The following is a 57,671-nucleotide window of genomic DNA, read 5'->3' as shown; positions in this document are numbered from 1 at the left end:
GTTCGACGGCGCGTCCCTCGCGCTGTTCGTGCGGGAGCTGCGCAGCTTTCTGGCGCACGCAACCCTTGATGCCCCGCCCGCGCCAAGCTATGCGGCCTACGCCCGGTGGCAGCGCGAAACCTACGATATGGCAGACGATCTGCGCTATTGGAAAGATCGGCTGGAGGGCGCGCCGGTGGTGCATCAGATCCCGTTGGACCACCCCCGACCGCCCGATCAGGGTTTTGCGGGGGAAACGATCGTCCAACGATTGAGCGTACCGCTGTCGCAGGGCCTGCGCGCCTTCGCCTCCAGCGTGGACAGCAGCGAGTTTGCGACGATCCTTGCCCTTTTCGCGGGTTATCTCCAGCTGCTTTCGGGCGAAAGCGATCTTGTGCTGGGCACCCCCGTGGCCAATCGCCAGCGGCCTGAGCTGGAGAACACCATGGGCTGCTTCATCAATACCCTGCCCTTGCGGATGCGACTGGACACCGCTGACAGCCTGTCGACGCTGGTCGCGCGGGTTCAGCGTGATGTGCAGAACGATCTGTCGCACGACGGGGTGCCATTCGAAAAACTTGTCAGCGCGCTTTGCCCGCATCGCAGTTTCAGCCACCATCCGCTGTTTCAGATCATGGTCCAGCTCGACAACAGCGATGCCCATGCCTTCGAGGCCTCAGGCGTGCATTTCGCGGCGCTTCAACCGCGCGAGACCGAGGCAAAATTTGATCTGACGCTGGGCATCCGTCCGGCGGATGACATCGCGCTCAGCTGGAACTTTGCTACCGACCTTTTCGCGCGCGCGACCATCGAACGGATGATGGCGGAGTTTGTGGACTGGATCACGGCCTGCCTCGCTGATCCTTCCGCCCCTCTGCCGTTACTCGCCCGCAAGAGCGCCGCCGCGACGCTGTGCGGGCCGCAGCGCCCAGCCCACCCCGACACCGTCGCCCAACGCTTTACGGCGATGGCACGGACCCACCCCGACCGGACGGTCCTTTGCGACGGCGAGGTCACGCTGAGCTACCGACAGCTTGAGACGCGCGCCCGCGCGCTTTGCGAAACGTTTGCGGATCTGGGCATCGGGCCGCAGATGCTGGTCGGCGTGCATCTGACGCGTTCTGCCGATCTGGTCGTCGCCGCGCTGGCCTGCCTTTTGCGCGACTGTGTCTATCTGCCGCTCGATCCCGCGTATCCTGTGGCGCGTACCCACCGGATCATCGCGGATGCGCGTCCGGCGCTTGTGATCTGTGCGGATGGGTTCGGCGATGTCCCGGCGGCGCAGTTCGATGTCACGCACGCGCGCCACCAACCGGCAGCGGCGGATTACGATCCCCGCGAAGGGGTCCAGGACGCCGCCTATGTGATCTATACCTCCGGCTCGACCGGCCAGCCCAAAGGGGTTCAGGTCGGCCACGCCAGCCTGTCGAATTTCATCGACTGGATGCAAACCGATCTGGGACTTGAGGCGGGCGCACGGGTGTTGCAGGTGACCTCACCGAGTTTCGACATCTCGATCACCGAGCTGATCGCGCCGCTTGCCGTTGGTGCAACCGTCGTGATCGGCCCGTCGATGGTGGACGACGGCGCGGTGGCGCTCGTCGATTTGGTGGCCGTACAGCACATCAACGTCCTGCAGATGGTGCCGGGCATGTTGCAGGCCTTTCTGGACGCGGCGGGAGGCCGCACCTTTTCCGCCGTGACCCGCGTGTACTGCGGGGGGGAGAGCGTGCCGGCAGATCTTTTGCGTGCGGCCCGGCGGTCCTTTCCGCAGGCCCGGATATTTGCAGTCTACGGGCCGACCGAAGCAACCATTTGGGCCAGCGCCATGGATCTTGCGGACGCATCAACTTGCGGGGTCATGCCGCTTGGCCAGCCGGCGGCCAATACCTTCCTGACAGTTCGCGATGATCGCGGACGGCCGGTGGCGCCCGGTCAAACCGGAGAGCTTCATATCGGCGGCGCGGCGCTGGCACTGGGCTATCTTGACGATCCGGAGCGCACGCGCGCCGCTTTTGTGACCGACGCAGACGAGACGACACGGCTTTACCGGACCGGCGATCTGGTTCGGGTGGCACAGGACGATAGCCTGCATTTTATCGGCCGCGCGGACACGCAGATCAAATTGCGCGGCCACCGGATCGAGTTGGGAGAAATCGAGACCGCCCTGCGCGCCGCCGGTGCGACAACGGCGGCCTGCGTTCTTACGGACGACACACTGACGGCCTTTGTCGATGCCGAGGCCCCCGAGCGATTGCGCGAAAATCTGGCAACGCGCCTGCCTGATTACATGATGCCCGCGCGGATCGTCGCGCACGGCCCTTTCCCGCGGACCCCGAACGGAAAGATCGACCGCCGCGCGCTCAGCGACGCCGCACATCGCATTGCGACCCTGCCAGACGATGCGCCCCCGAAGGCGAGATTGAGGAAACGCTCGCCGAGATCTGGCAGGATGTGCTGCGCTGTGGCCCGATCGGGCGGCACCAGAACTTTTTTGCCCTCGGTGGACAGTCGCTTCTGGCGATTCGCATCATGACGACGGTCTCCGCCATCCTCGAAGAGGACGTTCCCGTGCGCGTCCTCTTTGCCAATCCAAGCATTGCCGATCTGGCAGCCCATATCGAACATCAACTGCTTGGCGTTCCAATGACAGGCCCGTCTGCATGACCCAGAACAACGATACACCGACACCGCCCAAGCGGTTCTCCCGCGCGCGGTTGCGAGAGGTGCAAGAGGCCCAGAGCTTACCGATCATTGATCGCGGAGCCGGACCGTTTCCCGCCGCGCCGGTGCAAAAGATGTTCTGGCTTTTGTCGCAGGTCGAACAGGCAGGCTCCGCCTACGTGATCCGCGCCGCCTTTGACATATCGGGTAAGGTGGACGCCGACGCACTGGCCCGCGCATTCGCGCATCTGGCGCACCGCCACGAAATTCTCTGCGCCCGGTTCGAGATGCGCTATAACACGCTGGTCGTGGATCACGCGGATCCGGCCAACGCCTTTCCGCTGACGCACAGCCATCTGTCCCAACACGCGGATGTGCAGGCCGAACTCACCCGGCAGGCCGCGATCCCGATGGACCTGCAAAAGGGCCCGCTCGCGCAGGCGCATCTGTGGACCCGCGCGCCGGACGCGCATACTCTGATGATCCGTCTGCACCACACGGTTGCCGACGATGCCTCCATCGATATCCTGTGGCACGATCTGACGCAGATCTACGCGGCCCTCGTCGCGGACGATCCTGTGCCAGCGCCTGCGGCGACCGCCGCGTATCTTGATGTCGCACAACATCAGGCTGTGACCGGGTCGGATGACGCATATTGGCGCCGCACGCTGGCGGGATCGCCCCCGCTGTCCACCCCTGCAGGCGACACCCGGCCCCGGCTCATCGACCATGCCGGGGCGGTGCACCGCTTTGATCTGGGCACAGATCTGGTCGACGCCATCGCCGCCTTTGCCACCAAAGGCGGCGTCACGCCTTTTGCGGTCGCCCTGGCAGCCTGGGTGATCTTTTTGCAGAACCAAAGCGGCCAACGCGATATCGTGACTTCCGTACCGGTCAGCCAGCGCGATACCGCGACGCTGGCGCATACGGTCGGCCCACTTTTGAACACGCTCGCCTTGCGGGTTGATCACAGGGCGCAAGCCGACGGGATCGCTTTCGTCAAGGATGTGCACGACCGCTTTTTGACCGCGCGCGCGCACGCAGGTACACCGATCAATCAGGTGATCGAACTGTCTGAGCCCGCGCGCAGTGCCGCGCACCACCCGTTGTTTCAGACGATGTTCTCGTGGATCTCCCGCGCGGCGACGGCTCCCTTGTCGCTGGGCGATCTACCCGCCCACCCGCGCGGCGTTCACCAGACAACCGCGCAGCTGGATCTGACACTCGACCTGGTGGCGGAAGGGGCGGGCATCAGCTGTGCCTTTGAATACGCGACATGCCTTTTTGACGCCGACACCGTGGCATCCTTTGCGCAGGATTTCACCGCCGGTCTCGAACGACTGGTGACGACGCAGGCGGGATCGGGGGATGCGCGCCCCGCCGCCCGGATCAGCCTGCCCCGGTCCTCATCGCCCGAGACAGCACCGCCGGTGCCCGAACGTTTTGCAATGCAAGCCACCCGCACCCCAGACGCCCCCGCCCTTGTCGATGGGGGGACGTGGTGAGCTACGGCGCGCTGAATGACCGCGCCACGCGCATTGCCCGGCATCTGATCCGTCTTGGTGTCACGCCCGGTGCACGGGTGGCGATCTGCCTGCCAAAATCCACCGATTGCTTTGCCGCCGCTCTGGCCGTTTGGAAAGCCGGGGCCGCCTTCGTTCCGATCGACCCAGACAACCCCGCCGAGCGGATCGCCTTCATCCTGCACGACAGCGCGGCCTGCGCCCTCATCACCGCCGCACCGGGCGCGGTGGAATGCGCGCTTCCGACGCTCGCGCTGGAGCATTTGCCGGCTTCGCCAGATAGCCCCCTGCCCGACACTGCCGCAGACGGGGCGGCCTATGTCATCTATACCTCCGGGTCCTCGGGCACGCCCAAGGGCGTCGAGGTTGCGCATCGCGCCTTGGCAACCATGACCGCCGCCTGGGGCGAGACCCTGCGCCTCGACGGCGATCACGTGTTCCTGCAAATGGCAAATTTCGCCTTTGACGTGGCAATCGCCGATTTGTGTCGCGCGCTGTGTTTCGGCGGGCGGCTGGTGCTGTGCCATAGGCCCGATCTACTGGATCCGCGCCGCCTGGCCACACTGATCGAGACAGGGAGCGTAAACGCGGGCGATTTCACCCCACCGGTCCTCGACGCGCTTGTGGCGGAGCATTCGACGCGGGGCGGTGTGTTGGATGGGTTCCGCCTGATCCTGTGCGGCTCCGACATCTGGTCGCGCGATGGCGCCGAAGCGGTACGTGCGTTGGCAGCGCCGGATTGCCTTGTGCTGCACGCCTACGGTCTGACCGAGACCGTGGTCGATGCGCTGATGCTCCCCGTCCAAACCGGTACCCCTGCCGACGGGCCCCTACCGCTGGGTCGCCCTTTCGTGCCCGGATCGGTCGTGGAAATCCGCGATACCGGGGGCCAACCGCTGCGCGGATCCGAAACTGGGGAGATCTGGATCGGCGGGCCGTGCATCGCCGCCGGATACGTCAACAACGACGCATTGAACGCGGCGGCCTTTGTGCCGAACGCAGGCGTGACCTTTTTCCGCACAGGTGATCTGGGCCGCATCAACGCGGCGGGAGATGTCGAGTTCCTTGGTCGCGCCGATATGCAGATCAAGATACGCGGCTACCGGATCGAGCCTCAGGAGATTGAACAACGCCTGCGCACGCTTGGGGCGCGGCAGGCCCATGTGACCCGACACGGCGATCAGCTGATTGGCTACGTCACCGGAGCCACGAATCCAAAGGCGCTGCGCGATGGGCTGGCGCAGCAGGTGCCTGAGTATATGTGCCCGGCGGTGATTGTCGGGCTTGATGCGCTGCCCCTGACGCAGAATGGCAAGATCGACACAGCCGCCCTGCCCGCCCCCGATTTCGATACCGTCTACCGCCCGGCGCAAGACCCTGTGGCCCAGGCCCTGGCGCGCCTTTGGCAAGAGATGCTGGGGGTCGCGCGCATCGGGCTCGACGACCATTTTTTCGAGCGTGGCGGCCATTCGATGCTGGCCGTGCGCATGGCCATTGCCGCCAGTGATGCGCTGGGATTTGCGGTCGATGGGGCCTTGATCTTTGCGCATCCGACGCTTGACGCCTTTGCCCGGGCCGTGACCGCCGCCGACACGCATCATGCGCCGCTGCGCAAACGCGCGCGCACTGCGACGCTGCCCGCCACCGCCGGGCAGGAAGCGTTGTGGTTTCTGGCGCAGGATCCCAACCAGAGTGTCGCCTACAACATGCCCTTTGGCCTGCAATTCAGCCAGAGCGCCGATCGTCCGGCCCTCGCCCGCGCGCTGCAAATGCTGGTGGATCGCCACGAAAGCCTGCGCATCGGATTCGCTGTAACCGACGGGCGGCCACAGCTGCGCATCCCCGACCACGTGGAATTTCTGTTGGGGCATGAGGACGTAACACGCGATCAATTGACCCAGATCGCCACGCGTGAAAGCACCCGCGCCTTTGATCTGTCGCACCCGCCGCTCATGCGGGCAACGCTGGCACAGGTGAGCGATGACAATGACGTGCTGTTTGTCACCTTTCACCACATCATTGCCGACGGCTGGTCAATTGATCTGTTCGCGCAGGAGCTTCGAACGCTCTACACCGCCTTTGTCGGCGGTGGCGGGGCCGATCTGCCCCCGCTTGCGCTGCAATTCGGCGATTACGCCGATTGGGCCAACAGCAGGCTGGACCCCGAAACCGAGGCGGCGCAGCTTGCGTTCTGGAACGAGACGCTGGCCTCTGCGCCCGCTCTGCTTGATTTGCCGACAGATTTCCCGCGGCCCGCCCAACAGGACTTTGCCGGCGCGCGCCGCGCGGTTTCAATCGACGCCGGGCGTACGCAGGCGATCCGCGCGCTCGCCCAGCGCTGCGGCACCACCTCTTTCGTCGTGATGCTGGCGGCGTGGCAATATCTGATGGCGCGTCTGTCCGGCCAGGCAGATATTGTCACGGGTGTGCCAGACGCCAATCGTGGCCTGCCGGAAACCCGCGCCATGATCGGCTATTTCGTCAATACGCTCGCGATCCGCTCGGCACCAATGGATACCGACACGCCGCAGGATCTTGTGCGGGCGGTGGCATCCGATCTTGCCCGTGCGCAGACGCACAAGGATGTGCCCTTTGCCCGCGTGGTCGAACATCTCAATCCGCACCGCGCGCGCAGTCACAGCCCGCTCTTCCAGACCATGCTCGCCTGGGAGACCGCCGCAGCCCAGCAGACGCAGACCGGCCCCGCGCCGTTCAGTGAGGTCGAGATGCCCCAGCAGAACGCGAAATACGATCTGCTGCTGGAAGTTTCGGAAAGCGAGACTGGCATCACCGGCAGCCTGCAATTCGCCACATCGCTGTTCGCGCCGGAAACAGCGGACCGGTTTTTGCGCTATCTCGACGCCCTTCTGGACGGTTTTGTGCGGCATCCGGCAGGCGCGTTGGAGCGGATCTCCCTGACCGGCACAGGGGACACGCAAAACATCGAGTGCGCCCCCAGCCCGCACCGCCGCAGATCGCACGCGATGCGCGCATTCTCGGCCGTTTTGCGGCAATGGCGCAAAAGACCCCCGACGCAATCGCGTGCAGCGCCGCGCATCGCAGCCTCAGCTACGACGCCTTGCAGACCGCGTCGGCCCGTTTCGCGAGCCATTTGCTGCAATCGGGTCTGCGGCAGGCGCAACCGGTCGCGATCTGGGCGGATCGCACGCCGGAAATGATCCTCGCCGTTCTGGGGGTCATGCGGGCAGGCGGCTGCGTTGTCCCGATCGACCCGCGCCATCCGCGCGCGCGTATTGACGCGATCCTGCGCGACGCAGAGCCGCTGGCGCTCTTTGCGGCGGACCCGGCGGCGGCATCGGCGGCGGGCGTTGATCCGGCATGGATCAGACCGATCCGGCCCGATGACTTGCCGGATGTCGATGCCGATCTGCCCCTGCCCGCGCCCGAAGATGCAAGCTATATCCTGTACACTTCCGGCACGACCGGGGTGCCAAAAGGGGTCGTTCAGACCCACGCGATGCTGGACAATCTGATCGGCTGGCAGCTTTCACAACCGGGTACTCCAAAGCGCGTCCTGCAATTTGCCTCACTCGCGTTTGATGTCGCCTTTCAGGAGATTTTCTCGGCGATTTGCGGCGGCGCAACGCTTGTTCTGATGCCGGTGGAGGCGCAGCGCGATGTCGCCAATTTAGGCCAGTTCCTGCAAGATCACCGAATTGAAAGGGCGTTCCTGCCTGCAGCGGTACTGCATGTGCTACAGGCCCCCGGACGCCGTCAGATCCACCTGCTTGCTGCGAGATCATCACGGCGGGCGAGGCGCTGAAATTGACCGATGCGCTCAGGGCCACGCTCACGGCCCTTGGTGGCACACGGATCTGCAATCAATACGGTCCCAGCGAAACCCATGTCGTGAGCCAGCAGGTGATTGGCTTGGACACCGCAAAGCGCGTTCCCGTCGATGCGCCCATCGGCAGCCCGATTGCCAATACGACGCTGCGCGTTCTCGACAGCGCGCTCACCCCCGTGCCGACAGGGGTCGCCGGCGAGCTCTACATCGGGGGGCCGGGCCTTGCCCAAGGGTATCTCAACCGTCACGACCTGACGGCGGCGCGTTTCATCGACGACCCGTTCGCGGATCGGCCCGGCGCACGGCTTTTCCGGTCCGGTGATCTGGTCCGACGGGATGCCGACGGGGTGCTGCATTTTCTCGGGCGCATCGACGATCAGGTGAAAATCCGCGGCTACCGGGTGGAGCCGGGCGAGGTCGAAAGCGTCCTGCGCGCGCAGGAAGGTGTGCGCGACGCGGCCGTGATCGTGCGCGACAAGCCTGCCGGGCAGCTCGCGCTTGTGGCCTATTGCGTGACGGGCGTGCCAGTTGCGGCGCTGCGCGACACGCTGGCCGCCCTTTTGCCGTCCTACATGTGCCCGCAGGAAATCGTGGTGCTGGACCGCCTGCCCCTGAACACCAGCGGCAAAGTGGATCGCCGCGCGCTGCCTGACCCCGATTGGCAGACCGCGCAGGACTTCGTGGCGCCCGTGACACCGACCGAGACGACGCTCTGCGAAATCTGGTCGCGGACGCTGGGCGTGCCGCGCATCGGCGCGCTGGACGATTTTTTCGCAAACGGCGGACATTCCCTGCTGGCCGCGCGCATATTGCATCTGATCAACGCGGAGCTGGGCTGCGATCTGGGCCTGTCCACCCTGCTGGGCAATCCCGTGCTGCGCGATCTGGCGCGCCAGATCGACCGGTGCGCGCCTTCCGCCGCGCCGTCTCCCGCCCCGCAGATTACCGCCGATCCGGAGAACCGACACGCGCCGTTTCCCCTCACCGACATCCAGCAAGCCTATCTTGTGGGGCGCGACGAAAGCCTGAGCCTTGGCGGCGTCTCCGCCCATTCCTACACCGAGTTGCGGATCGCCGAATTCGATGTGCTGCGGTTCGAGGCCGCGCTGAACGCCGTCATCGCCCGCCACGACATGCTGCGCGCCGTTTTTGCGCCGGACGGGACGCAGCGGGTGCTTGCCGATGTGCCCGCCTACCGGATTGCCGTGCACAGCGTCACAGATCCCTCGCAAGCGGCAGCGCGCGCCGCGTTGGATGCGCAACGCGCGCGCCTGTCGCATCAGGTTCTCGATGCGCAAACTTGGCCCCTCTTCGGGTTCGAGGTCACCGCCCTGCCGGACGGGAACAGCCACCTGCACATCAGCCTGGACGCGCTGATCGTGGACGCGGCAAGCACGTCACTGCTGATGACAGAACTTGTCGGTCTCTACGAGGATCCGAACCTCGACCTCGACGCGCCCGGCGTTACCTTCCGCGACTATGTCCTCGCCGACCGCGCCCTGCGGGCATCGGAAAGCTATGCGAAAGCGATGGCCTATTGGATGGACCGGTTTGAAGATCTGCCGACCGGCCCCGATCTGCCGCTGCTGTGCCAGCCCGACTCCATCGAGAAACCGGTGTTCCACCGTCAGGACCATTGCATCGAAAAACCGGTATGGAACGCGATCAAGGACAATGCGGGCCGCCACAAGGTCACCGCGTCGGGGATGCTCCTGGCCGCGTTCTGCACGGTGCTTGGCCGTTACGCCCAGAACAGGGATTTCAGCCTGTCACTGCCGCTTTTCAACCGTCAGCCGTTGCATCCCGACATCAATGCGGTGATCGGTGATTTTTCATCTGTTCTGCTGTTTCGGTCGCACCTCGATGCAGGCGGCACCTTTGCCGAATACGCCACCGCGGTGCAGGCCGCGCTTTGGCAGGATATGGATCACACGCAAGTGTCGGGGATCGAGGTGATGCGGGCGCTGGCGCGCCGCGCAGACCAACCACCGCAGGGGCTCCCGGTGGTGTTCAACTCCACCCTGACCGAATTGCAGACACCCGCGCCCGCGCGCGCCGCCGACCGGCAGTTTCGGGCGACAAATGTGCATACGATCACCCAGACGCCGCAGGTCTGGCTTGACCATACGATCATTGAGGAAGACGGCGCGCTGTTTTTCAACTGGGACAGCATCGACGGGCTCTTCCCGCCTGGCATGGTCGAGGACATGTTTGCGGCCTATTGCGACCTGCTGGAAGCCTTGGCGCGGCCTGCGTTCTGGTCAGAGGCAGGGCAATCGGTCTTTCCCGCCGCACCGGATGTGCCGACGTTGCCGCAGGCAGGCGCGACGCTGGACGCGCTTTTTGTCGGGCAGGCAGGGCGCACGCCCGATCGCGACGCGATCATCACATCCGCGCGCCGCCTGAGCTATGAAACCCTGCTGACAGAAGCGCAGACCCTTGCCGCCCGCCTGCAGGAGGCCGGCGTGCGGCGGGGTGACCGCGTGGCCGTGCTGATGCCGGTCAGGTGGGAGCAAACAGTTGCCGTGCTGGGCTGCCTGATGGCCGGTGGCGCCTATGTGCCGATCGACGCGGATTTTCCCGACGCACGTGTCACCGCCTTGCTGACCCGCACCCGCGCCAGTGTGGTTGTGACCAGCCCGGCAACGCCGCGCGTGCCCTCCGGCACCTCTGTCCCGGTGATCGAGGTTTTGCCGTATCCAGCCCCGCGGACGCCCGCGCCTGTGGCAGTCAGCGACACTGATCTGGCCTACGTGATCTTCACCTCCGGATCGACGGGCGAGCCCAAGGGCGTGATGATCGATCACGGCGGGGCGACAAACACCCTGCACGACATCAATGCCCGCATCGGGCTGACCGCGCAGGACCGCATCCTCGGCGTCTCTGCCCTGAACTTCGATCTGTCGGTCTACGACATCTTTGGGCCGCTGAGCGTGGGGGCCGCGCTGGTGCTGCCCGACGCCGAAAAGCGCCGCGATCCCGTTCATTGGCGCGCGCTGATCCGCGCCCATGACGTCACGATCTGGAACGCTGTGCCCGCGCTGAGCGGCCTGCTGGTCGAGGATTGGCAGGCCACCGACGATCCGTTGCCGCTGCGCTGTGCGATGATGTCGGGGGACTGGATCCCGCTTGCCCTGCCCGGCGCACTGCGACGGGCCGCGCCAGAGATCACGATATGGAGCCTTGGCGGCGCGACCGAGGCCTCGATCTGGTCCATCGGGTATCCTGTCACGGAGGTCCCCGACGACTGGACCAGCATCCCCTACGGCACCGCGCTGGAAGGGCAAAGCGTTCACGTGCTTGACCACCGGCTTGCCCCGCGCCCACCGCATGTGGCCGGAGAGATCTACATCGGCGGGCGCGGCCTCGCGCTGGGGTATTGGGAAGATCCCGAACGCACCCAAGACGCGTTTGTGAACCACCCAGTCACCGGCGCGCGGCTTTACCGGACGGGTGATCTGGGCCGGGCCATGCCGGACGGGACTATCGAATTTCTGGGCCGACGCGACAGTCAGGTCAAGCTGCAGGGCTACCGGATCGAGCTTGGCGGCATTGAAAAGGCGCTCGAACGTCATCCGGGCGTGACGGCCGCAGCGGTACGCATTGTCGGCGCGGCGATGGCGCAGAAACGCCTTGCGGCCTACGTGGTGGGCGCGCGGGATGCGGTGCGCGGCGCCGACCTGCGCGACCATCTTGCGGGGATCCTTCCCAGCTACGAAATTCCGTCGTCGTTTACCTGGCTCGACGCGCTACCGCTTTCCGCAAATGGCAAGGTGGACCGCGCAAAACTGCCCGATCCTGTTGACAGCGGCAGCCTGTCCGACACGGCGTTTACGATTGGCGGCAGCGTCGAACGCGACATCGCCGGGATCGTGTTGCGCACGCTGGGTCAGGAAAAGATCGACCCGCACGCGAACCTTCTGTCGCTGGGGGCCAGTTCGCTCGACATCGTGCGCATCAGCAATGCAGTCGCCGCCGCCCATGGGTTCCGACCGCCACTGGCGCGTTTCATGCGCAGCCCGACCCTCGCCGCGCTGATCACCCTTTGGCGCGACAGTGCCGCCGTTCAGGAAGCGCCGCCGTCGCAGGGCGCACCCGATCCGTCCGACGGCAACACCATCGAGGATGAGACAGCCCGCGCGGCGTTCAAGGCAGCGCAGAAGGGTCTGCGCGAGATCGACGGTCCGCGCGCCCGACTGCCTTTCAGTGCACACCCCCCGCGCAAGACAGATTTGTCGCAAACCGGTCCGTGCGCGATTTTGCGCACACGCCGGTCGCTCTGCCACAACTTTCGGATATGCTCTCGGCCTTGATGCAAAACCCCGCGCCGGACGGTCCGCGATTTCAATACGCCTCCGCAGGCGGGCTGTATCCGGTTCAGACCTACCTCTATGTCAAACAGGGCCGGATCGACGGCATCGCGCCGGGAAGCTATTACCTGCACCCGCGTGAGCGCACATTGATCCGGCTCGACAGCGACGCGACGCTCGACGGTGACAGCTACGATTATTTCGTCAACAGACCAACGTACGAGCGGGCGGCATTCGCGGTGTTCTTTGTTGCGGATATGTCCGCGATCACGCCGATATACGGGGCGGCCAGCCGCGATATGGTTCTTCTTGAGACCGGTCAGATGGCCCAGCACCTGACCAGCCGCGCGGGCGAGGTCGGGCTGGGCCTGTGCGGCATCGGCAATCTTGAGAAAAACCGCGTCGCGGACCTCTTTGATCTGGGGGCCGCGCATCAGCTGATCTATTCCATGCTGGGTGGCGTGGCGCCCGGGCCGATGGCACCCGCGTCCGATGCGTACAACGACGACACCGAAGAGTTTGACATATGACACCGCAGGCGCTGCTGAACCGGCTCGATACCCTTGGTGCGACGGTCACGACCGACGGCACATCGCTGAACGTCAAGGCTGCGAAAGGTGTGATCACGCAGGATCTGCTGGGTCAGATCAAGGCGCAGAAACAGGCCCTGATCGCCGCATTGTCACGGCCAACCGCAAGGATTTTTCCCCAGTCGTTCAATCAGGCCCAACTGTGGTTTCTGCATCGGCTCGATCCCGGCTCGGCGATGTACAACAACCCGATGGCACTGCGCCTTGACGGCCCGCTGGACCACGAAGCCCTTGGGGCGGCTTTTGACGCGTTGCTGCGGCGGCACGCAATCCTGCGCACCACGTTCCTCGATCACGCGGGAGAGCCCGCGCAAAAGGTATTTGATGGGCCAATTTGCGCACTCAGCGTCAGGGTGGTGGAAGATCCCGCCGACTGCAACACGCTGATCGAACGTCACGCGACCCGCGCCTTCGACCTCGAGAACGACGCAGGCGTGCGGCTCGACCTGCTGCAACTTGGCCCGCAAGAACACGTGCTGTTGCTGAACGTGCACCACATCTGCGCCGATGGCTGGTCGGTGGGGATCCTGCTCAACGAGCTGCTGGAAGGCTACACAGCCCGGAGCGCGGGCCGTGCGCCCGATCTGGCCCCGCTTGCGGTGCAATATGCGGATTTTGCGCTCATGCAGCGCCGCCGTTTCGGACCGCAGGAGATGAAGCGGAAAACCGATTATTGGGCCGACCATCTGCGCGGCATCCCGCACCTGCTGAACCTGCCCACCGACAGGCCCCGCCCCGCCGCACAAAGCCACGCGGGCGCGCATCTGCACAAGCACCTCGGTGCCGCGCTTTCGGCAGAGATCAACGCGCTCGCCCGGACCACGGGCGCGACCGGGTTTGCGGTGTTTCTCGCCGTTCATGCCATCGTGATGGGCCGTCTGAGCGGGCAGGAAGATATCTGCATCGGCACCTCGCTGGCCGGGCGCGACGACATCACGCTTGAGCCGCTGATCGGCCATTTCATCAACACAGTCGCGCTGCGGATCACCCTCGACGCAAACCCGACCTTTGCGGATCTGGTGCGCGCGGTGCAGCAGACGGTTCTGGGGGCGATGGAGCATCAGGACCTGCCGTTCGACCGCGTTGTCGAAGCGATCAACCCCGTGCGCAGTGCCGGGCACGCGCCGCTGTTCCAGACCATGCTCATCTACCAGAACACACCCAAGGCCAAGGCGCGCGACATGGGCGCGCTGCGCCTCACACCCGTAGACACCGACAGCGCGACCGCAAAATACGATCTAACGGTCGAGGTGTTCGAGACCGACGGCGGCTTTACCCTTGGCGCCGAATACTGCACCGATCTGTTTGAGGCGGAGAGCGTCGCGGACTGGCTCGATCAATTTGGTGTGGTGCTGCGCGCCGCAACGGCGGCACCTGATACTCCAATCAACGGACTGCCGTTTGACGTGCCCGGCCCGTTGGTGGGGTCGGCCCACGCGCTTGACCCGGATTTGACGCTGGATGGCTGGTTTGACCGCACGGCCCGCCTCTCACCGGCACGCGGCGCAGTGCGGGACGAGACGCGCAGCCTGTCCTACGCAGACCTCGGCGCGCGCGCGTCGGCACTGGCGGGGGTGCTTGCCGCACGGGGCTGCGTCACGGGTGCGACAGTGGCCCTGATGTTGGATCCCGATCTCGACTACGTCGTGGCGATGCTGGCGGTGCTCAAGACAGGCTGCGCCTTTGTGCCCGTCGATCCGCGCACGCCGCAGGCCCGGCTGCGCCACGTTCTGAGCGATGCGGGCGTCGCTCTGGTATTCGCGCGGGAACCCGACACCGATGCCCTGCGCGCCACTGGGTTCACGGGGCCGATCCTGGCCCCTGACGCGCCAACCGGGGGGCAGCGCATCGAGGTCAGCGCGGATCACGGCGGCAACGATATCGCGGCGGTGATCTATACTTCCGGGTCCACCGGGACGCCAAAAGGCAACCGCGTGCGCCACGCGAGCCTCGTCAATCTCATCGATTGGACGCAGCGGCAGTTCTCAATCGACGGCAACGTCGTTCAGAAAAGCGCGATCGGATTTGATGCGAGCCTGTGGGAATTCCTCTGGCCCCTGCTGGGCGGGCACGGGTTGCGGATCGTGCAGGGGGCGGCGCGCGCGGATCCCAGCCTGCTGGGCGCGCATTTGCAGGACACACCCGTTGCCGTTGTGCAATTCGTGCCCGCCACCCTACGGCTGTTTCTCGACGGGCTCACTGACGCCGGGCCGCCGGGCCTGTCCCACATCTTTTGCGGCGGTGGCGAGTTGACGCGCGAATTGGCCGAGGATCTGCGGCGCAAGCTGCCCGGTGTCACGCTCGTGAATGTCTACGGTGTGAGCGAATGCGCGGTCGATTCCGTTTTCCATGTGCAGGGTCCGCAGGACGCCTTCGGCGATGTCATCCCGATCGGCCGGCCCATCGCCAATACCACAATCCTGCTGCTTGACGAAAAAGGCAGGCCCGTCCCGCGCGGTGCAGTCGGCGAGATCTGCATTGGCGGTGCGGGCGTTGGCGCGGGCTACATAAACCATCCCAGCGCGGCCTTTACCGAAACGCTGGCCGGACTTCCGGGGCCGTGGTTCTGCAGCGGGGATCTTGCCCGACTGAACGCCAGCGGGCGCCTTGAGTTTGTCGGCCGCAGGGATTTCCAGATCAAGCTGAACGGCTTTCGGATCGAGCCGGGAGATGTGGAAAGCAGCCTCATGCGGGTGGGCTGTTCCGGGGCGCTTGTCACGGTGTGGGAGGATACGCTGGTCGCTTACGTCACGGGGCACGGTGATCCTGCGGCGATCAAACCGGCACTGGCCGACCTGCTGCCGGGCTACATGATCCCTGCAATCATCTGTCCGCTCGATGCCTTTCCGCTCAACGCATCTGGCAAGGTCAATCGCGCGGCCCTGCCGCCGCCCACCAGTGCCACGCCGTCGAATGCCGTCAACCAGAGCACACCGCGCGACGCCACCGAAATGACGCTTTATAACATCTGGCAAAGCGTTCTGCTGCATCCGGGCATCGGCATTCGCGACAATTTCTTTGACATCGGCGGCTCGTCGATCGCGGCGATCAAGCTGCTGCACAAACTGCGGGAGACGACGGGCCGTCAGCTGACCCTGCGCGACGTGATATCGAACCCCACAATCGAGGCATTGGCAGCCCTGCTGCGCGATGGAACCGATGCCACCGGGGGCGAAGACGCCTTGATCCGCTTTCGCAGGGGCGCGGGGGAGGTCAACGTGGTCTGCGTGCATCCCGCGGGCGGCACCGCGTTCTGCTATCTGTCACTGGCCAGGGCGCTGGCCTCGGAAATAGGTGTCTACGGTCTGCAATCGCCCGGTCTGAACCCCGGCGAGGCGCTCTCGCCCACGGTCGAAACCATGGCCGCGCACTACCTGACCGAGATTGCGGATCTGCTGGATGCGCCGCTGGTCATCACCGGGCTATCCTTTGGCGGGCTGGTTGCCCATGAAATGGGTCGGGTACTGTGCGACGGGGGCAAGCGGGACGTTTCGGTCGTTCTACTCGACACCCAAGGGACCGACGATGTCACCCTGCGGCAGCGTATCGACGTGGTAGATATGACCGAGTTCCGCGAAAAGCTGGTGCGTTTCAACGGAACCTATCCGGGGATAAGCGACGCGCAGATCGAGCGTTATTTCACCGTCTACAACCACAATCGGCTGAGCGTTCGCGACTATGACGTGCCCTTAAGCGCCGCGCGCACGGTGTTCATTCAGGCACTGAGCGATCTGCCCCGTTCGTTCCTGCATGAGGTGCGCCGCTATTGGCGCGGGCGCACGACGGGGGATCTGACCGCGCGCCTTGTGCGCGGGGATCACTGGGACATGCTTGAAACGCAGGAGCTGCGCATCGTCACCCGATTGATCACCCGTGAGACAGACCGCCTCACCGGCGCACCGGAGAAAGGATCGTGATGGCCGAGACTTCTCTGTTCGACGCGTTTGCCAGGCAGGCGACACGCACGCCGGATCTGACCGCGCTGGAGGATGGCGCCATCTGTCTGTCCTACGCCGAGCTTTTGGCGCGGGTGCAAAGCTGCGCCGCCGGGCTTGCCGCGCGCGGGGTGCAGCCGGGCAATCACGTTGCGATCTTGCTGCCGCGCTCCTGGCGGCTGGTCGTGGCGACGCTGGCGATCCTGCGCTGTGGCGCGGTGGTGGTACCGCTCGACCCCCAAAGCCCGCATGGCCGACTACAGCAGATGATCGCGACGGGAGCCTGCGGGCTGGTCGTGACAGCGCGCGCGGACATCGCGTTTGGCGACACGCCCGTGGTCCGCGTCGACGATCTGAGCGTCACCGGGACGCCCGCGCCGCCGAGGGTGGCGATGACGCGCGATGATCCGGCATTCGTGTTTTTCACCTCCGGCTCCACGGGCACGCCAAAAGCGGTTGTCGTCCCGCAGCGCGCGGTACTGCGATTGGGCCAGCAGGGCTATACCCCCCTGTCGCCGGGACGCAGGTTCGCGAGCCTGTCAAATCCCGCGTTCGATGCCATCAATTTTGACATATGGGCCCCGCTGTTGACCGGGGGGGTCTGTGTGATCATCGCGCCCGAGGACGCCGCAGAGTTTCCACGCATCGCCAAGGCGCTGACGGATGCGCGGATAGAGACGCTGTTTCTGACGGTCGCGCTGTTCAATGCAATCGTTGCGACGATGCCCGCCGCCTTCAGCACGCTCAAGACCGTTTTGATCGGTGGAGAACGGATCAGCACCCGCACGGTGATGCAGTGGTACGACGATAACCCCGCGTCGGAGTGCGTGATCCACAATGTCTATGGCCCGACTGAATGTGCCACCTTCTCGCTTTGCTGTGCGATCGGTCGCGACAATACCCGCGCCGACGCGCCCATCGGACGCCCGCTGCCGGGTACGCGCGTGCATATCGAGGCCGCGACAGGCGAGCTGTGGATCGGCGGCGACGCGGTCGGGTTGGGGTACTACGGCCAGCCCGACCTCACCGCCGCCGCCTTTGTGCGGCACGAAGGGCAGATCCACTACCGCACCGGCGACCGGGTCACGCTGAACGACGACGGGACGGTGCATTTTGTGGGGCGCATCGGACGGCAGGCCAAGATCCGGGGGTTCCGCGTCGAGCCGGGCGAGATCGAGACAACGCTGGAACGCCACCCCGCCATCAGCCAGGCCTATGTCCATGTACACACGTCCGAGGACGCCCCGGCGCAGTTGCACGGTTACCTGATCGTGAGCGACGCGCTCTCCTATGCCGCGCTCAGGGATTTCATGCAGCATGAATTGCCCACCTACATGGTGCCGCATCTGCTGTTCCGGGTCGCTGCGTTTCCAATGAACGCGAATGGCAAAGTGGATGCGGCGGCGCTTGCGGCCACCGCGCCGGACGCCTGGAAACCGGAGGCGTCGGATACGCCGGAAGGGCCTGACCTTGCGGCCCTGTTGGCGCTCGCGGCAACCCTGCTGGAGCGTCAGGACCTGACGGGGAACGACACCTTTCTCACCGGGGGGGCGACAGCCTGCGCGCACAGCTTTTCAAGCATGCGCTAGAACGGGACAGCGCGATGACGCTGGACCTTCAGGATATCCTGAGCCGCCCGTTCCGCGATCTTCCGGGTTTGATGCGGCCCATGGATGCCGTCCCCGACGCCATCTCTTTCGCGGAACGCACCCGCGCCCCCGCGAGCAGCGAGCAAAGACGGCTATGGCTCGATGCGCAGCATCATCCGCACAGCCGTGCCTACAGCGTGCCGCTGATCTATGATCTGCGCGGGCCGGTGGACGCGGACCGTCTGTCGCACGCTTTCACCGCGACTTTCGCGGCCCATCCGGCCTTTTCCACCGCGCTGGTTGAGGCCGACGGTGCGCTGTGGCAGGTGCAAAGACCGCGCAGCAATTGCCGGTTTCACGCCTATTCATCCGGGCAGATCATCGCACAGACCTGCGAGGCGCAGACGCAGGCTATTTTTGCGGAGCCTTTCGATCTGGCAAGTGCTGCGCTCTGTCAGGTCTACTGGATGCCCTTTGAGGAAACCGCCGGACGTCTGGTGATCCACGCCCATCACGTGCTGTTTGACGGCTGGTCGCTCAATCTCTTTCTCGACGAGGTCTCGCAACGCTACAACGATCCCGACTTTGAGCCGGAGGCGCCACATCTTGACATGGCGGGCTTTGCCGCATGGCAGGACCACGCCGCACGGACCGAGGAACAGCGCGCACAGCGCGCGCGGCTGGGACAGATCTGGACCGATACAGCGCCGCCCGAGCCGCCACTGACAACGCTGCGCGCGCAGGAGCCCTCAAGCGCACGCACCTACAGCCGTGATCTGGCGGCGGCGCAGCTAAGCCCCTTGCATCTGATGGCGCAATCGCGCGGGGTCACGCCCTTTCACCTCTTTACGATGGTGTGTGGCTGGGCGTTCTCGCAGGTCACCGGGCAGCGGCGTTTCAACATCGCCAGCCCCACCAGCAACAGACAGCGCGCGGATAGCGACGCAACCATCGGCATGATGGCCAACACGGTGATTTTCCCGGTCTCGCTGGAGCCTGACCAGACACGTGCCGCCTGCGTGGATGGCCACCACGAGGTCTGGGCGCGGGTGATGGGCTGCGCGGACGTGCCGCTCGAACATCTTTACGTGCAATGCGGGATTGAGGACGCGCGCGACAAGCTACGCTTTGACTGCCTGTTCGTGATGGAGAACACCGACTACGCACGCCTCGCACTGGCGGGGGTTTCGGCACGCTTCAGCCATCCCGCGCGCGTGGCCCCGAAAGCCGCGATTGTTGTCTTTGTGACGCCCACCGAAACCGGCGCCACCCTGCACGCCGAAATCGACGACTCCCGGTTTTCACCGGAGGATGCCACGCGCTTCATGGATGCCTTTGCCGCCGGTCTGGTGGGCCTTGCAGATCCGCAGAGCCCTTGCGCCGCCCTGACAGAGCCGCCGACGGCCGTGCTGCACGGGCCGGAGCAGTCGCTGGAGACAACGACCGTCGCGGGGCTGCTGCGCGCGCAGGCCGACAGGACACCCCACTCCATCGCACTGCGTGACGCGGATAAGACGCTGACCTACGCCCGGCTGATGGCGCGGGCAAATGCGCTGTCCCACTGGTTCAGCACGCGGATCGTGTCACAAGAGGCGCCCGTTGTCGCCCTTTTGACCGATGGCGGTCCCGAACACGTGATCGCAATCGTCGCATTGGCACAGATCAACGCGACCATCCTGCCGCTCGACCCAGACCTGCCAACTGCAAAACTGGAGAACATCGTCGCGCAAGCCCGGCCCGCGCTCATACTTGGGGCGCGCGCGGATGCCCCACCGGCGCTGGGCGGCCAGCCGATTGTCCTGTTTCCCGAACTTGAAGAGCGCGCGGAGTTCACGCCCAGCCACGCGGGCAATCCGCTTTATCTGCTGTTTACCTCCGGCTCGACAGGCACCCCCAAAGGCGTCCGGGTTTGGGACGAAAGCCTGTGCAATCTGCTGCAATGGCAAACGGAATACGATGGGCTGCACGGCCCCGCACGCACCCAACAATTTTCGCGGCTGTCTTTCGATGTCAGCTTTCAGGAGATCCTGACCACCCTTACCACCGGCGGCACCCTTACCTTGATGCCCCCGGATCTGCGCCACGATGCCGAGGGCATCCTGTGTCTGATGCGCGACACCCGTGCTCAGCGCATCTTTTTGCCGTTTGTGGCGCTCAAGCTGTTGGCAGAGACAGCTCTGACGGCCGATCAGGTGCTGCCCGATCTTCGGCAGGTGATCTCGGCGGGCGAAACGCTTGCGTGCACGGGGGCGCTGCGCGACTGGTTCGGGCGCATGCCCGACGCGCGGCTTATCAATCACTATGGTCCCACCGAAACGCACGTCATTGCCAGCCATCACCTGCCCGCAGATCCCGATACCTGGCCAGACGTCGCCCCGATCGGCCTTCCGATTTCGAATTGCCGTTTCAACATCGCGCAGCCAAGCGGTGAGTTGCGCGTCGCGGGTCCCTTCATCCGGCCATGCTACCTCGATCCCGCGCAGAACGATGCCCGCTTCCGGCAGGACGATGGTCCGCAGTATCTGACCGGCGACCGGGTCGCCCTGCTGCGCAATGACCGGCTGATCTGCCTCGGCAGGCTGGACGACCAGATCAAGATCTCCGGCCACCGCATCGAGCGGCAGGAGATCGAAACCATTTTGAATCGCCATCCCGATGTCGCCCTCGCCGCCGTCACCCTCTCTGCCGAAGGGCATCCCGTAGCCTTTGTAGAGCCATCGCGCGCCCTGCCGGATGTGGATAGCCTGAACGCCTGTCTGGCGGCGGAGCTTCCGGCGGCTGTTCGGCTCAAACAGGTGGTGCGCATCACTGAATGGCCGCGCACGGCCACGGGCAAGATCGACCGCAGGGCGCTGGCGCTTCCTGAACCTGTGGCGCGCGATACGCCCCCGTTTGAGGCCCCGGAGAGCGATATCGACACGCTTTGCCACATCTTCCAGCGCGTCGTGGGGCGGAGTATCGCGCCCACGCAGACGTTTTGGGCCGCGGGGGCCAACAGCCTTGATCTGATGCGCTACCGCAACGCGGTGCAACAGGCGTTGTCGTGCCGGATCGCGGTTGCCGATTTGTTTGGCAAGGGCACGACGCCCAAACGTCTGGCGCGGATGCTGCGCGGCGATCAAGACCATACACCACAGACGCCCCCGCCTGCGGCCGGCCCCAAATCCGACGAAATCGCCATCATCGGTATCGCGGTCGATTTGCCGGGGGCGCGGGACAGTGCGGAATTTGCCGCGATGATCGTGCAGAACCTGACAGGGGTCGAGACCTTCAGCGCGCAGCCCGGCAAGATCGGCGCGCGCAGTCAATTGGCCGCGCCATTGGGATTTGATCCGGGCTATTTCGGCATTTCCCCGCAGGAGGCCGTTCTGATGGACCCGCAGCAGCGGCATTTGTTGATGAATGCGGTGCAGGTTCTCGGCGATGCGGGGCTTGATCCCCAGCGCAGCCCGCGCAGCATCGGGGTGATCGCCAGCTGCGGCGAGAATACCTATTTTCAGGATATGCTGCGCAACGGCGATCCCGACGGCATCCCCGATCCGTTTCAGATGGCCCTGCACCATGACAAGGATTTTGCGGCCACAAAGCTCGCCTACCGTCTTGGGCTGACGGGGCCTGCGCTGACCGTTCAGGCCGCCTGCGGCAGCTCGTTGATCGGGGTGCATACGGCGGCGGGCATGCTGCGCCAGGGCGATTGCGACGTGATGCTGGTCGGCGCGAGCCTCGTCGATCCGACGCTGGGCGATGGCTACACCTGGCGCGCCAACCACATCTTTTCAAAGGACGGGAGCTGCCGCCCTTTCGATGCGCAGGCAAGCGGCACCATCGGCGCGAGCGGCGTATGTTTCGTGGCCCTCGCACCGTTGTCGCAGGCCTTGGCGGATGGTCATCGCATCTACGCAACGCTTGCGGGCTCGGCGATCAACAACGATGGCCGGGACAAGATGAGCTACACCGCCCCCTCCGCCACCGGTCAGCGGGCGGCCCTCTCCCAGGCGCTGAGCGCGGCGGGGTTGGAGGGGGCAGACGTCGGCTATATCGAGGCGCATGGCACCGGCACGCCTCTGGGCGACCCGATCGAGATCGACGCCATCGACGCGGTCTATGGTCAGCGCGACGACCCTCTGCACGTCAGCTCGCTCAAAAGTCAGATCGGTCACCTGGGCGCTGCGGCGGGGCTGGCGGGGCTGATCCGCGCAACGCTGGCAATCCGGCAACGGGTCACGCCGCCCAACCTTCATTTCGACACCGCCAACCCCGAGCTTAACCTGGCAGAGCGTCGGATTGACATTCCGGCGACCGCGCAGCCTTGGAGCGCGCCGACAAGGCGCGCGGGCATCAGCAGTTTCGGGATCGGCGGCACAAACGCACACGCGATTATTGCGCAATTTCACCCCGCGGCGCCCCGGCCCGAAGCGCCCGCGCCTCAGGCGCTGTTGATCTCGGCCCACTGCCCGAAAACCCTGCGCCGCTGGGCCGGGCAGATTGCCGATTACCTCGATACCTTCCCCGAACGCGCCGCCGGGGCGATGCAGTTCCTGAGGTTCGGGGCGCCCCTGCGCGCCTGCCGCGCCGCCTTTGTCTGGACCGATGTGGACGACGCCGTGGCCCGGCTGCGCAGCATCGACGACCAGACGCCACCGAAAGAATCGAACGCCGCCGCGCGGCTCTGTCAGAAATGGCTGGACGGCCGCGGCGCGCGGGAACCTGCGCCCGCCTCCCCCGCGCCCTTTGGCTTTCCGGTCTACCCGTTCGATATCGCCCCGTTTGATTTCAAACGCCGCCCTGCGACGCCCGCTCCGGCGCACGGCTCGGGTCGGCGCGATCCGGCGGAGTGGTTTTTGCAACCTTTCTGGGCGCCGCTCGGTCCGCCGACCGCACCACCGGACACCGCTGCCGTGGCGATCGTTCTGCGCGACCCGGCAACCGATCTGTCAAAGCTGCGCGGCTATGTCCGCGTCATCACGCTCGAGATCTCGGAAACAGCCGCACGTCTTTCAGACGATCATTTCCGCACGACAGCGCAGGCGCAGGATCTGACCGACATCGCCCGGCAGATCGTGGCGCAAAAACTGCCCGGGCGGATCGACATCCTCAACGCGCTACCGCTCGAAATCGGCGCGGGCATCGCTGGCGCGGACCGCGCGTTTGCGCAGCTTGCCTGTCTGGATGTGATGCCGGGGCTTGTGGCGCTGGCGCGTGGGCTTGAACGGGATGAGGTCCGCTTGATCCACCTGTCGCAAGGAGGGGCTTCGGCTGCGACCGGGCGCATGACGCATCCGCTCACCAACCTGCTCTGCGGGCCTTGCGAAGTCCTGCCGACCGAGACAGGTCTGCCCGTCCATTGGTTGGACCTACAGCCCGGAACCCGTGACCGGCTGCCCGACTGTCTGCACGCGCCCACGCTCCCGGAAGGACGCAGCGCATTTGCCCACGGACAGCTTTGGGAACGCCGACGCGCACCGCTGCCTCGGGTCACACAGCCGACCACCCTGCCGCGTCGCGCCGTGGTTATCGGCGGCACCGGCGGGATCGGGCGCAATATATGCAAGGCGCTGCTCGGCGCGGGGACGTCGCGGATCGACATTCTCGCACGTGATCCCAAACTGCCCACCAATCTTTCCGCGTTCTCGGATAGCATCACGCTGCATGCGCTCGATCTGTGTGCGGACCGCGTTGTCTGGCCCGCCTTCGATAGCCCCGTCGATACAGTGATATTTGCCGCCGGTGTCGGCAGCTACGCGCCCACAGCCTCCCGCGATGCGGCACAGATGCGCGCCCGCAACCGCGTCAAGATCGACGGCGCGGCCCACGTCGAGACGTTGCTGCGCGAACTCCAACCGCAGCGGGTGATCTACTGCTCTTCCATGGCCGCCGAGATGGGCGGCAACGGGCAGCTTGATTACGCCGCTGTCAACGGACTGCTCGACGCGATGGCGCATTACGACGATCCGCAGGCGCCCGAGGTCCGCCGACTGACCCTGAATTGGGACATCTGGTCGCAAAGCGGGATGGCCGTTAACGCCCTTGCAAGGGATGCGCAGCACCGGGCACATCTTGAGGTGGGTCTGACGGACGAAGAGGGCCGCGCGACCTTCGTTCAAGCGCTGCGGCACGGGTGCCCGCAAGTGCTGATCTCGACGCTGGATCTGACGGAGGCGCGGCAATTCTACGCCCCCGCCCCGATCGCCGCACGGGCGTCGGCTGCGCGGCAAAGCCCGCTGGATCTGATTGTGGCAACGGTTGCGGATTTGCTGGATATCGAAAATCCGGACATCGATATCGCGATGGCGGATATCGGTGTCGATTCACTCATGATGATCGACCTGCTGGAAAGTCTGCGGGCACAGTTTGACACCGTGCCCGACCTTTCGGCGATCGCGCCGGACGCGTCCATTGCAGATCTCGCAGAACTGATGCAGCCGGTCAGCCCCACAGCCGCGCCCATCGACACGCTGCGCGCCGTTTTTGCGCGCACGCTTGGCGTCTCGGACGTCGCGGCGGACGACACGATGCTGGCGCTTTGTATCGATTCCCTGCACGCCATCGACCTGATTGAAAACATTGACGCGGAGTTTGGCACGCCCCTCAGCGTCAATGATTTTTCCGAGGAACGGACCGTCGCCGACGTGCTGCGCCGCATCGCAGACGACAGGCCACCCCCCGCAGCGCTGCCCCCGGTTACGGTCGAGCGCTGGCGCGCGGGGGCCTCTGGGCGCATTGTCTGCTTTGTGCATCCGGTAGGGGGAGAGACGGCATGCTACAAGCCGCTTTTGCAACGGATCGCGCCCGATGTGACCGTGCTTGCCATCGCCGACCCAAAACTGCGGGCGATGGATCCCGGCGCCCAACCGCTCGCGTCGCAGGCTGCCGCCTATCTGGCAGCACTCAAAGAGCAATTGGGCACAGATATCGCGTCGGTCGAGCTTGTCGGCTGGTCCTACGGCGGTTGGCTGGCGCAGGAAATGGCGGTGCAGGCCGAGGCCGACGGCACCTGTGTCGCACATGTCGCGATGATTGATCCGCCGGATCCCGACAGCGGAGAACGGATCGGTCGCATCGACCGCGCGGAAATCCAGGATGCGTTTCTGTTTGAGCTGGCGCCGCGCCTGTCTTCCGCTGCGCGACCCGGCCGACCGCTGGAGACGCAGATCGCGCCCGAACTGCAAAACCAGCTTGACCGGCTGGTGACCTGCTGCGCGCTGAACATGCAGGCGATGCAGACCCACCGGCCCCGGTGTCTGCGCCGCACGCAGGCCAGCGTCTTTGTCGCCGATACCGCGGCTGCGGGTTTGTTGGTCACCCCCGTGGACGCGCACGCGCATCTTGACCGCTGGCGGTCCCTGCTCGAAGTGCCGCGCTACAGCGTGTCGCTGCCTTCGGATCACTACTCCATTTTGCAGGCACCGGCGGTAGACCAGATTGCAAAATACCTGTTTGGTTAGACCGCGCCACACGGCCCGCGTGAAACCTTTGCCGCGCGGCGCTCGTAACTCAATCAAACCCGGCCCGCCCCCTTCTCAAGGATTGCTCCCATGCCCTATCGCCACCTCCTCGCTCCGCTTTTTGTTTTGCTTGGCCTCAGCGCGGCGCAGGCCCATGAAGTCTGGATCGAACCGCTTGAGTGGCAGGTGGAGGTCGGGGCGCAGGTACAGGCCCATCGCATCAACGGTGAGGAGTTCGTTGGCAACAAGCTGCCGTGGAACGACCGCAGCACCGTTCTGGCGGAGCAACGCAGCGGAGCGCAGACGACCCCGCTGACCGGGCGCCTTGGTGACCGGCCCGCCTTTACCGCCGCTCAGGCCGAGGCAGGTCTGATGACGCTGATCTATCAATCGACATACAGCACGATTACCTACCGTGAGTACGAGAAATTCGCGGGTTTCGTGACCTCGAAGGGCTACGAGCAGACCCTCGCCGCCCACGCCGAGCGCGACCTGCCAAAATCGCCGATCAAGGAAGCCTATATGCGCTTTGCCAAATCGCTTGTCGCGGTGGGTGACGGGGCGGGCGAGGATACGCCGCGCGGGCTCGAGCTTGAGCTTGTCGCGCTCGATAACCCCTATACCCATTCGGGCCCGGATCTGCGGTTTCAGGCGCTCTACCGCGATGTGCCGCTGGCGGGCAACAAGGTTACGGTTTTTGTGCGCGGTACGGATGGCACCGTCGCGGAACGCAGCGCGGTCACATCGGCGGAGGGGATCGTCGCCTTCGCAGCAGAGCCGGGCGCGGCCTATCTGGTGGATACCGTCGTGCTGCGCGAACCCGCCCGCGCGCTGGTGATCGAAACCAAGGGTGCCGTTTGGGAATCGCTCTGGGCGTCGCTCACGTTCCGCGTGCCCGACGCTCAGTAAAGGCCGTTGATCTCGAGCGGCAGGCGGTTGACCTTACGCTCCTTGAGCAGGCTGCGCGGGGGCTCTGCGGCGTCGGCCTTGCGCAGGCGCTGGAACTGGCGTTGCGCCACGGCTTTTGCCTTGTGCTGGGTGTCGATAACCGTGGGCCGCAGGAACACGAAGAGGGTGCGCCGCGTCTGATCCTTCGCCCGTGACCGGAACAGCCCGCCGATCAATGGTGCATCGCCAAGCCCCGGCACCTTGCCCTCGACCGAGCGGTTGTCGTCGGTGATCAGACCGCCCAGCACAACCGTACCCCCATCCTGCGCCTGCACCGTGGTTTCAATCACGCGGCGGTTGGTGATCAGATCTGCGGCGCCCTCGACATTGGCGTTCACCAGGCTCGACACCTCCTGCGCGATATCCAGACGCACGATACCGTTCTTGGTCACGCGCGGCAGCACCTGCATCGTGATGCCCACATCGCGCCGCTCGATCGTGGTGAAGGGGGTGGCGGTGTTGCCATCCGTGGCAAAGGACCCCGTGCGGAACGGCACATTCTGACCGACAACGATGGTGGCGGGCTTGTTGTCGGTGGTGGTAATCGACGGCGTGGACAGCAGATTGGCTTGCGTCGATTGCGAAAGCGCCTGCACAAGGATGCCAAAATTATCGACGGCGCCGCCCAGCGTGAGACCGCTGGCGAGCCCAGACGCCTGATTGACCCCCAGCGCGGCCAGCACGTTCCCCAGTGAGGCACCGCCGTTGCTGAAACTTGTCGACGCGATACCGCCGCTGGGGATCTGATCGGCGATGCCCAGTTGCACGCCCAGACGCTCGGCCACCTCGCCGGACACCTCGACGATGGCGGCTTCGATCATCACCTGACGCGGACGCTGGTCGAGCGCGGCAATCAGGCTGGAGGCTTCCTGGATCTGACTGTTGGTCCCCCGGATCACGATGGAATTCGTCTCTGTCGAGGCCTGCACGGAAACCTCGGGCGCCGGTCCGGAGGCCGCTGGTGCCTGCCCCTCTACATCCTCGGCAACAGGATTGGTGATATCGGTGCCGCCCTGAAGCGTGTTGGCGACGATTTCGGCGACAACCTCGGCATCCGCAAATTGCAGCCCGTAGATATGGGTGCGCTTTTGCGCCTGTGGCGACGTCCGTGGCGCCACGTCCAGATCGCGGGCGAGCTGGCGTATCTGGCTGATGTCGCTTTCCGTGCCGCGCACCAGCAGCACGTTGGACGCCGCATCGACCGAAATCCGCGCACCCGTGCCAGATGTGCCCAGCACCTCCGACATTGCCTGCGCCACGGTCTGCGCATCGGCAAAGGCAAAACGCACGACTTCGGTGCGGTCCTGTTCGGGCAGATCAAATGTGCGTGCGATGTTGACGATGCGGTCGACGTTCGCCTGTGTATCGGTGATGATGATCGCGTTCGGATCGCTCAGCGCCTCGATGAAACCGGTCTGCGCCACCAGGGGGCGCAACACGCGCACCGCCTCAGAGGAGGGCAGACGGTCCAGCGGCACAAGCTTGGTGATGACATCCTGATCGCCCGCGCGGCCGCCGGGCGGGATCGTACCCGCCTTTGTCACGGATTCGCCTTCCGGCACGACTTCCCAGATGACACCGGCTTCGACCGCCACGAAACCGCGCACGCGCAGCATGGACTGGAACAGCGACCACACCCCCGCTTGCGTCAGCGGTTTGGCCGAAATGACGCTGACGTTGCCCGAAAGACCCGGATTGATGACAAGCGTACGTTCCGTAATCTCCGACACCTGCTCTGCCAGGACAGAGATTTCCGCGTCGCGCAGATTGATCGTAAAGACGGGATCGCTGTCGTTCAGGGCGACGCCCTGCGCCGACGCACCCGTCGGCAGCCACATCAAAAGCACCAGCGCGATGCTGACAAGCCTGCCCATGCGGTGCCCTCCCCTGCTCATTACCTCAGCGGGAAGGTCAGCAAGAGCGCCTTCCCGTCCCGTACCACTTCCAACCGGGCGATCCCGGACGCCGCTACCTCATCGTAGAGCAGCCTGTCATTCTTGAGATCGCCGAGCGTCTGCCCGTTGAGCCGGGTTACCACATCCCCCGCACGTAGCCCAGCCAAACTCACCCCGATGTTCGGATCGGTCTTTACCCTGTAACCATTTTCCACCAGTTCGAGGCCGACGGTATCCATAGCGGCCTGAGGGTTTTGTGTAATCCGCTCCCGCCAGAAGGCGATATATTCCTCGGTCGTCTCGGGCGGGGGCGCGTCGCGCAGGTCGATGGAGCCCTGCCCCGGCACGATCGCCGCCGCCAGCCGCGCGAAGGGATCATCCGGCGCCTCATCCACCTGCGGCGCGGCGGTCAGGGCCGTGCCCGTACCCGCATCGCCGTCCACGACACCGTCGAACCCGACGATCACCAGATCATCACCTGCCTTCAGGGTCACCGTATCGGTATTGATCGCCACCAGTTCAGCGCCCGAAACCGCATCGCCCAACCGATAGACCGCCGTCTGACCGGCAACCAGCAGGAACGCGCGTGAGGCCGCCGGGTCGGGATCCACCAGAACGCCGCGCAGCGTGGCGCTGATCCGGCTTTGCTGCGCGGGGCGCGCGACAGCGTCGGGTGCTGCGGCTTGGCCAAAGGGGGCAAGTGCCGCAATCGCGGCGGTGTCGCGCGGCGCGGTCTCCTGCGGGGCGGCGCCGATGGGCGGCAATTCCTGCGGCAAAACCGACGTATGCCCCTGCGCATGCCAGATCAGCCGCGCGCCCGCAAACATCAACGAGGCGATCAGCGCCACGACCAACAGCGCCGTCAGCGTCCACAGGCGCGCCGCGGTCATCGCACCGCCCCGTCAGGCAGCGCCGTATAGCCGGTGAGCGTTACCAGCGTCGCCCCCGGCCCCGCCGCTGCGTCGGCCACCCGCGCGGTGATGGCACTCAGCCCGCTGCCCGGCAAAGGTCGCGCATCCAGCTGCACTGCCCAATCGACGCCCATGGCGCTGCGCCAACGGGGCGCAACATCCAGCCCGAGCGTCGTTGCCGCGAGCGCGTTTTCAGCCACCCAGCGGGCAACGACCCTATCGGCAAGCATCCCGGTTGCGCTCGCGTGCCGCTCCACCCCGGTCAGCAGCGTCATTGCCCCCACGGCCAGAACCGTCAGCGCCACAAGCGTCTCGATCAGCGTAAAGCCTGCGTCGCTTTGGCGTCGTGCGTTCATGGTGCGACCGACGCGCGGGCGCCGTCAAAGGTGACCGCGTGCCGCAGCGCCCCATTGCCGATGCGCAGCACGCGCGGCCCTTCGGCGTCGGGCATCAGATCAGCGGTAATTCGGATCTCACCGCTGCGCGCACCGTCCGGATCGTCAAGGATCAGCCCGCTCTCGATCCGGTGCGGTCCGGCCAATGATTGTGCTGTGGCAGGGGTCCACGCCGCCCCGTCCCAAACCGAAAAGCCGTAGCTGCCATCGCCCCACGCCATGCGCAGGGTCTGGCCGGTGGTCAGGCTCCGTTCAGCCGCAAGGTTGAGCCGTTTGCCAAGCAGGTCAGCCTCCTGTGCGACCGCGCGTGGCGGCGCGGTTCCGGGAAGCGACAGCGTCACGATACCCGCCGCCACCGCAACAAGCACCAGAACCACGAGCGTTTCGATCAGGGTCACGCCGCTGTCGCCGCGCCGCGTCTCAGCCATTGTTGGCCTGCACTGTACCATGGGTGATGTCGGCATTCACTCCCTCGCCCCCGGGTTGCCCGTCGGCGCCGAGCGTCGTCAGATCGAATGGCCCCGTCTGCCCCGGCGACTGGTAGACATAGGGCGCGCCCCATGGGTCCTGTGGCATCACGCTCAGATAACCGCCGCTGGCCCAGTTCACAGGCTCCGGCGGTACGGTGGGGCGCTGCACCAGCGCCGCAAGACCCTGCGCGGTGCTTGGATAGGTGCGATTGTCCAGGCGGTAGATCTCGAGCGCGCCTGCAATCGTGCGCAGATCGGTACGCGCCACGGTGACGCGCGCCTCATCCGGGCGGCCAATGACATTTGGGACAACCATCGCGGCGACAACCGCGATGATGACTAGAACCACCATCATCTCGATCAGCGTGACACCGGCTTCCGGATCACGCCGCGCGGGATGCTTGCGGTTCTCTGAATTCTTGACCGTCATGAAACTCAACTCCTAGTCGTGCCGTGTGTTTTGTGCGAGCGTATCCACAACCGGAGGAACCCACCGACCATAGTGCATCAAACAAGGCGCCAGAGCAAGCCCGTGAATAACGAAAATACCTCAATAAATCAGGCAATTAAACCCCCGGTCGCGCCCCCTGCACCGGCCCCGGAAGACGTGGCCCACCCCCTGCAATCTGACGCAGAGCCGGTCGCATTCGAGGCGTTGGTCCCGCCTTCCCTACGTAACACAATCGTCGTGATCCCCGCCGAACTGGTCAGCCTGCATGTGCTGAGCCTCCCGGTGCGCGCCGCCCGTCAGCGCGCCGCGGCCTTGCCTTTCGCCATCGAGGGCGAACTGGGGCAGGCACTGAGCACCACGCATGTCGCGCTGTGCGGAGAAGGCGGCGCGCCGGGCGAAATACTTGCCGCGGCAGTTGCGACGGAGGTGATGCACCGCTATCGCGATGCGCTTCCCGGTCGCGAAATCGTACCGGAACAGCTCCTTGTGCCGCGCCCCGGCTTTAGCGCGGAGGGCGGGGCGCAATGGATTTGCTATGCCCACGCAGGGCGCGCGCTGGTACGCGGATCCGACGGCAGCGGCTTTGCCGCTAGGACCGACATGCTCCCGACGCTATGGCATCTGGCAGGCACACCCGATGTGCAAAGCTTTGGCGATCCCTTGCCCCGCAGCATCGGCGCGCAACACAGCGGTAGCGCCCTGCCGGCGCCGCCCCGCGTACAGGATCTGACCGACCTGCGTCAGGGGGCCTTTCGGCCCGCCCGCGGGCTGGCGCGCCCGCTGAAATGGCTGGCCGCCGCCAGCGTGATCGGCGCGATCGGCCACCTTGGCCTTGCGGCGGCGGACGCGGCCGCGCAGCGCACCATCGCCGACAGCTTGCAGGCCCGCGCGCAAAGCGCCCTCACCGCGCAACTGCCCGACGCCGACGCAGACCAACCTCCCGCCCTGATCCAGCGCAGGCTGGCGGCGATGAACGAGCCGATCCGCGGCTCAGCGTTTCTGCCGGTAATGCACCGCGTCTCGACCACGCTGGCGGCGCTGCCCGACGCGGTGACGTTCCGCCAACTGACCTGGTCGCCGGAGGCGCTGCGCATCACGTTGGAGGCGCCCGATCTTGACGCGCTGCAACGCGCCGAGGCAGGGCTGGGTGCCGAAGGTCTGCGCGTGTCGAGCGGATCGGCAACGGCAGAAGCAGGCTCCGCCCGTGCTGACCTGACGGTGCGGCCATGATGTCGGCGCTTGCCTCATTGACACCGCGCGAGCGCGCCTTGGTGCTGGGCGGTGCGGCGGTTTTGCTGGTTCTGGGCACGTGGGTCTACGTCTGGCAGCCGATTGCCCGCGCGCAGGATGCACAGGCCGACCGGATCGCCCGCTATCTCACCTTGATCGAGCTGTCGCGGCAAAACGGCGGCGCTGCCGCCCGGCCCGCAGCACCCGTTTTGCCTGACACGCCGTTGGCCCAGCGCCTGACCCAAAGCGGTGAGCGCGCGGGCATCACGCTTGCCCGGCTTGACCCCGAAGGCCCGCGCCTGCGCGTCACAGTGGCCGAGGCCGCCTATGCCGATCTCATTGACTGGATCGCAACGCTGGAGGCACAGAGCGGCGTGCGCGCCATATCGGTCGAGATGTCGCGCCTGACGGCGCCCGGCATGGTTTCCCTGCGCATGACGGTGGAGGACGCGCAATGACGTCAACGCTCAGCTATTCGTTTGCCAAGGCGCACGGCGTCCTGATCGCCGAGGAGACGGGCGGCCCGCCGCTGTGCCGCCATCTGCCCGGCGCGACGCTGCCCGCCCTTCTGGAGGCGCAGCGCGTCGCGGGCGGTCGCGTCACGTTTGAACCGATCGACGCGCAGGCCTTTGATCAGGCGCTGTCGGCCACATACCGCGACAGCGCCTCACAGGCGGCAAGCATGGCGGACGCGGACGGCGACGATCTGAGCGCACTGGCGGAAACCGCCGCCTCCGTCGATGACCTGCTCGATCAGAATGACGATGCGCCTGTCGTGCGGCTGATCAACGCGTTGCTGCTTGAGGCTGTCAAGGACGGCGCGTCGGACATCCACATCGAGGTCGAGGAAAAGCGGCTGGTGGTGCGCTTTCGTGTGGACGGCGTGCTGCGCGAAGTCCTTACGCCGCGCCGGGCGCTTGCCGCACAGCTCTCAAGCCGTCTCAAGGTGATGGGCAAGCTCGACATCGCGGAAAAACGCCTGCCGCAGGACGGCCGGGTCAGCCTGCGCGTGGGCAGCTACGAGCTGGATGTACGGATTTCGACCCTGCCGTCGCAATTTGGCGAACGGGTGGTGCTGCGCCTGCTCGACCGGGGGCAGACGCAGACCGGGATCGACAATCTTGGGCTCAGCGCGCGCGACCGCGAGGTATTCGAGGGGATCATCCACGCGCCCGAAGGTCTGGTGCTGGTGACGGGGCCCACCGGTTCGGGCAAGACGACATCGCTCTACGCGGCCCTGCACGCGCTCAACGGGCGCGAGCGCAATATCCTCACGGTGGAGGATCCGATCGAATACTCCATGGATGGCGTGGGCCAGATCCAGGTCAATGCCAAGACCGATATGACCTTTGCCAGGGGCCTGCGCGCGATCCTGCGACAGGATCCCGACGTCATTATGGTCGGAGAGATCCGCGACGGCGAAACCGCCCGTATCGCCGTGGAGAGCGCCATGACCGGCCACCTCGTTCTGTCGACGCTGCACACCAACACGGCCATCGGCGCGGTATCGCGACTGATCGACATGGGGGTCGAACGCTATTTGCTTGCTCCGATGCTGCGCGGGCTTGTCGCGCAACGGCTGGTGCGCAGGCTTTGCCCCGAATGCCGTGCGCCGCGCCCCGCGACAGATGCCGAGGCCGCGCTGCTGTCGGGTGCGCTGCCCGCCGGGACCGAGGTTTGCGAGGCCGTGGGCTGCGACGCCTGCAACGATACCGGCTACCGTGGACGGCTTCCGATCTACGAAATCATCGCGATGACCGCGAAGCTGGAGACGATGATCCACGACGGCGCCTCCGAAGCGGCGCTGACCGCCGAGGCGCGCGGTACCGCCCCCAGCATCCTGCAGGACGGCGTGGACAAGATCCGCGATGGCCTGACCACGGTGTCCGAAGTCGCCCGCGCCGTGCGCGACGACGCGCTGGTCGAGGCGCGCTGAGCATGCCCGCGTTCCAGTATCAGGCGGTCGACCCCGGCGGCAAGAAACGAAAGGGCCTCGTGGAAGCGACCAGTGCGGCTGCCGCCCGTGCCGATCTGCGGGCCCGCGACCTGCTGCCACTCTCGGTCGAGGCGACGCAACACCGTGTCGGCAGCGCGCGCGGCGTCCGCGCCCACCGGCTGAGCCTCAAGAAACAGGTTCTGGTGACGCGCCAGCTGGCGACATTGGTGGGTGCGCAGGTCCGGATCGAGGACGCGCTCAAGATCGTGACCGACCAGATGTCGAACCCTCGCGACGTGTCGTTGCTGCTGAACATGCGCAGCGCGATCGTCGACGGCCGCAGCTTTGCCGAAGCGCTGCAGGAGGTGCCGCAGTCATTTGACGAATACTACCGCGCGTCCGTGCGCGCGGCAGAGACGGCGGGAAAGCTGCCGCAGGTTCTGGAACATCTGGCGGTGCACATCGAAGATCGCGCGCGCAACCGGCAGAGCCTGCAACTGGCGCTGATTTATCCGGCGTTGCTTGCCATCGTGTCGATCGGCGTGATCGTGGCCCTGCTGACGTTCGTGGTGCCCGACATCGTGCGCGTCTTTACCGCGCGCGGCGCGGATCTGCCCGGTCTGACGCGCGGCCTGATAGCCGTGTCCGACTGGATGACGCGCTGGGGCCTTGCGGTGGCCGGCACCGGCGCGTTGCTCGTCATTGCCGGGCTTGCGCTGCTGCGCCAACCGGCGCTGCGCCTGCGCTGGGACGGCTGGCTGATCCGCGCGCCGTTGCTGGGTCCATTGGTGCTGCGCATGAACGCGGCGCAATTTTCGGGGACACTGGCGACGCTGGTGCAATCGGGCGTACCGCTCGCCGAGGCGCTGCGCGCGGCCTCCGGCACGGTACCCAACCGTTTCGTGCGCGCGCGTGTGGCCGAGATCACGCAATCGGTGCAGGACGGCGCGGCGCTCTCGCGCGCGGTCGAGGCTGCAAAGGTTTTTCCCCCGATGCTGATCGCGATGATCGCCAGCGGCGAGGCCAGCGGACAGCTGGGCGAAAGCCTCAACAAGGCTGCCGTTGATCAGGCGGCAGGGCTCAAGGCGACGGTCACGACGATTGTCGCGCTGGTGGAACCGGCGGTTTTGTTGGTCATGGGGGGGATCGTCATGTTGCTGGTAATGTCGATCCTGATGCCGATTGTGGGGCTCAATGGTCTCGCAGGGTAATCAGAACGGCAGTTGCAACGTGATCGGCCCGCCACGCGGCAGCGCCGGAAAGACCTCTGCCGCCGATGGCGCAATGTGGATATCCAGCACCCTGTCCCGACGCAGGCGCAGATGCGCCATTTCGGCCCCGCCCGGCTGCGAGAGGCGCGCCACGGCGTCGCGCCCCTCTGACGACAGCGCGATTTGCAGGGCGGGGATTTCCGCGCGTCGGTCGCCACGGGTGCAGGTACCCGCAGGCGTGGAGATCGTCCCCGCCGCTGCCGCATCGCGCCATCGCCACGCAAGCGAGACGTCCCGCACCACAGCCGTCATGTCGCACCGCCATGCCCCCGGAACCATCGCCGCCAGCCCCGGCCCCGCGCGGCCCGACGCGCGCTCAAGCGTGATCCCGCCCGCTCCGGTTGCCGCACGGGCATCCACACGGGTATCGGGCCCTTCAAGCAACAGATCGGTTCTGAGATGAGGCAGCGGCAGCAGAGCCAGACCGCTGCCCCAGCGCAGGGTATAGCCCTCCGTAAGTGTTGCCCGACCCCGGCGCGCAGAGCCGTGCACCGCAACCACCGCTGGCGGCAGAACGATGTTTCGGGTAAGCAGACTTACCGGGACGCGCAGCGCCAGACCCCCCAACACTAAAAGCAGGATCGCCAATGTCACAGCCCCGACTCCCATCCAGCGCCCGATCCGCGCGGCCCCGCGCGCGCGTCTCCCGGCGGCGTGTCCTGTCGGGTCTGTCTGCGGCATCGCTGGTCACTCTTTCATCTGGTTGCGGTGAGCTTGCGCTCCCCGGTTCGGGCACGTCGACAGGCAGTGGCGGGCCGCGTCGGTCTGCGGTGTTGTTGCCCCTGTCCGGTCAGTCCGCCGATCTAGGCCAGAGATTGCGCAGTGCCGCAACCCTTGGCGGCGGTCCCGGCATCGGGATCGAGATCGTGGACAGCGGCTCAACGCCACAAAGCGCCGTTGCCGCCGCCACTGCCGCAGTCGCAGCTGGCGCGGAGATCCTCGTCGGCCCGGTTTTCAGCGCGCAGGTCGAGGCGATCAGCGCCAGCGTGCGGGTGCCGGTCGTCACGCTGTCGAACAACGCAGCACTTGCCGGGCGCCGGACCTTTGTGTTTGGCGTCACGCCGGCGCAATCGGCACAGGCCATCCTGTCGATCGCCGCCCAGCGGGGTTTGGGCGATGTCGTCACGGTCGTGCCGCCCGGTGCCTTTGGCGCGCAATCCGCACAAGCGGCCGAGCGCGTGGGCGCGGCCCTCGGGATCCGCGTGCGCCCCAGCGTTGTACGCAGCAATGCCCAAGGGCTCATGGCCGCCCTTCAGGCCAACGGGCCGTTGCCCAAGGCCGTCTATCTACCCGTGGCCGACGCCACACTTCCCGATTTTGCCGAGGCCTTGCAGGGTCAGGGCGTGCAGCTTTTGGGATCGACCCAATGGTCCGCGCTGGATCTGTCGGGCCGTCGCGCGTTCCGGGAGGCGTGGTTTGCCGCGCCGGATCCGCTGCGCTTTGCCGCCTTCGACGAGGCATTTCGCCAGGCATCCGGCACGTCCGGCGGGATCATCACCGGGCTTGCCTTCGACGGGGTCGACCTGCTGCGCATTCTGGGTCAGGCCGGGAAATTGAATGCGGCGGGGCTGACCCGCCCCGAAGGCTTCACCGGCGTAATCGGTCCCTACCGCTTCCTGCGCTCGGGCCTGTGCGAGCGGGGCCTGGGTGTCCTGAAAGTCGGCGCAGGAGAGTTCAGCCTGATTGGCAGCACGTCGGTATGAGCCAGCCGCGGCGGGAGCCGGAGGCGGGCGTGAGCCTGATCGAAGTCCTCGTGTCCCTCGCGATCTTTGCCCTGATCGGTGTGGCCGGGCTGGCGGTTCTGAACACCGTCGCGCGCACCGGCGCGCGAACCGACGGGCGGCTCGAGCGCTTGGCCGACATCGACCGCACGTTCGTGATCCTGCGGCGCGACCTGTTGCAGATGACTGGCGCCAGCACGCAGTTGCAGGACAACGCACTGCAATTTGCGCGGCCTATCGATGAAGGCATCGTCATCGTCACCTACATCGCGCGCGACGGCGTTTTTGTGCGACGTGTCGCGCGGGCAGCCTCCCCTGACGTCGATCAGCGGCTGCTGGAGAACGTGCAAAGCGCGCAGTGGCGTACCATGGATGCGGCGGGCCGCTGGCATGACAGCTGGCCGCCGACCGCGGCGGAGACTATCCCGGCCGCGCACGCCGCCGAATTGAGCGTGACACTGCGGGCAGACCCGCCCGAAACGCTCGTGCGCCTTTTTGCCCTGCCTGCGGGACAGGGCCGATGAGCCGCAGGTCGGAAGACAGCGGCGTGGTGCTGGTCAACGTTCTTGTGGTGCTGGCCATCGCGGGGGGATTGATGGTGCTGCTGATCACCGGTCAGGAGCGCGCGCTGGACAGGATCGCCGACGCCGCGGACGTCGCCGTTGCCGAGCAGATCGCGCTGGGTGCCGAAAGCTCTGTCATCGACGCGCTGCGCCGCGATCTCGATACGGCGCCCGAGGCGGATCACCTGAACGAGCCCTGGGCGCTTGGCGTGATCCAGCGAGAGGCCCGACTGCCGACGGGGCGCTTTTCCGTCGCCATCGAAGATTTGCAGGCGAAATTCGACATCAACCAGCTTGCAGATCTATCGGCGGGCACGCAGGCCTTTGGCACCCGGCTTATGGTTGCGCTCGACCAGCCGCCACAGACCGTCAATCAGATTATCCGCATCCTGCAGGCGGCCGGTCCGGTCGCGGCGCTGGAGGATCTGACCGACTATGGCGTCAGCGCCGAGACCGTAGCCGCTCTGGGGCCGTATGCGACGGCCCTGCCCGTGCCCGGCACGGTGAACCTCAATTCCGTCGACCCGTTTCTTTTGTCGGTGATGATGCAGAACACCGGCCAAACCACGCAGCTGCTGCGGATGCGCGACGCGCGCGGAGAGCTTACCCGCGAGATGTTGCAGCGCGTTGGCGCCCTGCGCCCGCAAAACAGCGGCTTTACATCCAACGTCTACCGCGTCGACATCCTTGCCGAGGCCGGGCGCGCGCGGGTCGTTCTGGAAACCACGCTGGCGCGGCGCAATGCTGCGGGGGTCAAGGCGGTTCAGATCGTGCGGCGGCGTCTGCGTCCCGGCCAGGTGCCCGAGGCCGCAAACTGAAAAAGCCCCCGGTGCGCCGGGGGCTTTCTCGTGTTTTCAATGAAGCGCCAACCTCAGGGGTTGAACGGATCCGCTGTCAGATCGACCGAGATGTCGACCGTCTGTGCATCCACCGGTTCGGCGTTTGCGTCGGCGGCGAACATCGCACGGAAGGCAGAGCCGAGCGTGCTGATGCCCGAGGCCTCACCGTTGTCATCCGAGCCGTCGCAGGCGGCGACCAGAAGAACACCGGCCAGCAGGGTTGCTGTCTTGATACTCAGTTTCATGTGCTCTCCTTAGTCTTCGCTGTCATCGCCGCCGGCACCGGGCAAGGGCGTGTTCAGGTAGGGGAACGCATTCTGCAGTTCAGCCGCGGAAATCGGCGCGCCGTCGATAAAGGGCGCATTGCCAACGGGCGCGTCCTCGGGAGCGCACAGTCCCAGGTTCACCAGATCGCTGTCGGTATCCTCAACCGCACCTTCGATGCCAAGCTCGGCACCAAGGGGCACGGGGTGGCACAACGCACCCATCACGACACGCAGGGCGATGTCGACGGTGTCGTCACCCGGACGACGGCCATTCGGGAAACCTGCGAGATCTTCGGCAACCACACCGAAGGGGCTTTGCGCATCACGTGCGGTCGCGGGTATGGCCGTATTCAGACGCAACATCTCGGACGGGGTCACGGTGGCCAGCTGGTTCACACCCGGAAAGCCGGTAAGAAACGCGGTGACGAGATCCTGACGGGGCAGGTTCGACGGCGCGATGTTGCTTTCGGCGCCCAGCGCGTCGCGGAACAGAATGTCGATCAGCGCAGGCAGCGTCGGGTTGGTCACATAGGTGGCGAGCGCGCCATCCTGTGTCGGCTCTGCCGCGTTGAACAGATCCTTGTCCGGCAGACCGATGACGACTTCGTTCACCAGCGGGTTTGAGAGCCGCGATTGCTGCACAAAGGCACCACCGTAGACGGATGTGGATGCGTAGGTCGGAGACGGATCCTCAACTTCACCCTGTGGCAGGCTGGCCGTGGTCCAGGCACCGATCACGCCATTGCCGTCACCGGTCACACAGTCGATCGGCACTTCGAGCGCCAGAGAGGTCACGTTGAACAGACCGACCAGATCGTCGTTGGAGCGGTCGTTCTCGATCGAGCCTTCAAGCGGCACGAGGTTCACCAGATCGAAGATCTCGCCGAGATTAACGGCAAAGGCTTCGGCCCGCTGACCCACGAACACCTTGCCGGGCGCGTCGCAGCCGGGGATCGTGATGTCATGGATGAAGTTATTGGCGTAGCCTTCATAGTCGGGAAGCGTTTTTGTCCCGATATAATCCAGCGGTTTCGCCATGATGTGCCCGTCAGGCCCATCGACTTCCTCACGCGTGCCCGAGCGGCGGTCGCCGGTGATCTTGGTCAGCGTGTAGGTCTCGATCTCGTTGAGCGGATCATCCGCAGCGCCGGTGATCGGACCTGCCGTCCGCAGCGGGATCGCCACGGTGGCATCCCCGATCTGCAGCGCGATGCCCGCACCGTCCATTGCCAACTCGTTGTTGAAATCGAACTGGAAGGTCACATCCTCGACGGCATCGCCATCATTGTCGATGTGGATCTCGTAGATCGCGTCGGGGTCCATCGTGAAATAGTTCGGACCGCCGTAGGGCGCCTGCAACGGAATGTAGTTCGCGATGAAGGTGACGTAGTCTTCACGGCCCGGCTCGTAGCTGCGGAACATGTAGAAATCTGACGCGTCCACCTTGGGCTGTTCGGTAATCCCCGGGGCCTCGCGGTGGGACGACGCGCCCGCCGCGGACGCGACGAGGGCGGCAACACTGGCCGTCATCGCGAATTTTGTCGCTTTTTTCGTAAATGGCATCCGTCTCTCCTTGTTGAATGGCATGCCGGCCTCCCCGGATTATGCCCTGTCGGCTTGTGTTTGTTGTTCAAGCACCCGTACTCACGTAGGGGTTGCGCAAGAGTTTCAAGCGCGCGCAAAAATAATTCGGTTCGGAAAATGCAGGCAATTCTTTGGGGTGTTTTGACGGGGCTGCTTGCCGGGGGGCTGGGGTGGCTCGCGTGGATCGACCTGCGCACGCACCGGCTTCCCGACCGGCTCACGCTGCCGCTGATCGCGCTGGGGTTGTGTGGCGCGGCGCTGGAGGGGTGGGACCGGGTGGTCGCGGGGGCGATCGGGGGTGTTGCGGCCTACGCCCTGCTGGCGCTGGTCGGGCATCTGCATTTCAACCGCACGGGGCGCGAGGGGCTGGGCCTGGGCGACGCAAAGTTGTTTGCCGCGGCGGGGACATGGCTGGGCTGGGCGGCACTCCCCATGGTGATGCTGATCGCCGCGGGCACAGCACTTGTATTTGCGCTGCTGACACGGCGCGGCGGGACGCAGATCGCCTTTGGTCCGTGGATCGCACTTGGCTTCATGATCGTCTGGCTGATCCAGACGGCCCCCTTTTGACGACCCTGCGGTATCGGGTTCAGCCCCCCCAGCGTGAGCCTTGCCCCTTTTCATTGCGCGCGCTTCGGTCCAGATGAGGGTCCAGACTGCCATCCACCCAAAGGATCCACTATGACCGCCGCCAACCGCCTCGTTCTTTCCAGTGACCATGCTGCCATCGAATTGCGCCGTGCCATCGCCGCCCACGCCAAAGCGCGTGGCTGGCAAGTCACCGACATTGGCCCCGAAACGGCCGAAAGCACCCATTACCCGCTGCACGGCGCCGCGGCCGCACGTCGGATCGCGCAGGGCGAGGCGGATTTGGGGATCGTTCTGTGCGGCACCGGTCAAGGCATCATGATGGCGGCCAACAAGGTGCCCGGTATCCGCTGCGGCGTCTGCGCCGATCCGTTTTCGGCCCGGATGATCCGCGCGCATAACGACGCCCAGATGCTGTCCATCGGCGCGCGCGTGGTGGGCGAGAGCCTCGCCATCGAGATCGTCGATGCGTTTCTCGATACCGCCTTCGAAGGCGGCCGCCACGCGACCCGCGTCGATATGATCGAGCCTGCATAGACGCGCGGTTTCCCGCCCCCGACCATGGTATCATAGACGTGCGTTGACAGCGGACCGATACTCGGGTCAGCATCATTGCGTAAATGGAGGATCAACCAATGGCCTGGACCAAACCAATCATCCGCGAAATCGAATGCGGCATGGAAATCAACATGTACGGCCCCGAGGGCGAAGAAGACGCCGGCGGCGTTCTGTTCTGATTCCCTTCGCGCGGAGCCTGTTCATTGACTCTCCGCGTGCAGATTTTGGGGGCGGCCGCCGGCGGCGGCCTTCCCCAGTGGAACTGCGGTTGCGAGAATTGCAACTTGGCCCGCGCGGGTGAGATCCCGGCGCAGACACAATCTTCGATTGCCGTTTCTGCCAATGGGTCGGATTGGGCGATCCTGAACACCTCCCCCGATATTCGCGAACAGATGGCGCGCACGCCGTGTCTGCACCCGACCGGGCTGCGCGATCTGCCGCTGCGCGCTGTTATGCTTACCAACGGGGATATCGACCACGTTGCGGGCCTGCTGACGCTGCGCGAACAGCAACCGTTTACGCTGTTTGCGACGTCCGAAATCCTGTCGGTGGTGGCCGACAATCCCATCTTCAACGCGCTCAATACCGACGTCGTGCCGCGCCGGGCCATTGCCATGGACACGCCGTTCGACCTGGTCCCGGGCCTCATGGCGACGTTGTTTGCCGTGCCGGGCAAAGTCCCGCTGTACCTCGAAGGCGCTGAAGTAGAGACCGAAATGATGGGCGAGCAAACCGTTGGCGTTGCCCTCGACGATGGGATCAACCGCGCCTACTACATCCCCGGTTGCGCGCGGCTGACGCCCGGTCTGCGCGACCGGCTGACGGGAGCGGCGATGGTGCTGTTCGACGGCACGCTTTGGCGCGATGACGAAATGGTCACCGCGGGGCTGAGCCAGAAGACCGGCAAGCGCATGGGCCACATCTCGATGTCAGGGCCCGACGGGTCCATCGCGGGCTTTGCCGATATGGACGTGCGTCAAAAAGTATTCGTTCACATGAACAACACCAACCCCGTGCTGCGCCCCTCAGCGCCGGAGCGGGCAGAGGCCGAGGCGGCGGGATGGCTGATCGCCGCCGACGGAATGGAGCTGACCCTGTGACCCAATCGCGCGAAGAATTCGAGGCCCGTCTGCGCCGTATCGGTGCGGAGCGCTATCACGACAAGCACCCGTTCCACGATTTGCTGCACTCGGGCGGGTGCACGCCCACGCAGGTGCGTGCCTGGGTCATCAACCGCTACGCCTACCAATCGGCGATCCCGATGAAGGACGCGGCGTTCATGTCACGGGTCGAGGATCCGGCCCTGCGCCGCGCGTGGCGCTCACGGATCGAGGATCACGATGGCACCGACACCAACGAAGGCGGGATCGAGCGCTGGTTGCGGCTGGCCGATGCCGTGGGGCTTGATCGCGACTACGTCGCGTCCAAACGCGGGATCCTGCCTGCGACCACATTTGCGGTAGAGGCCTACGTGCGCTTTGTGCGCGACAAGACGCTGCTGGAGGCCGTCGCCGCCTCACTCACCGAGTTGTTCGCGCCCAAGATCCACGCAGCCCGGATTGAAGGGCTGCTGGCCAACTACGCCTTTGCCGACGACAGCGCGCTCAGCTATTTCCGCAATCGGCTGAGCGAGGCGCCCAAGGACGTGGCCTTTGGCCTCAAATGGGTGCTGGATCACGCAGATACGGCGGAAAAACAGGATGCTGCCGCCGAGGCGCTGATCTTCAAGACAAACGTGCTCTGGGCGCAGCTCGACGCGATCTCTGCCGCCTATGTGGCGCCGGGGCGCATCCCGCCCGGTGGCTGGCAGCCCGATACGCATCTGATCGCGGTCGCCGCATGAAGTTGCACGGCACTGACATCCCCGTAATCCCGCGCGGCGTGCGTCTGCACCACGACCGAGTGCGCGCGCGCTGGGTGCTGCTGGCGCCCGAACGGACCATCGCCCTTGATCCGATTTCCCACGCGATCCTGACGGCGCTGGACGGCGCGCGCGATCTTGACGCCGTCGTCACCCACCTCGCCGCTTCCTATGACGCGCCCGAAGATCAGATCCGCGGCGACGTGACCGAATACATCACCGGTCTGATGGACCGCCGCATCCTTGAGGTCGCGGCATGAACATCCCCGCGCCACACCCATCTCCCACCCCACACGCGCCCCCCGCCCCCATCGCCATGCTGGCGGAGCTGACGTACCGCTGCCCGCTCAGCTGCCCCTATTGCTCGAACCCGGTCGAGATGGCCGCGCGCGACCGCGAGCTGGATACCGACACCTGGGCACGGGTGTTCCGCGAGGCCGCGGATCTGGGCGTGCTGCAATTGCATCTGTCCGGCGGGGAGCCCGCATCGCGCCGCGATCTGACGGCACTTGTCGAAGCGGCACGCGCGGCAGGCCTCTACACAAACCTCATCACCTCGGCCATCGGCCTGACCGAGCGGCGACTGGCAGAGCTGGACGACGCAGGCCTCGATCACGTGCAGCTGTCATTGCAGGGTACGGATGCGGCCATGGCCGACCGGATCGGCGGGTACGACGGCGGGTTCAAACGCAAGATGCAGGCGGCGGAGTGGATCGTCGCCGCAGGCTTTCCGCTGACGCTCAACGCCGTTGTACACCGTCAGAACCTTCACCAACTGCCCGAAGCGATCGAAATGGCCGTCAGCATGAAGGCGCGGCGGATGGAGGTCGCCATCGTGCAATTCCACGGCTGGGCGATGCAGAACCGCGCCGCACTCATGCCGACCCGCGCACAGGCCGATGAAGCCAGTCGCATCGTGGCCGAGGCACGCAAGCGACTGAAAGGCACCATGGTCATCGACTACGTGCCCGCCGACTACCACCAGGACTATCCTAAACGCTGCATGGGTGGCTGGGGCACGACGGGTCTGAACGTCACGCCCGACGGGCTGGTGCTGCCGTGTCACGCGGCACAAACGATCCCGCATCTGGAATTCGACAACGTGCGCGACCGCCCGCTGGCCGACATCTGGACCCACGGCGCCGCCTTTAACGCCTACCGGGGCGACGACTGGATGCAGGAGCCCTGCCGCAGCTGCGACCGGCGTAAGCTGGATTTTGGCGGCTGCCGCTGTCAGGCGATGGCGATTGCGGGCGATGCGGCGGCGACCGACCCGGTCTGCGTGAAATCCCCGCTGCACGGGCGGATGCAGGAAATGGCACAGGATTTCTCCGCCGATGACACTGCACCGCTGACCTACCGCGTCAGTCCGCGCTGACGCGTGCCGCCTCGTTGAGGAACGACACAAGCGCGGCCTCATCCACCGGCTTACCCAGCAGCACCGCGCCCGCATCCCGCGCCGCCGCGCGCAATTCTGCGCTGCGATCCGCCGAAATCAGCCGCGCGGGCACGTGGCCGTAGCGCAGGCGGATCCTGCGCAAAAGCTCGATCCCCGTCATCCCGTCGCCCAATTGGTGATCCAGCATCAGAGCATCCGGCCGCAGGTCAATATCGGAAAGCAGGGCAAGCCCCTCTTCCCCGCTGGCGGCATGGATTACCTGCGCGCCCCAACCTTCGATCATCAGCGTCATCGCGCGGGCGAGGCTATCGTCGTTCTCGACCAGAAAGACGATCTGCCCTTTTTCGACAAGCCCCTTGAGCGGCGCGTCGGGAGGACTTTCGACGGTGCTCATGCCGGCCTTACGCACCGGCAGCTCGACCGAAAAAACGCTGCCCCGTCCGGGTTCAGAGGAGAGCTCAAGCGGGTGACCGAGGCTCTTACAGGCCCGCTCCACAATCGCGAGGCCAAGGCCAAGGCTGTTTTCGGGCTGCGAGGTGTCGAGACGTTTGAATTCCTGGAAAATCGCCTTTTGATCCGCCTTTGCGACCCCGCGCCCGGTATCCCAGACCTCCAGCCGCGCGACACCCGCGCGGCGCCGCACGCCCACGACGACGCGTCCGGAGTCCGTATAGCGGATCGCGTTGGAGACGAGGTTTTGCACGATCCGTCGCAGATATCCCGGATCGCTGCGCACGCTCAGACCGCAGGGCACCACCCGCAACGAGACACCCTTGGCCTGCGCCACCGGCGTCAGCTCATCCGCGAGCGGATCAAGGATTGCCGACAGGCGCACCGGCTGCACATCGAACGTCGGGCGCCGCGCGTCGAGCCGCGAGATGTCCAGCAACGCCTCGATGATCCGTTCGACGCTGGACAGCGCGCTTTCAGCCTTGTGCACCACGTCTCGGGTGGCGGCATCGGGGAGCTGCCCGGTGAGCGACGACATGAACAGCTTTGCCGCTGACAGCGGTTGCAGCAGATCGTGGCTGGCCGCCGCGACAAAGCGGGATTTGGAGGCATTGGCCCGCTCCGCCTCCGCCAGCGCCACGTTGAGCGCCTGTGTACGGGCCTCGACCCGCTGTTCGAGCATCTCGTTCATCTCCGCCAGCGCCCTGCCCGCCGCGCGCTCTGCGGTGACATCGGTAAAGCTGATCACAAAACCCCGGTCGGGCATTTCCTGTGCAAAGACGCTGAAAGTCTGCCCGGTCTCGCGCACCACTTCAAAGGCGATGGGCGGGCGGCTTTGCGTATTGGACACCCAGGTTTCCAGCATGTCCGCGTCGAACGGATCGGAAAAGCGCAGCTGATCGTTCAGCCTTTTGAGTAGCCCCGAGAATCCGTGCCCCATCGCCGCCTGCTGCGGGGGCAGATCCAGCAGGTAATCCATCCGCTTGTTCCAGCCCACAAGCCGCTGGTCGCGATCAAAGATACAGACCCCCTGATCGAGGTGATCCAGCGTGGCTTGCAGGATCTGCGCCTGCGCGTCGCGCATCTTTTCGCGTTCCTGCCGCTCTAGCCGGATAATGTTGGTCACGTCCGTTTGCAGGATCACCGTGCCGCCCTGCGCGGTGCGGTGTTCGCTCACCTGCAGCCAGCGGTCGCGGGTCAGGCTGACGTTGAAGACCACCCGTTCGTCCCGATGCCGCCGCGTGCGTTTGTCGGCCCAGTTGCGCGGGGTCAGCGTATCGGGCAGCGACAGATGGCGGCTGGTCGATATCAGCCCGACGTATTGCGCAAACGTCAGCCCGGGTCGCAGACCGTCGACCACATCACTCAGCCCCCGGCAAAAGCGGCTGTTGAACAGGATCAGCCGATCCTCGGGGTCAAAAAGCGCAAAGCCTTCGCTGATCGTCTCGATCGCCTCGGTCAGGGTCGCGCGGGCTTCCCGCGTCTCGAGGCTTGCGGTCTCGAGACGCGCGTTGGATTCCTGCAACAGATCAAGCGTGCGTTCCAGATCGCACGTGCGCTCACGCACCTGCACTTCGAGAAGGGCGGCACGTTCGAACTGCGCGTATGCGGCGCCGGCCTCATCGTTCTTCTGCTCGACCCTTCGCATCAAGGAGGTCGCGATCTGCATCAGCTTTTCGTTCTGACGCTCGATACTGTCGGCGGGATTGACGAGCGACATGGCCTAGACCCGTTCCATCCCATCCGCGGCATAGATCGCGACGCCGGTCATGGTTTGGTTTACGTGCAGCGCGCCAATCTGTTCGCCATAGGTTGAAAAGCCGATGACGCGGTGCTGCGACAGCACGTCCGATACCGCGCGCGCGGTCTGGTTCTGCTCGGCCTCGATGCGCCGCAGCAGACAGTCACAGCCTAGAATATCCGCCGGGGCGCGGGTGTCCGCCAACTGCGTCAGCGCGCGATCAAGGTGGCGCACCATGTCGCGCGGTTCCGCCACGGTCAGCACCATACCCTCGTCGATGGCTGAAAAGAACACCAGATCCCCCTCGGATGTTACCCGCTGGATCGCGCGCACGTGGTGGGTGGAGCCGATCCGCACCACGACCGGATGCGCGGCAAAGATAAACGGATCAAGCTGCCCGGGATCCTTTCCGACGATGCGGGCGTATTCCTGCGCCGCGGGCTCTGCGTTGATGGATTTTACGATGCGGTTGTCTGGATCCGCGCCCGTGACGACCATCTGCCTGTCCGTCGGCTCAAGGTGATCGATGCTGAACACCTCCGTCCGGTGCCGGGTCTGAATGAGGCTCAGCACGGCGGCATTGTCGCAGATGCGTCCGTTGAGCGCGACCTGCGTGCGCTCGAACGACTGCCCGTCCCCGGCGGAGCCACCGAAGAGGGGCATGTCGCGCAGCGCCGGCGCAATGGTTGCGGTCAGCGTATCCTCCCGCCGCGACAACCCGTCCACGGTCAGGAAAGCGAACCCATGTGGCATATCCGGGTGCGCCCGCTGCAGCGCGCGGCGGTCAAGGGCGATCCGGTCGATCACGGTTTGCGTGTGCCCATCGTCGAGGTCCTCGATCAGGATCGACGATGTTGCAAAATCCCGCGCCGGAAAACCTATGGCGATGATCTCCCCGTCCTCGTAGCCGCGTGCACCGATTTCGCCGGCGGTCGTACAGGCAACCACGTCCGACCCTGCAAACACCGTCTGCGCCCGCGCCACGATCCGTGCAAAATCCGCCTGCGGGCTGATGAACAGCAGGATCAGCCGAAGCTCCTCCGCCGGCCGCTCGGCCTGCAGCAACGCAACCGGATCAGCCTCGTGAATGGAGGCCTGAGCACGCCAGAGCGTATGCCGGGCCAACGCCCTTGCATCCACAATCTTGGTCATCAATGATTTCTCCCTAAGCGGGAGTTTGGGACGCTATTCGTCTTTTGGCAACAGATTCGTAAATTTGCTCTCATGGGCGACCAGGACCGCCTGCGTGCGGCTTTGCACACCCAGCTTGCGCATGATCGCGGTGACATGCGCCTTCACGGTGGTTTCCGCAATGGAAAGGTCGTAGGCAATCTGCTTGTTCAGCTTGCCCTCGCAGATCGCCTGCAGGATCCGCGCCTGCTGATTGGTCAGCGACGACAAACGGGCGATATTCTGCGCCTCCTGGGTGATTTCCTCACCTTCCACGTAGCCCGTCGGTTTGTAAACGCTGCCCGCGCGGATCGCGTCGAGGGCGTCCTTGAACGTGGTGCGGGCGGAGTGTTTGGGCACAAAACCCGAGGCGCCTGCGGCAATTGCCGAATGCACCACCGCGTTGTCAGCCATGGAGGAGACGACAATGATCTGCGCGGTTTCGGCCCGGCGCTTGAGTTGCAACAGACCGTCAAGGCCACTGACGTCGGGCAGGTTGAGGTCAAGCAGGATGAGGTCCGGCGCGGGCAGCGCGTCAAGTTCCTTCAGCGCGGCCTCAAGGCAATTGCTGGTCCGCACGATGTTGAAATCGGCAATGGATTTCAACGTCAGCTCAAGCGCGTCGCAGAACAGCGGATGATCGTCGACGATCAGCGCCCAGCTTCCGATGGCCGGGTCCGGTGCAGGCTGCGATGAGGGCACTTTGCTGGGTGTCATGATGCCATCATAGCGCGGGCGCGCCCCTGAATGCACCCCATCCAAAGGTCGCAAATCCCAAACACCTGTTCCCAAACGAAAATACGCCCCCGACCGGCCGGTCGGGGGCGCATGTTTTCAAAGCCTCAGGCTTACTCGATCGAGGCAAGCTGCTTGGGCAGGCGGAAGGTCCACAGAAGGCCACCCTGGTTGAGGTAGTTCACCTTCTTGGCGACTTCACCGCCCCAGAGCGGTACCGCACCGCCCCATCCAGAGATCACCGTGACATACTGCTCGCCGTCCTGCTCCCAGGTGACGGGCTGACCGATCACGCCGGAACCGGTCTGGAAGGACCACAGTTTTTCGCCGGTCTCGTCATCAAAGGCGATGAATTCGCCCTCGGGTGTGCCGGTAAAGACCAGACCGCCCGCGGTTGTCATCACGCCGCCCCACAGGGGCGCTTCGTTCTTGAATTCCCACTTCAACTCACCGGTGTCGGGGTCAATCGCCTTGAGCGAGCCGATATGGTCTTCATAGTTGGGCTTGATCGTGAAACCCGCACCAAGGTAGGCCGCGCCCTTCTTGTAGGAGATCGGCTCGTTCCAGATGTCCATGCCCCATTCGTTGGAAGGCACATAGAACAGGCCCGTGGTGGGGGAGTGCGCCATCGGCATCCAGTTCTTGCCGCCCAGGAACGACGGCGAGGCAAAGATCACTTCACCCTTCTTGCCATCGGCAGCCGCCGCCGGATCGCCGGGGCGATTTTCCTCGACAAAGATCGGGCGACCCGTGTCGTCGAGACCCGAGGACCAGCTGATGTCTTTTACGAAAGGCACACCGCGCACAAAGGCACCGTCCTCGCGGTTGAGCACGTAGAAATAGCCGTTGCGGTCGGCGGTGGCATAGCGCTTTTCACCGGCGCGGTTCTCATAGGCGACGACCTCGTTGGTGCCGTCATAGTCCCAGCCCTCGCGCGGCGTGGTCTGGAAGTGCCATTTGATCTCGCCCGTCTTGGGGTCGATGCCGATGCGGCTGGCGGCATAAAGGTTGTCACCCTTGTTGCCTTCGGTTGGCGTGCCCGCGTTGCGCAGGTGGCTGTTCCAGGGCGCCGGGTTGCCAGTGCCGAACACCAGCGTGTCGGTATCCGCATCATACGAACCGCCAAGCCAGGTCGCCCCGCCGCCGGTCTTCCACATATCGCCGGGCCAGGTGGCGTTGAGCGTACCGGTCATGGTGCTCTCTTCACCATTGAGCGTGCCCATGTGGCCTTCGATCACCGGGCGGGTCCAGACCAGATCGCCGGTTTCGGTATCGCGCGCCTGGACTTCGCCGACGATGCCGAATTCACCGCCCGAATTGCCCGTGATGATCAGCCCGTCCACGATCAGCGGCGCGGCGGTATAGCTGTAGCCGGCCTTGTAGTCGGCGATTTTCTTGTTCCAGACAACGTCGCCCGTGTCTTTGTTCAGCGCCACGATGCGCGCGTCAAGCGTGCCGAAATAAATCTTGTCGCCGTAGATCGCGGCACCACGATTGACCACGTCGCAGCAGGGCAGGATGCCTTCGGGCAGGCGGGCATCGTACTGCCACAGCTCTTTGCCCGTCTTGACGTCCAGCGCATACATCCGGCTGTAGGAGCCGGTGATATACATCACGCCGTCGTGGATGATCGGCTGGGTTTCCTGTCCGCGCTGTTTTTCCCCGCCCAGCGAAAACGCCCAGGCGGGCACGAGGTTCTTGACGTTTTCCTTGTTGAGCATGTCCAGCGGGGAATGGCGTTGCAGATGCCGCCCCATCCCGTTGGTCAGCACGTCGCCAGTGCTAGCGGCGTCATTCGCCAGATCCGCCTCGGTGACATCGGCCATGGCAAGGCTCGCGGTCATCATCGAGGCTGTCAGCGCCATAATGAATCGATTCATTGGTGTTTCCTCCCTGTTGGACAGCGGCGGGCGCAGGTGTCGCCCGGCGTCCGTCATGCGCTTTACTCTGCGGTCAAAGGCCGCACCGGGCTATTGAACAATGGTCGTAAGCCCCGCGACCCGAACCAAAGTCGCAGTGCCCACGGCGCGGATCTGCGCTAGCATGCCGCCAGATCTCTTTGGGAGGAGAGCCGTCATGATCCGCAGCAGCCTTCTGGCCGCCGCCCTGTTTTGCATGCCGCCGGATGCGATGGCGCAGACGTCGCGCGCCGTCACTCTCGAAGCGGATGACGGCACGCGGATCGTCATCGCGGAGCTGACGACCGACGATACCGGCGCCTACCGGATGGAGATGCACGCGGATGCCTTTTCGGAATATTTCCTGTCGATGCGCCCGTTCAAATGTATCGACGGGGCGCGGAAAACCTGGTGCCACGTCCCCTACCCCTATGAAAATGCACGCAACATTTCGCAGGATCTGACGGATCTGGAATACGATCTGCTGTTCGTCTGGAAAGGCACGACCGACTACGGAATCAACATGTGGAACGGGATCTACTACCGCCTCACCCCGACCGAGCACGGGTTTGACGGAACCCTGCACGAGATCGACATGGGCCTGCTCGCTGTCCCGCCGGCCCCCGGCGTCCTGCGCCCCCTGCGGGATCAGGACATCGTCGAGAGCGACCCCGAGGGCCATTGGCTGCCCCGTCTGGTCATCGAATGAGGGCGCTGCTGATCTGTGCGCTGCTCTGGGCGCTGCCCGCCGCGGCGGAGCTGCCGGTGCTGCGCATTGCCGTGCTCAAGGTCGGGACGGTCAATTGGGAGCTCGACAGCATCGCGCACCACGGCGACGACACCGCCAACGGTTTTCGCCTCGAGGTGCGTGGGACCGCAGGCAGCGCTGCCAGCATGGTGGCGTTTCAGGGCGGCGCGGTCGATGCGGTTGTGAGTGACTGGATCTGGGTGGCGCGCCAGCGCGCGGCGGGGCGCGACTATGTCTTTATCCCCTACTCCCGCGCGGTGGGCGCGATACTGGTGCCCGCTGACAGCCCCGCGCAAAGCCTTGCCGATCTTGACGGCGCGCGCATTGGCATCGCGGGTGGGGCGCTCGACAAAAGCTGGCTGATCCTGCGCGCCTACGCCCAGCGCCGCCACGGTATCGATCTGGCGCGCCGCACGACGCAAGTGTTTGCGGCCCCCCCGCTGGTATTCAAGGCCGCGCTCGACGGGGAGTTTGGCGCGGCCGTCAACTACTGGCATTTCAACGCCAAGATGGAAGCGGCCGGGATGCGTAAGCTGGTCGATGTGGGCGAGGCCGCCGCAGCCCTTGGTCTTGATCCTGCAACGCCCCTTCTGGGCTATGTCCTGCGCGGCGAGATGCTGCGCGAGCGTCCCGCGCTGGCCCACGGCCTGATGCGCGCCAGCCGTGCGGCCAAGGACCGGCTGGCGCGAGACGATGCCGAATGGGACCGCCTACGCCCCCTCATGCGGGCGGGCGATGATGCAACATACCGCTTCTTGCGGGACGGGTTCCGCGCGGGTATCCCGGAGCACGGCCCCGTTGACGAAGCCGCCGCCGACCGGATGTTCCGCCTGATGGCAGAACTGGGCGGCGCTGCGTTGACAGGGTCCGCGACGCGCCTGCCCGACGGCGTTTTTGCCGCGCCGCCACCGCCGAAAGATCCGTGAAGACCGCATGACCACCACCTTGACGATCAACAGCCTCAACCGCGCGGGGCGCATGCTTTTGGCTGATATTTCCCTCACCATCGCCGCCGGGGAAACGGTCGCGCTCACCGGACCATCGGGGATCGGCAAGACCACGCTTCTGCGCTGTCTCGCTGGGCTTGAGACCGACTTCGACGGCACCCGCCGCGTGCCCGGACCGATCAGCGCCGTGTTTCAGGAGCCTGCCCTCTTGTCCTGGCGCAACCTGCGCGACAACATCACGGTGCCCACCCGGGTCGATGTCTCCACCGCCGAGGCGGCATTGTCGGAAGTTGGTCTGGCAGGCCGGGGTGCCGATTTCCCCGGGCAATTGTCGCTGGGTCAGCGTCGGCGCGTGGCGCTGGCACGGGCTTTCGCCCGCCCGCCCGCGCTTTTGCTGCTGGATGAGCCTTTCGTCTCCCTCGATCCGGCAACGGCGGAGGAGATGATGGCGCTCTTTACCGGCCTGCGCGACCGACACCGTCCCGCCACGTTGCTGGTGACGCACGAACCGCGCGAGGCGCGGGCCCTCGCCGATCGGGTCCTGACCCTTGAAGGCGATCCGGCTGTTCTGAAAGGCTAGCCCTTTCGCCGTGCCCCGCGCGCCGGATCGTACCCCCAGACAGCCCCGGCCGTGAACACCCCCGCCGCCACCAGCGTCCAGACAAGTGCCGCGCCATTGAACTGACCGTAGAGGGCAAAGCGGATCAGCTCGACCCCGTGGGTAAACGGGTTGAGCGCGCAGATTGTGTAAAGCAGCTCAGAGCTCTCGGCCATTTTCCACAGCGGATAGAGCGCCGAGGACAGAAAAAACATCGGGAAGATGACAAAATTCATCACCCCGGCGAAATTCTCCAACTGCTTGATAAAGCTCGACAGCACCAGCCCGAGTGCGCCCAGCATCAGCCCGGTGACAACGAGCGCGGGCAAAAGCGTGACATACCCCAGCGCGGGCGCGCGCACGCCGAACGCGTAGGCAATGGCCAGAAACGCATAGACCTGAAGGATCGAAATCGCTGTCGACCCTGCGAGCTTGGCAAACAGCAGCCACCAGCGCGGCAGGGGCGAGGTCAGCAGCAGCTTCATCGACCCCATCTCGCGGTCGTAGACGAGGCTGAGCGAGCTTTGCATCCCGTTGAACAGCAGGATCATGCCGCACAGGCCGGGCACGATGTAGGTCTCGTAGGTGATATAGGTTTGGTAGGGAGGGATGATGCTGACGCCCAGCGCCGCCCGGAACCCGGCCGCAAAAACCAGCAACCACACCAGCGGGCGGACCAGTGCCGCGATGAACCGTTCACGCTGGTGGATAAACCGCAGCGCTTCACGTGCGACTATGGCACGCAGGGCGATCACATGCGCGCTCACGCCGCCTGCCCCGTCATGTCGAGGAAACGCTGTTGCAGGGGCACGTCGCCCGCGATGTCTCCGGCGGTGCCGTCGGCGATCACACGGGCACGGTGCAGCATGACCAGACGGTCAGCGCTGCGCACCTCATCCGTCAGATGCGTGGCCCACAGCACGCTGATCCCCTCGTCGCACAGCGCGTGCACATGGCCCGTGATCGACGCGCGGGCGGCGGCATCCAGACCCACCGTCGCCTCATCGAGCAGCAGAACCTTGGGGTCATGCAGCAGCGCGCGCGCAATCTCCGTGCGCCGCCGGTGGCCGCCGTTGAGCGTGCGGGCGCGTTCATCCGCGCGCGGCGCCATGTCGAGCCGCTCAAGGGCCGCATCGATGCGCCGCGCCGCATCGCGCCCGGCAATCCCGTGCAGCGCGGCAAAATATTTCAGGTTCTGGCGCACGGTCAGATCCAGATCCAGCGTGCTTTGCTGAAACACGATGCCCAGTCGCGCGAGTGCGGCGCGGGGGCTTTTGTCCAGCCTGTGGCCCGCGATCTCGATCAGCCCGTCACGCGCGGTCAGCAATCGGGTCAGCAGCGCAAAGAGCGTGGATTTCCCGGCTCCGTTCGGCCCCAATAGGGCACAAAAGGAACCGGGGTCGACCGTAAAGCCGACCCCGTCCAACGCCTGTTTGTCCCCGTAGGAAAACGATAGCCCTTCGACACGCAGACCGCTCATCGGATGGTGATTTCGATCCGCTGGGTCTCCCCCGAGGTGCCAGGCACCTTCATGTAGTACGCACCGGGTTTGATCGCGACGAATCCGATCTCCATCTCGCCCGCCTCGTCGAATTCGACAGAATCGAGACCAAGCGGGCGGATCTCCAACCCCTCCACAACGATCTCGTCGATCCAGATCGCGCGGAAGAATTCGGGGCCGACAAGGGCCAGTTCCTGGCTGCCATCCCCCTGGATTTCGAATTCGTAGTAGGTGCCCGATTGCAGCTCCCACGGCCCCTCCGAGATCGGCGCCCCGGCTGACAGTATGATCGGCGGCAGATCTTCCTTGTTCGAGCCGCCAAGGATGCCCGCGGCGCCGTAGGTCGGTTTATCCTGCGCGGTGGCGGGGGCGGCGGCGATCAGCAGGGCGGCAATCAGGTATTTCATCGGAAGTCCTCGGCTCAGTTGGTAGGGCGGAAGGCGGCACCCCAGGGGAAGCGGCCCACCTTGATGGATTTGATGGCCTCGCGCTTGGCCACGTCTATCACGGTCACATCGCCGGAAACCCCGTTCGTGGTGAACAGCAGCGAGCGGTCGGCGTTGAAATCCATGTGCCAGACACGGCGCCCGACGAGGATATACTCCTCGACCTCCAGCGTATCGGTGTTGACGACCGCCACGTGGTTCGAGGGGCCAAGCGCCACAAAGGCGTGGGTATCACCGGCGGTGAATTCAAATCCGACGGGCTGCACCCGGTCTGGGTGCACGCCCTGCACCTCAAAGCTGATCTTGCCCTTCTCGGTCTGGGTGGCGGTGTCGAACACGGTGATCGTGCCGCCGATTTCCGAGCTCACCCACATCTCCGCGCCGTCCTTGATGAATTCGGCGTGGCGCGGGCGGCTGTCGACCAGCGTATTGGCAAACAGCGCTTGCGTTTCCGTGTCGATCCAGTGGGCCATATTCGTCGTCTCGGAGGTGGTGATCGCGATCTTGCCATCGGGGGAGACGGCCATGCCCTCGGGCTCCACGCCCACGTCGATCTGCGCCACCACCTTGCGGGTCTGCGTGTCGACCACGGTGGTGATCGCATCGTCCTCATTGGCGATATAGAGGTGACGGTCGTCGGGGTGCAGCACGAATTGCTCGGGGTCCTCGCCGGAGGGCAGATCGTGCAGGATCTTGCCCGTCGCAGGGTCCATCACCTGCACGGCATCGCTGTCGGACGCGCAGATGTAGAGGACCGAATAATCCTTTGAAAACGTGATGCCGCGCGGGCGCTCTCCGGTGGGATAGGTCGCCACGACCTCCAGCGTTTCGACGTCGATGACGCTGACGCTGTCGTCTTTTTCGTTGGTCACCCAGATTTCATCCGCGGCGGCCAATGCAGGCGCGCTGAGCAGGGCAGCAATCAGAAGGTGTTTCATTCAAAGGCCTCACAGGTGCTTTCGGGCGCGTCCAGCCCCAGGGTGTCAAGTTCGTTGACGCGGTGCAAAAACCCCTCCAACGGGGCGGAGGCGACCAGCGCGCGCGGGTGCACGACCGAAATCGGCTGACGCAGCTGGCCGTTCCACGCGCGGTAGGTGAGCGGGCGGCCCTTGAAGCCCGCCAGCTCGAACGCGTCGGAAAAGATGTAATCGCGCAGGCTTGCCGGATCATCGGCGCCGGTGCGCGTCACCGCCTCGCCCAGCGTGCGCACGGCGGCCCAGGCGGCGTAGTCATCGGAGGTCATGTCGCGCCCGTGGGCGTCGGTAAAGCGGCTTTGCAACTGCGCGGCGCCCCATTGCTCGACAACCGGGCTCCATCCCACGGCGCTGAGCCCTTCGGACCCCGTAACCGGGCGTGCGGCCCATGTATTGTAGAGAACATAGCGTCCAAAATCATTGACCTCATCGGCGAGGATCATCGCGTCGTAATCGCCGAATTCCTGCGTGAACAGCGGCACCTCCTGCGCGGCGTTGCGGCGCATGTCGGCATCGAACGCCCATTCCTTTTCCGCCTCCAGATCCAGTCCGAATTTCGCCAGAGAGCGCCGCATCGCCTCGGCGTAGGCCACATCCTGCGGGTAGGTGCCGGTGATCATCACCAGATCGCGCCAGCGCTTTTGCACGAATACCTGCGCCAGCGCATCCGTGCGCATCGCGTCCGACGCGGCGGTGTGCAAAAGGTTCGCGCGGCATTCGACATCCCGCAGGCTGCCCGCTCCAGAAGAGATGTTGAATAGGATCGCGCCCTCCGCCTCCGGCAGATCGGCAATCTGCAACATCACCTGCGGGGCGGCGTCGATGAGCAGGTAGCGATGTGTGTCCAGCAGCGTCGCCGCAGCGGCCACGCCATCCTCGCCCTCGCCCACACGCTCGGTGTGCAGCGTATAGGTCTGGCCCAGAAACTTGCCGGTCGTGTTGTTGTCGGCCAATCCCGTCAATGCGCCGGCAAGGCCGCGATCCTCTGGCACCGGGTCCAGATTGCTGAGCGTTGGCGGCTGCGGCTGATCGACCTTGAGATGCGCGATCTCAAGCGTGATCTGCGCGGCGCCAGCCCCCGCAAATCCAAGATAAATCACGCAAATTGCGGCTCGCAACATCCCTGACGCTCCTCCCTGTCGGACACCCTATCAATCCGCTTCAAACCACGCGAATACGACCATGGTCGCCCTTGAGAGCCACGCGTGGGCGCAGGGGTGAAACCAAAGTCGCATAGCCGACCTGCGGCGCGCCACATAGAAAGGGATCAACCACCGGCCCACCGCAGGAGACCGCCATGAACAAGACACTTCTCACCACCGCCGCAGGCGCCACCCTTGGCCTGGCGATCGGCACCTTTGCCTTTGCCCACGGCGATGTCACACCGCAGGCGGTCGATACGACCGGATTGCCCGCCCTAGGCGATGAGTGGCTGATCGAAAACCCCTATCGCGCTGCCGCCGTCGGCGACGAGGTCTGGCAAACCGCGATCGAAATCGGTGCCTCGGGCTACAACCAGAACTGCGCGCGCTGCCACGGGCTGGAGGTCGTCTCGGGCGGGCTGGCCCCCGATCTGCGCTATCTCGAGGCCGAAGAATACGGCGATGAATGGTATATGGAGCGCTACATCCACGGCTACACCCAGAACGGCACCACAAAGATGCCCGCCTTTGGCGAGCTTTTGGGACAGGAAGCCGCCTGGGCAATCCGGACCTATATCGAAACCCGTCCCGA

At 65.3% G+C, this 57,671-nt stretch carries 45 protein-coding genes and 1 pseudogene (2 of these 46 only partly in view); 29 read left to right on the top strand and 17 right to left on the bottom strand.

Features of this window, described 5'->3' with window-relative positions; genetic code table 11:
• The 11 genes and pseudogenes from KDD17_RS01655 to KDD17_RS01605 all read left to right on the top strand — a co-directional run.
• A protein-coding gene (locus KDD17_RS01655; protein ID WP_212704992.1) for a non-ribosomal peptide synthetase crosses the window boundary here: on the top strand, nucleotides 1–2,515 show its 3' end. 3,671 nt of this gene lie to the left of the window's left edge; the window shows 2,515 of its 6,186 coding nt (coding positions 3,672–6,186); its start codon lies off the left edge, out of view; it ends in the stop codon at nucleotides 2,513–2,515.
• Complete coding sequence (locus KDD17_RS01650) at nucleotides 2,434–2,646, top strand: phosphopantetheine-binding protein (protein WP_212704991.1); 213 nt, start codon at nucleotides 2,434–2,436, stop codon at nucleotides 2,644–2,646. Before KDD17_RS01655 ends, KDD17_RS01650 begins: the two co-directional genes overlap by 82 nt.
• Entirely contained in the window at nucleotides 2,643–4,148 is a 1,506-nt protein-coding gene (locus KDD17_RS01645; RefSeq protein ID WP_212704990.1) for a condensation domain-containing protein, read from the top strand. The genes KDD17_RS01650 and KDD17_RS01645 overlap by 4 nt, the downstream gene beginning before the upstream one ends.
• Nucleotides 4,142–7,051, top strand: a pseudogene (locus KDD17_RS01640) (amino acid adenylation domain-containing protein); the annotation flags it as partial. The gene KDD17_RS01645 and the pseudogene KDD17_RS01640, both read left to right, overlap by 7 nt.
• 128 nt (nucleotides 7,052–7,179) lie before the next feature.
• The gene (locus tag KDD17_RS01635) at nucleotides 7,180–7,950 is read left to right on the top strand and encodes an AMP-binding protein (protein ID WP_254796858.1); all 771 of its coding nucleotides are present in this window, start codon (nucleotides 7,180–7,182) and stop codon (nucleotides 7,948–7,950) included.
• 2 nt (nucleotides 7,951–7,952) lie between these two features.
• Entirely contained in the window at nucleotides 7,953–12,287 is a 4,335-nt protein-coding gene (locus KDD17_RS01630) for a non-ribosomal peptide synthetase (RefSeq protein WP_212704988.1), read from the top strand.
• Nucleotides 12,272–12,814, top strand: coding sequence for a SagB/ThcOx family dehydrogenase (locus KDD17_RS01625; protein ID WP_254796857.1), 543 nt, complete (start codon nucleotides 12,272–12,274; stop codon nucleotides 12,812–12,814). The genes KDD17_RS01630 and KDD17_RS01625 overlap by 16 nt, the downstream gene beginning before the upstream one ends.
• Nucleotides 12,811–16,791 carry a non-ribosomal peptide synthetase gene (locus KDD17_RS01620; RefSeq protein WP_212704986.1) on the top strand — a complete coding sequence of 1,327 codons (3,981 nt, stop codon included), beginning with the start codon at nucleotides 12,811–12,813 and terminating at the stop codon, nucleotides 16,789–16,791. The genes KDD17_RS01625 and KDD17_RS01620 overlap by 4 nt, the downstream gene beginning before the upstream one ends.
• A complete protein-coding gene (locus tag KDD17_RS01615; RefSeq protein WP_212704985.1) occupies nucleotides 16,791–18,398 on the top strand; it encodes an amino acid adenylation domain-containing protein in 1,608 nt (535 codons plus the stop codon). Before KDD17_RS01620 ends, KDD17_RS01615 begins: the two co-directional genes overlap by 1 nt.
• A gap of 14 nt (nucleotides 18,399–18,412) precedes the next feature.
• Nucleotides 18,413–25,843: an AMP-binding protein gene (locus tag KDD17_RS01610; RefSeq protein WP_212704984.1), complete on the top strand. Its 7,431-nt coding sequence runs from the start codon at nucleotides 18,413–18,415 to the stop codon at nucleotides 25,841–25,843.
• Nucleotides 25,844–25,933: 90 nt separating this feature from the next.
• The gene (locus KDD17_RS01605) at nucleotides 25,934–26,752 is read left to right on the top strand and encodes a DUF4198 domain-containing protein (RefSeq protein ID WP_212704983.1); all 819 of its coding nucleotides are present in this window, start codon (nucleotides 25,934–25,936) and stop codon (nucleotides 26,750–26,752) included.
• Here the strand turns inward: KDD17_RS01605 and gspD are convergent.
• Genes gspD through gspG form a run of 5 tightly spaced genes read right to left on the bottom strand, consistent with a single transcriptional unit; the run spans nucleotide 26,746 to nucleotide 30,892 of the window.
• A complete protein-coding gene (gene gspD, locus KDD17_RS01600) occupies nucleotides 26,746–28,665 on the bottom strand; it encodes a type II secretion system secretin GspD (RefSeq protein WP_254796856.1) in 1,920 nt (639 codons plus the stop codon). The genes KDD17_RS01605 and gspD overlap by 7 nt on opposite strands.
• A 20-nt stretch (nucleotides 28,666–28,685) precedes the next feature.
• On the bottom strand, nucleotides 28,686–29,576 hold the full coding sequence (locus KDD17_RS01595; protein ID WP_212704982.1) for a type II secretion system protein N: 891 nt from the start codon (nucleotides 29,574–29,576) through the stop codon (nucleotides 28,686–28,688).
• On the bottom strand, nucleotides 29,573–29,953 hold the full coding sequence (gene gspI, locus KDD17_RS01590; RefSeq protein WP_212704981.1) for a type II secretion system minor pseudopilin GspI: 381 nt from the start codon (nucleotides 29,951–29,953) through the stop codon (nucleotides 29,573–29,575). The genes KDD17_RS01595 and gspI overlap by 4 nt, the downstream gene beginning before the upstream one ends.
• A complete protein-coding gene (locus tag KDD17_RS01585; protein WP_212704980.1) occupies nucleotides 29,950–30,420 on the bottom strand; it encodes a prepilin-type N-terminal cleavage/methylation domain-containing protein in 471 nt (156 codons plus the stop codon). Before KDD17_RS01585 ends, gspI begins: the two co-directional genes overlap by 4 nt.
• Nucleotides 30,413–30,892 carry a type II secretion system major pseudopilin GspG gene (gene gspG / locus KDD17_RS01580; RefSeq protein ID WP_212704979.1) on the bottom strand — a complete coding sequence of 160 codons (480 nt, stop codon included), beginning with the start codon at nucleotides 30,890–30,892 and terminating at the stop codon, nucleotides 30,413–30,415. Before gspG ends, KDD17_RS01585 begins: the two co-directional genes overlap by 8 nt.
• Before the next feature lie 177 nt (nucleotides 30,893–31,069).
• On the opposite strand from gspG, the gene gspL reads away from it, so the two are divergent.
• The 4 genes from gspL to KDD17_RS01560 are packed head-to-tail and all read left to right on the top strand — an operon-like array spanning nucleotide 31,070 to nucleotide 35,290.
• Nucleotides 31,070–32,143: a type II secretion system protein GspL gene (gene gspL / locus KDD17_RS01575; RefSeq protein WP_212704978.1), complete on the top strand. Its 1,074-nt coding sequence runs from the start codon at nucleotides 31,070–31,072 to the stop codon at nucleotides 32,141–32,143.
• Complete coding sequence (locus KDD17_RS01570; protein WP_212704977.1) at nucleotides 32,140–32,601, top strand: type II secretion system protein M; 462 nt, start codon at nucleotides 32,140–32,142, stop codon at nucleotides 32,599–32,601. Before gspL ends, KDD17_RS01570 begins: the two co-directional genes overlap by 4 nt.
• Nucleotides 32,598–34,079: a GspE/PulE family protein gene (locus KDD17_RS01565; RefSeq protein ID WP_212704976.1), complete on the top strand. Its 1,482-nt coding sequence runs from the start codon at nucleotides 32,598–32,600 to the stop codon at nucleotides 34,077–34,079. The genes KDD17_RS01570 and KDD17_RS01565 overlap by 4 nt, the downstream gene beginning before the upstream one ends.
• A gap of 2 nt (nucleotides 34,080–34,081) precedes the next feature.
• Nucleotides 34,082–35,290: a type II secretion system F family protein gene (locus KDD17_RS01560; protein WP_212704975.1), complete on the top strand. Its 1,209-nt coding sequence runs from the start codon at nucleotides 34,082–34,084 to the stop codon at nucleotides 35,288–35,290.
• On the opposite strand, the gene KDD17_RS01555 is transcribed toward KDD17_RS01560, so the two are convergent.
• The gene (locus KDD17_RS01555; RefSeq protein WP_212704974.1) at nucleotides 35,291–36,031 is read right to left on the bottom strand and encodes a hypothetical protein; all 741 of its coding nucleotides are present in this window, start codon (nucleotides 36,029–36,031) and stop codon (nucleotides 35,291–35,293) included. It abuts the gene before it with no gap.
• 134 nt (nucleotides 36,032–36,165) lie between these two features.
• Here KDD17_RS01555 and KDD17_RS01550 point away from each other — a divergent pair, with 134 nt between their 5' ends.
• Genes KDD17_RS01550 through KDD17_RS01540 form a run of 3 tightly spaced genes read left to right on the top strand, consistent with a single transcriptional unit; the run spans nucleotide 36,166 to nucleotide 38,452 of the window.
• Nucleotides 36,166–37,053, top strand: a complete 888-nt coding sequence (locus KDD17_RS01550; protein ID WP_254796855.1) for a type 1 periplasmic-binding domain-containing protein — start codon at nucleotides 36,166–36,168, stop codon at nucleotides 37,051–37,053.
• The gene (locus KDD17_RS01545; RefSeq protein ID WP_212706113.1) at nucleotides 37,050–37,595 is read left to right on the top strand and encodes a type II secretion system protein GspJ; all 546 of its coding nucleotides are present in this window, start codon (nucleotides 37,050–37,052) and stop codon (nucleotides 37,593–37,595) included. The genes KDD17_RS01550 and KDD17_RS01545 overlap by 4 nt, the downstream gene beginning before the upstream one ends.
• A complete protein-coding gene (locus KDD17_RS01540; RefSeq protein ID WP_212704972.1) occupies nucleotides 37,592–38,452 on the top strand; it encodes a type II secretion system protein GspK in 861 nt (286 codons plus the stop codon). The genes KDD17_RS01545 and KDD17_RS01540 overlap by 4 nt, the downstream gene beginning before the upstream one ends.
• A gap of 53 nt (nucleotides 38,453–38,505) precedes the next feature.
• Here the strand turns inward: KDD17_RS01540 and KDD17_RS01535 are convergent, their stop codons facing one another.
• Together KDD17_RS01535 and KDD17_RS01530 are read right to left on the bottom strand one after the other, a co-directional pair.
• Nucleotides 38,506–38,718 carry a hypothetical protein gene (locus tag KDD17_RS01535; RefSeq protein ID WP_212704971.1) on the bottom strand — a complete coding sequence of 71 codons (213 nt, stop codon included), beginning with the start codon at nucleotides 38,716–38,718 and terminating at the stop codon, nucleotides 38,506–38,508.
• Nucleotides 38,719–38,727: 9 nt separating this feature from the next.
• Nucleotides 38,728–40,302: a DUF4331 domain-containing protein gene (locus KDD17_RS01530; protein WP_212704970.1), complete on the bottom strand. Its 1,575-nt coding sequence runs from the start codon at nucleotides 40,300–40,302 to the stop codon at nucleotides 38,728–38,730.
• Nucleotides 40,303–40,440: 138 nt separating this feature from the next.
• Between KDD17_RS01530 and KDD17_RS01525 the strand changes: the two genes are divergently transcribed.
• The 7 genes from KDD17_RS01525 to pqqE all read left to right on the top strand — a co-directional run bounded on the left by KDD17_RS01525 (nucleotide 40,441) and on the right by pqqE (nucleotide 44,708).
• Complete coding sequence (locus tag KDD17_RS01525; RefSeq protein WP_212704969.1) at nucleotides 40,441–40,893, top strand: prepilin peptidase; 453 nt, start codon at nucleotides 40,441–40,443, stop codon at nucleotides 40,891–40,893.
• Nucleotides 40,894–41,004: 111 nt separating this feature from the next.
• The gene (rpiB, locus tag KDD17_RS01520) at nucleotides 41,005–41,448 is read left to right on the top strand and encodes a ribose 5-phosphate isomerase B (protein WP_212704968.1); all 444 of its coding nucleotides are present in this window, start codon (nucleotides 41,005–41,007) and stop codon (nucleotides 41,446–41,448) included.
• Between the two features lie 98 nt (nucleotides 41,449–41,546).
• A complete protein-coding gene (pqqA, locus tag KDD17_RS01515) occupies nucleotides 41,547–41,648 on the top strand; it encodes a pyrroloquinoline quinone precursor peptide PqqA (RefSeq protein ID WP_212704967.1) in 102 nt (33 codons plus the stop codon).
• Nucleotides 41,649–41,672: 24 nt separating this feature from the next.
• Nucleotides 41,673–42,569: a pyrroloquinoline quinone biosynthesis protein PqqB gene (pqqB, locus tag KDD17_RS01510; RefSeq protein ID WP_212704966.1), complete on the top strand. Its 897-nt coding sequence runs from the start codon at nucleotides 41,673–41,675 to the stop codon at nucleotides 42,567–42,569.
• Nucleotides 42,566–43,312: a pyrroloquinoline-quinone synthase PqqC gene (gene pqqC / locus KDD17_RS01505; protein WP_212704965.1), complete on the top strand. Its 747-nt coding sequence runs from the start codon at nucleotides 42,566–42,568 to the stop codon at nucleotides 43,310–43,312. The genes pqqB and pqqC overlap by 4 nt, the downstream gene beginning before the upstream one ends.
• The gene (gene pqqD, locus KDD17_RS01500) at nucleotides 43,309–43,590 is read left to right on the top strand and encodes a pyrroloquinoline quinone biosynthesis peptide chaperone PqqD (RefSeq protein WP_212704964.1); all 282 of its coding nucleotides are present in this window, start codon (nucleotides 43,309–43,311) and stop codon (nucleotides 43,588–43,590) included. The genes pqqC and pqqD overlap by 4 nt, the downstream gene beginning before the upstream one ends.
• The gene (pqqE, locus tag KDD17_RS01495; protein WP_212704963.1) at nucleotides 43,587–44,708 is read left to right on the top strand and encodes a pyrroloquinoline quinone biosynthesis protein PqqE; all 1,122 of its coding nucleotides are present in this window, start codon (nucleotides 43,587–43,589) and stop codon (nucleotides 44,706–44,708) included. Before pqqD ends, pqqE begins: the two co-directional genes overlap by 4 nt.
• Here the strand turns inward: pqqE and KDD17_RS01490 are convergent.
• From KDD17_RS01490 to KDD17_RS01475, 4 genes are all read right to left on the bottom strand, one after another.
• The gene (locus KDD17_RS01490; protein ID WP_212704962.1) at nucleotides 44,695–46,899 is read right to left on the bottom strand and encodes a hybrid sensor histidine kinase/response regulator; all 2,205 of its coding nucleotides are present in this window, start codon (nucleotides 46,897–46,899) and stop codon (nucleotides 44,695–44,697) included. The genes pqqE and KDD17_RS01490 overlap by 14 nt on opposite strands.
• Nucleotides 46,900–46,902: 3 nt before the next feature.
• Nucleotides 46,903–48,072 (bottom strand): FIST N-terminal domain-containing protein, encoded by a 1,170-nt coding sequence (locus KDD17_RS01485; RefSeq protein WP_212704961.1) that lies wholly within the window; start codon nucleotides 48,070–48,072, stop codon nucleotides 46,903–46,905.
• A gap of 33 nt (nucleotides 48,073–48,105) precedes the next feature.
• Nucleotides 48,106–48,807, bottom strand: a complete 702-nt coding sequence (locus KDD17_RS01480; protein ID WP_212704960.1) for a response regulator — start codon at nucleotides 48,805–48,807, stop codon at nucleotides 48,106–48,108.
• A 131-nt stretch (nucleotides 48,808–48,938) separates the two neighbouring features.
• Nucleotides 48,939–50,705 (bottom strand): PQQ-dependent methanol/ethanol family dehydrogenase, encoded by a 1,767-nt coding sequence (locus KDD17_RS01475; RefSeq protein ID WP_212704959.1) that lies wholly within the window; start codon nucleotides 50,703–50,705, stop codon nucleotides 48,939–48,941.
• A 196-nt stretch (nucleotides 50,706–50,901) separates the two neighbouring features.
• Here KDD17_RS01475 and KDD17_RS01470 point away from each other — a divergent pair, with 196 nt between their 5' ends.
• From KDD17_RS01470 to KDD17_RS01460, 3 genes are read left to right on the top strand one after another with little or no spacing between them, the layout of a single operon-like run.
• Nucleotides 50,902–51,432 carry a hypothetical protein gene (locus KDD17_RS01470; protein ID WP_212704958.1) on the top strand — a complete coding sequence of 177 codons (531 nt, stop codon included), beginning with the start codon at nucleotides 50,902–50,904 and terminating at the stop codon, nucleotides 51,430–51,432.
• A complete protein-coding gene (locus KDD17_RS01465; protein ID WP_212704957.1) occupies nucleotides 51,429–52,397 on the top strand; it encodes an ABC transporter substrate-binding protein in 969 nt (322 codons plus the stop codon). Before KDD17_RS01470 ends, KDD17_RS01465 begins: the two co-directional genes overlap by 4 nt.
• 7 nt (nucleotides 52,398–52,404) lie before the next feature.
• Nucleotides 52,405–52,998 carry an ABC transporter ATP-binding protein gene (locus KDD17_RS01460; RefSeq protein ID WP_212704956.1) on the top strand — a complete coding sequence of 198 codons (594 nt, stop codon included), beginning with the start codon at nucleotides 52,405–52,407 and terminating at the stop codon, nucleotides 52,996–52,998.
• Here the strand turns inward: KDD17_RS01460 and KDD17_RS01455 are convergent.
• From KDD17_RS01455 to KDD17_RS01435, 5 genes are read right to left on the bottom strand one after another with little or no spacing between them, the layout of a single operon-like run.
• The gene (locus tag KDD17_RS01455; RefSeq protein WP_212704955.1) at nucleotides 52,995–53,783 is read right to left on the bottom strand and encodes an ABC transporter permease; all 789 of its coding nucleotides are present in this window, start codon (nucleotides 53,781–53,783) and stop codon (nucleotides 52,995–52,997) included. The genes KDD17_RS01460 and KDD17_RS01455 overlap by 4 nt on opposite strands.
• Nucleotides 53,780–54,496 carry an ABC transporter ATP-binding protein gene (locus KDD17_RS01450; RefSeq protein ID WP_212704954.1) on the bottom strand — a complete coding sequence of 239 codons (717 nt, stop codon included), beginning with the start codon at nucleotides 54,494–54,496 and terminating at the stop codon, nucleotides 53,780–53,782. Before KDD17_RS01450 ends, KDD17_RS01455 begins: the two co-directional genes overlap by 4 nt.
• The gene (locus KDD17_RS01445) at nucleotides 54,493–54,924 is read right to left on the bottom strand and encodes a hypothetical protein (protein ID WP_212704953.1); all 432 of its coding nucleotides are present in this window, start codon (nucleotides 54,922–54,924) and stop codon (nucleotides 54,493–54,495) included. Before KDD17_RS01445 ends, KDD17_RS01450 begins: the two co-directional genes overlap by 4 nt.
• Before the next feature lie 14 nt (nucleotides 54,925–54,938).
• Entirely contained in the window at nucleotides 54,939–55,901 is a 963-nt protein-coding gene (locus tag KDD17_RS01440; RefSeq protein WP_212704952.1) for a YVTN family beta-propeller repeat protein, read from the bottom strand.
• On the bottom strand, nucleotides 55,898–57,058 hold the full coding sequence (locus KDD17_RS01435) for an ABC transporter substrate-binding protein (protein ID WP_212704951.1): 1,161 nt from the start codon (nucleotides 57,056–57,058) through the stop codon (nucleotides 55,898–55,900). The genes KDD17_RS01440 and KDD17_RS01435 overlap by 4 nt, the downstream gene beginning before the upstream one ends.
• Nucleotides 57,059–57,234: 176 nt before the next feature.
• On the opposite strand from KDD17_RS01435, the gene pedF reads away from it, so the two are divergent.
• Nucleotides 57,235–57,671, top strand: the 5' portion of a protein-coding gene (pedF, locus tag KDD17_RS01430) for a cytochrome c-550 PedF (protein WP_212704950.1). Its footprint extends 262 nt past the window's final position; 437 of the gene's 699 nt are visible here — the first part of the coding sequence; its start codon is at nucleotides 57,235–57,237; the stop codon falls past the right edge of the window.

Source organism: Sulfitobacter albidus, from assembly GCF_018200035.1.
Lineage (GTDB): Bacteria > Pseudomonadota > Alphaproteobacteria > Rhodobacterales > Rhodobacteraceae > Sulfitobacter > Sulfitobacter albidus.
This window is presented reverse-complemented; position numbering and strand designations above follow the sequence as displayed.

Bases quoted from the DNA above. Each gene is read 5' to 3' on its own strand.
- KDD17_RS01480 (WP_212704960.1), bottom strand. From the start codon at position 48,807: ATGACACCCAGCAAAGTGCCCTCATCGCAGCCTGCACCGGACCCGGCC.
- KDD17_RS01450 (WP_212704954.1), bottom strand. From the start codon at position 54,496: ATGAGCGGTCTGCGTGTCGAAGGGCTATCGTTTTCCTACGGGGACAAA.
- KDD17_RS01560 (WP_212704975.1), top strand. From the start codon at position 34,082: ATGCCCGCGTTCCAGTATCAGGCGGTCGACCCCGGCGGCAAGAAACGA.
- KDD17_RS01530 (WP_212704970.1), bottom strand. From the start codon at position 40,302: ATGCCATTTACGAAAAAAGCGACAAAATTCGCGATGACGGCCAGTGTT.
- KDD17_RS01585 (WP_212704980.1), bottom strand. From the start codon at position 30,420: ATGGCTGAGACGCGGCGCGGCGACAGCGGCGTGACCCTGATCGAAACG.
- KDD17_RS01445 (WP_212704953.1), bottom strand. From the start codon at position 54,924: ATGAAATACCTGATTGCCGCCCTGCTGATCGCCGCCGCCCCCGCCACC.
- KDD17_RS01460 (WP_212704956.1), top strand. From the start codon at position 52,405: ATGACCACCACCTTGACGATCAACAGCCTCAACCGCGCGGGGCGCATG.
- KDD17_RS01535 (WP_212704971.1), bottom strand. From the start codon at position 38,718: ATGAAACTGAGTATCAAGACAGCAACCCTGCTGGCCGGTGTTCTTCTG.
- rpiB (WP_212704968.1), top strand. From the start codon at position 41,005: ATGACCGCCGCCAACCGCCTCGTTCTTTCCAGTGACCATGCTGCCATC.
- KDD17_RS01465 (WP_212704957.1), top strand. From the start codon at position 51,429: ATGAGGGCGCTGCTGATCTGTGCGCTGCTCTGGGCGCTGCCCGCCGCG.
- KDD17_RS01565 (WP_212704976.1), top strand. From the start codon at position 32,598: ATGACGTCAACGCTCAGCTATTCGTTTGCCAAGGCGCACGGCGTCCTG.
- gspD (WP_254796856.1), bottom strand. From the start codon at position 28,665: ATGGGCAGGCTTGTCAGCATCGCGCTGGTGCTTTTGATGTGGCTGCCG.
- pqqD (WP_212704964.1), top strand. From the start codon at position 43,309: ATGAAGTTGCACGGCACTGACATCCCCGTAATCCCGCGCGGCGTGCGT.
- KDD17_RS01605 (WP_212704983.1), top strand. From the start codon at position 25,934: ATGCCCTATCGCCACCTCCTCGCTCCGCTTTTTGTTTTGCTTGGCCTC.
- pqqE (WP_212704963.1), top strand. From the start codon at position 43,587: ATGAACATCCCCGCGCCACACCCATCTCCCACCCCACACGCGCCCCCC.
- KDD17_RS01475 (WP_212704959.1), bottom strand. From the start codon at position 50,705: ATGAATCGATTCATTATGGCGCTGACAGCCTCGATGATGACCGCGAGC.
- KDD17_RS01625 (WP_254796857.1), top strand. From the start codon at position 12,272: ATGCTCTCGGCCTTGATGCAAAACCCCGCGCCGGACGGTCCGCGATTT.
- KDD17_RS01470 (WP_212704958.1), top strand. From the start codon at position 50,902: ATGATCCGCAGCAGCCTTCTGGCCGCCGCCCTGTTTTGCATGCCGCCG.
- gspI (WP_212704981.1), bottom strand. From the start codon at position 29,953: ATGAACGCACGACGCCAAAGCGACGCAGGCTTTACGCTGATCGAGACG.
- KDD17_RS01485 (WP_212704961.1), bottom strand. From the start codon at position 48,072: ATGACCAAGATTGTGGATGCAAGGGCGTTGGCCCGGCATACGCTCTGG.
- KDD17_RS01645 (WP_212704990.1), top strand. From the start codon at position 2,643: ATGACCCAGAACAACGATACACCGACACCGCCCAAGCGGTTCTCCCGC.
- KDD17_RS01635 (WP_254796858.1), top strand. From the start codon at position 7,180: ATGGCGCAAAAGACCCCCGACGCAATCGCGTGCAGCGCCGCGCATCGC.
- KDD17_RS01440 (WP_212704952.1), bottom strand. From the start codon at position 55,901: ATGAAACACCTTCTGATTGCTGCCCTGCTCAGCGCGCCTGCATTGGCC.
- pqqA (WP_212704967.1), top strand. From the start codon at position 41,547: ATGGCCTGGACCAAACCAATCATCCGCGAAATCGAATGCGGCATGGAA.
- KDD17_RS01490 (WP_212704962.1), bottom strand. From the start codon at position 46,899: ATGTCGCTCGTCAATCCCGCCGACAGTATCGAGCGTCAGAACGAAAAG.
- KDD17_RS01570 (WP_212704977.1), top strand. From the start codon at position 32,140: ATGATGTCGGCGCTTGCCTCATTGACACCGCGCGAGCGCGCCTTGGTG.
- KDD17_RS01525 (WP_212704969.1), top strand. From the start codon at position 40,441: ATGCAGGCAATTCTTTGGGGTGTTTTGACGGGGCTGCTTGCCGGGGGG.
- gspG (WP_212704979.1), bottom strand. From the start codon at position 30,892: ATGACGGTCAAGAATTCAGAGAACCGCAAGCATCCCGCGCGGCGTGAT.
- KDD17_RS01595 (WP_212704982.1), bottom strand. From the start codon at position 29,576: ATGACCGCGGCGCGCCTGTGGACGCTGACGGCGCTGTTGGTCGTGGCG.
- KDD17_RS01435 (WP_212704951.1), bottom strand. From the start codon at position 57,058: ATGTTGCGAGCCGCAATTTGCGTGATTTATCTTGGATTTGCGGGGGCT.
- KDD17_RS01615 (WP_212704985.1), top strand. From the start codon at position 16,791: ATGGCCGAGACTTCTCTGTTCGACGCGTTTGCCAGGCAGGCGACACGC.
- KDD17_RS01555 (WP_212704974.1), bottom strand. From the start codon at position 36,031: ATGCCGCAGACAGACCCGACAGGACACGCCGCCGGGAGACGCGCGCGC.
- KDD17_RS01610 (WP_212704984.1), top strand. From the start codon at position 18,413: ATGACGCTGGACCTTCAGGATATCCTGAGCCGCCCGTTCCGCGATCTT.
- KDD17_RS01620 (WP_212704986.1), top strand. From the start codon at position 12,811: ATGACACCGCAGGCGCTGCTGAACCGGCTCGATACCCTTGGTGCGACG.
- KDD17_RS01545 (WP_212706113.1), top strand. From the start codon at position 37,050: ATGAGCCAGCCGCGGCGGGAGCCGGAGGCGGGCGTGAGCCTGATCGAA.
- KDD17_RS01540 (WP_212704972.1), top strand. From the start codon at position 37,592: ATGAGCCGCAGGTCGGAAGACAGCGGCGTGGTGCTGGTCAACGTTCTT.